Source organism: Embleya australiensis, assembly GCF_051903075.1.
Classification (GTDB): Bacteria; Actinomycetota; Actinomycetes; order Streptomycetales; family Streptomycetaceae; genus Embleya.
Genome location: NZ_CP182422.1, coordinates 3,439,771 through 3,497,441, shown reverse-complemented (window position 1 = coordinate 3,497,441; position 57,671 = coordinate 3,439,771). Strand labels below are relative to the sequence as shown.

47 protein-coding genes and 1 tRNA gene (2 of these 48 only partly in view) are annotated in these 57,671 nt (G+C 72.3%); 35 read left to right on the top strand and 13 right to left on the bottom strand.

The window, feature by feature from the left end; all coding sequences use genetic code 11:
• The 11 genes from ACMXN5_RS14825 to ACMXN5_RS14775 form a co-directional block, all read left to right on the top strand.
• On the top strand, positions 1-146 hold the 3' end of the coding sequence (locus tag ACMXN5_RS14825) for an ATP-binding protein (protein ID WP_439675655.1). The gene continues 322 nt to the left of window position 1, outside the view; only the last 146 of its 468 coding nucleotides appear in the window; its start codon lies beyond the left edge, outside the window; the stop codon is at positions 144-146.
• A 283-nt stretch (positions 147-429) separates the two neighbouring features.
• A complete protein-coding gene (locus ACMXN5_RS14820; protein ID WP_439675654.1) occupies positions 430-2,784 on the top strand; it encodes a sodium-translocating pyrophosphatase in 2,355 nt (784 codons plus the stop codon).
• A gap of 147 nt (positions 2,785-2,931) precedes the next feature.
• Complete coding sequence (locus ACMXN5_RS14815; protein WP_395798390.1) at positions 2,932-3,702, top strand: hypothetical protein; 771 nt, start codon at positions 2,932-2,934, stop codon at positions 3,700-3,702.
• A 27-nt stretch (positions 3,703-3,729) separates the two neighbouring features.
• The gene (locus tag ACMXN5_RS14810; RefSeq protein WP_439675653.1) at positions 3,730-5,262 is read left to right on the top strand and encodes a DUF7059 domain-containing protein; all 1,533 of its coding nucleotides are present in this window, start codon (positions 3,730-3,732) and stop codon (positions 5,260-5,262) included.
• A 434-nt stretch (positions 5,263-5,696) separates the two neighbouring features.
• Positions 5,697-8,567, top strand: a complete 2,871-nt coding sequence (gene topA, locus ACMXN5_RS14805) for a type I DNA topoisomerase (protein ID WP_439675652.1) — start codon at positions 5,697-5,699, stop codon at positions 8,565-8,567.
• Between the two features lie 199 nt (positions 8,568-8,766).
• On the top strand, positions 8,767-11,970 hold the full coding sequence (gene tmk, locus ACMXN5_RS14800) for a dTMP kinase (protein ID WP_439675651.1): 3,204 nt from the start codon (positions 8,767-8,769) through the stop codon (positions 11,968-11,970).
• A gap of 200 nt (positions 11,971-12,170) precedes the next feature.
• On the top strand, positions 12,171-13,355 hold the full coding sequence (locus tag ACMXN5_RS14795) for a DNA polymerase III subunit delta' (protein WP_380033137.1): 1,185 nt from the start codon (positions 12,171-12,173) through the stop codon (positions 13,353-13,355).
• Between the two features lie 183 nt (positions 13,356-13,538).
• Positions 13,539-14,981, top strand: coding sequence for an alpha/beta hydrolase-fold protein (locus ACMXN5_RS14790; protein ID WP_439675650.1), 1,443 nt, complete (start codon positions 13,539-13,541; stop codon positions 14,979-14,981).
• Positions 14,982-15,135: 154 nt separating this feature from the next.
• Complete coding sequence (locus ACMXN5_RS14785) at positions 15,136-16,722, top strand: alpha/beta hydrolase (RefSeq protein WP_439675649.1); 1,587 nt, start codon at positions 15,136-15,138, stop codon at positions 16,720-16,722.
• 115 nt (positions 16,723-16,837) lie between these two features.
• Entirely contained in the window at positions 16,838-18,391 is a 1,554-nt protein-coding gene (locus ACMXN5_RS14780) for an alpha/beta hydrolase (protein WP_439675648.1), read from the top strand.
• A gap of 80 nt (positions 18,392-18,471) precedes the next feature.
• Positions 18,472-18,545 (top strand) — tRNA-Thr (locus ACMXN5_RS14775).
• A 57-nt stretch (positions 18,546-18,602) separates the two neighbouring features.
• Here the strand turns inward: ACMXN5_RS14775 and ACMXN5_RS14770 are convergent.
• Positions 18,603-19,742, bottom strand: coding sequence for a Dyp-type peroxidase (locus ACMXN5_RS14770; protein ID WP_439675647.1), 1,140 nt, complete (start codon positions 19,740-19,742; stop codon positions 18,603-18,605).
• 184 nt (positions 19,743-19,926) lie between these two features.
• Between ACMXN5_RS14770 and ACMXN5_RS14765 the strand changes: the two genes are divergently transcribed.
• Positions 19,927-21,234, top strand: coding sequence for a right-handed parallel beta-helix repeat-containing protein (locus ACMXN5_RS14765; protein ID WP_439675646.1), 1,308 nt, complete (start codon positions 19,927-19,929; stop codon positions 21,232-21,234).
• A gap of 28 nt (positions 21,235-21,262) precedes the next feature.
• Here the strand turns inward: ACMXN5_RS14765 and ACMXN5_RS14760 are convergent, their stop codons facing one another.
• A complete protein-coding gene (locus ACMXN5_RS14760; RefSeq protein ID WP_439675645.1) occupies positions 21,263-22,063 on the bottom strand; it encodes a hypothetical protein in 801 nt (266 codons plus the stop codon).
• A 205-nt stretch (positions 22,064-22,268) separates the two neighbouring features.
• Positions 22,269-24,842: an SdrD B-like domain-containing protein gene (locus ACMXN5_RS14755; RefSeq protein ID WP_439675644.1), complete on the bottom strand. Its 2,574-nt coding sequence runs from the start codon at positions 24,840-24,842 to the stop codon at positions 22,269-22,271.
• A 482-nt stretch (positions 24,843-25,324) separates the two neighbouring features.
• Here ACMXN5_RS14755 and ACMXN5_RS14750 point away from each other — a divergent pair, with 482 nt between their 5' ends.
• Positions 25,325-25,960 (top strand): TetR/AcrR family transcriptional regulator, encoded by a 636-nt coding sequence (locus ACMXN5_RS14750; protein WP_439675643.1) that lies wholly within the window; start codon positions 25,325-25,327, stop codon positions 25,958-25,960.
• A gap of 20 nt (positions 25,961-25,980) precedes the next feature.
• On the opposite strand, the gene ACMXN5_RS14745 is transcribed toward ACMXN5_RS14750, so the two are convergent.
• Entirely contained in the window at positions 25,981-28,527 is a 2,547-nt protein-coding gene (locus ACMXN5_RS14745) for an FtsX-like permease family protein (protein WP_439675642.1), read from the bottom strand.
• Positions 28,527-29,354: an ABC transporter ATP-binding protein gene (locus tag ACMXN5_RS14740; protein WP_439675641.1), complete on the bottom strand. Its 828-nt coding sequence runs from the start codon at positions 29,352-29,354 to the stop codon at positions 28,527-28,529. Before ACMXN5_RS14740 ends, ACMXN5_RS14745 begins: the two co-directional genes overlap by 1 nt.
• A gap of 287 nt (positions 29,355-29,641) precedes the next feature.
• Between ACMXN5_RS14740 and ACMXN5_RS14735 the strand changes: the two genes are divergently transcribed.
• Positions 29,642-29,836, top strand: coding sequence for a DUF5708 family protein (locus ACMXN5_RS14735; protein WP_395798358.1), 195 nt, complete (start codon positions 29,642-29,644; stop codon positions 29,834-29,836).
• Here the strand turns inward: ACMXN5_RS14735 and ACMXN5_RS14730 are convergent.
• Positions 29,803-30,537 carry an Ig-like domain-containing protein gene (locus tag ACMXN5_RS14730; protein ID WP_439675640.1) on the bottom strand — a complete coding sequence of 245 codons (735 nt, stop codon included), beginning with the start codon at positions 30,535-30,537 and terminating at the stop codon, positions 29,803-29,805. The two genes, ACMXN5_RS14735 and ACMXN5_RS14730, sit on opposite strands and share 34 nt — an antisense overlap.
• Positions 30,538-31,611: 1,074 nt before the next feature.
• Here ACMXN5_RS14730 and ACMXN5_RS14725 point away from each other — a divergent pair.
• Together ACMXN5_RS14725 and ACMXN5_RS14720 are read left to right on the top strand one after the other, a co-directional pair.
• A complete protein-coding gene (locus ACMXN5_RS14725) occupies positions 31,612-32,703 on the top strand; it encodes a helix-turn-helix domain-containing protein (protein ID WP_439675639.1) in 1,092 nt (363 codons plus the stop codon).
• Between the two features lie 236 nt (positions 32,704-32,939).
• Positions 32,940-33,128, top strand: a complete 189-nt coding sequence (locus ACMXN5_RS14720; RefSeq protein WP_439675638.1) for a hypothetical protein — start codon at positions 32,940-32,942, stop codon at positions 33,126-33,128.
• 17 nt (positions 33,129-33,145) lie between these two features.
• Here the strand turns inward: ACMXN5_RS14720 and ACMXN5_RS14715 are convergent, their stop codons facing one another.
• Together ACMXN5_RS14715 and ACMXN5_RS14710 are read right to left on the bottom strand one after the other, a co-directional pair.
• The gene (locus ACMXN5_RS14715) at positions 33,146-33,919 is read right to left on the bottom strand and encodes a phosphotransferase (protein WP_439675637.1); all 774 of its coding nucleotides are present in this window, start codon (positions 33,917-33,919) and stop codon (positions 33,146-33,148) included.
• A gap of 73 nt (positions 33,920-33,992) precedes the next feature.
• Entirely contained in the window at positions 33,993-34,289 is a 297-nt protein-coding gene (locus ACMXN5_RS14710; protein ID WP_439675636.1) for a hypothetical protein, read from the bottom strand.
• 260 nt (positions 34,290-34,549) lie between these two features.
• Between ACMXN5_RS14710 and ACMXN5_RS14705 the strand changes: the two genes are divergently transcribed.
• Positions 34,550-35,230, top strand: a complete 681-nt coding sequence (locus ACMXN5_RS14705) for an HAD-IA family hydrolase (RefSeq protein ID WP_439675635.1) — start codon at positions 34,550-34,552, stop codon at positions 35,228-35,230.
• Positions 35,231-35,323: 93 nt separating this feature from the next.
• On the top strand, positions 35,324-36,037 hold the full coding sequence (locus tag ACMXN5_RS14700) for a L,D-transpeptidase (RefSeq protein WP_439675634.1): 714 nt from the start codon (positions 35,324-35,326) through the stop codon (positions 36,035-36,037).
• 88 nt (positions 36,038-36,125) lie between these two features.
• Here the strand turns inward: ACMXN5_RS14700 and ACMXN5_RS14695 are convergent, their stop codons facing one another.
• From ACMXN5_RS14695 to ACMXN5_RS14685, 3 genes are all read right to left on the bottom strand, one after another.
• Complete coding sequence (locus ACMXN5_RS14695) at positions 36,126-37,394, bottom strand: TerD family protein (protein ID WP_439675633.1); 1,269 nt, start codon at positions 37,392-37,394, stop codon at positions 36,126-36,128.
• A 142-nt stretch (positions 37,395-37,536) separates the two neighbouring features.
• Complete coding sequence (locus ACMXN5_RS14690; protein ID WP_439675632.1) at positions 37,537-38,460, bottom strand: TIGR03619 family F420-dependent LLM class oxidoreductase; 924 nt, start codon at positions 38,458-38,460, stop codon at positions 37,537-37,539.
• 13 nt (positions 38,461-38,473) lie between these two features.
• Positions 38,474-39,496: an SDR family NAD(P)-dependent oxidoreductase gene (locus ACMXN5_RS14685; protein ID WP_439675631.1), complete on the bottom strand. Its 1,023-nt coding sequence runs from the start codon at positions 39,494-39,496 to the stop codon at positions 38,474-38,476.
• 109 nt (positions 39,497-39,605) lie between these two features.
• Here ACMXN5_RS14685 and ACMXN5_RS14680 point away from each other — a divergent pair, with 109 nt between their 5' ends.
• Together ACMXN5_RS14680 and ACMXN5_RS14675 are read left to right on the top strand one after the other, a co-directional pair.
• Positions 39,606-40,022, top strand: a complete 417-nt coding sequence (locus ACMXN5_RS14680; RefSeq protein ID WP_439675630.1) for a MarR family winged helix-turn-helix transcriptional regulator — start codon at positions 39,606-39,608, stop codon at positions 40,020-40,022.
• Between the two features lie 111 nt (positions 40,023-40,133).
• Entirely contained in the window at positions 40,134-41,114 is a 981-nt protein-coding gene (locus tag ACMXN5_RS14675; protein ID WP_439675629.1) for an LLM class flavin-dependent oxidoreductase, read from the top strand.
• Positions 41,115-41,160: 46 nt separating this feature from the next.
• On the opposite strand, the gene ACMXN5_RS14670 is transcribed toward ACMXN5_RS14675, so the two are convergent.
• Positions 41,161-41,919: a hypothetical protein gene (locus ACMXN5_RS14670; RefSeq protein ID WP_439675628.1), complete on the bottom strand. Its 759-nt coding sequence runs from the start codon at positions 41,917-41,919 to the stop codon at positions 41,161-41,163.
• Positions 41,920-42,037: 118 nt separating this feature from the next.
• Here ACMXN5_RS14670 and ACMXN5_RS14665 point away from each other — a divergent pair, with 118 nt between their 5' ends.
• The 4 genes from ACMXN5_RS14665 (at position 42,038) to ACMXN5_RS14650 (ending at position 46,410) form a co-directional block, all read left to right on the top strand.
• The gene (locus ACMXN5_RS14665) at positions 42,038-42,916 is read left to right on the top strand and encodes a metal-dependent hydrolase (RefSeq protein WP_439675627.1); all 879 of its coding nucleotides are present in this window, start codon (positions 42,038-42,040) and stop codon (positions 42,914-42,916) included.
• A gap of 138 nt (positions 42,917-43,054) precedes the next feature.
• A complete protein-coding gene (locus tag ACMXN5_RS14660; RefSeq protein ID WP_439675626.1) occupies positions 43,055-43,774 on the top strand; it encodes a DedA family protein in 720 nt (239 codons plus the stop codon).
• 54 nt (positions 43,775-43,828) lie between these two features.
• Positions 43,829-44,758, top strand: a complete 930-nt coding sequence (locus ACMXN5_RS14655) for a hypothetical protein (RefSeq protein ID WP_439675625.1) — start codon at positions 43,829-43,831, stop codon at positions 44,756-44,758.
• A gap of 212 nt (positions 44,759-44,970) precedes the next feature.
• Complete coding sequence (locus tag ACMXN5_RS14650; protein WP_439675624.1) at positions 44,971-46,410, top strand: C40 family peptidase; 1,440 nt, start codon at positions 44,971-44,973, stop codon at positions 46,408-46,410.
• Between the two features lie 131 nt (positions 46,411-46,541).
• Here the strand turns inward: ACMXN5_RS14650 and ACMXN5_RS14645 are convergent, their stop codons facing one another.
• The gene (locus tag ACMXN5_RS14645) at positions 46,542-47,033 is read right to left on the bottom strand and encodes an inorganic diphosphatase (protein ID WP_078976554.1); all 492 of its coding nucleotides are present in this window, start codon (positions 47,031-47,033) and stop codon (positions 46,542-46,544) included.
• A gap of 159 nt (positions 47,034-47,192) precedes the next feature.
• Here ACMXN5_RS14645 and dacB point away from each other — a divergent pair, with 159 nt between their 5' ends.
• The 11 genes from dacB to ACMXN5_RS14590 form a co-directional block, all read left to right on the top strand.
• The gene (dacB, locus tag ACMXN5_RS14640) at positions 47,193-48,593 is read left to right on the top strand and encodes a D-alanyl-D-alanine carboxypeptidase/D-alanyl-D-alanine endopeptidase (protein ID WP_439675623.1); all 1,401 of its coding nucleotides are present in this window, start codon (positions 47,193-47,195) and stop codon (positions 48,591-48,593) included.
• A gap of 113 nt (positions 48,594-48,706) precedes the next feature.
• The gene (locus ACMXN5_RS14635; protein WP_439675622.1) at positions 48,707-49,870 is read left to right on the top strand and encodes a zinc-dependent metalloprotease; all 1,164 of its coding nucleotides are present in this window, start codon (positions 48,707-48,709) and stop codon (positions 49,868-49,870) included.
• Between the two features lie 255 nt (positions 49,871-50,125).
• Positions 50,126-51,106, top strand: coding sequence for a tRNA lysidine(34) synthetase TilS (gene tilS, locus ACMXN5_RS14630; protein WP_439675621.1), 981 nt, complete (start codon positions 50,126-50,128; stop codon positions 51,104-51,106).
• A gap of 46 nt (positions 51,107-51,152) precedes the next feature.
• A complete protein-coding gene (gene hpt, locus ACMXN5_RS14625) occupies positions 51,153-51,719 on the top strand; it encodes a hypoxanthine phosphoribosyltransferase (protein WP_078979398.1) in 567 nt (188 codons plus the stop codon).
• 307 nt (positions 51,720-52,026) lie between these two features.
• Entirely contained in the window at positions 52,027-54,081 is a 2,055-nt protein-coding gene (gene ftsH / locus ACMXN5_RS14620) for an ATP-dependent zinc metalloprotease FtsH (RefSeq protein WP_439675620.1), read from the top strand.
• 2 nt (positions 54,082-54,083) lie between these two features.
• On the top strand, positions 54,084-54,692 hold the full coding sequence (folE, locus tag ACMXN5_RS14615) for a GTP cyclohydrolase I FolE (protein WP_078976559.1): 609 nt from the start codon (positions 54,084-54,086) through the stop codon (positions 54,690-54,692).
• Between the two features lie 108 nt (positions 54,693-54,800).
• Positions 54,801-55,685, top strand: a complete 885-nt coding sequence (gene folP, locus ACMXN5_RS14610; protein WP_395793784.1) for a dihydropteroate synthase — start codon at positions 54,801-54,803, stop codon at positions 55,683-55,685.
• Positions 55,682-56,146 (top strand): nuclear transport factor 2 family protein, encoded by a 465-nt coding sequence (locus ACMXN5_RS14605; protein WP_395793786.1) that lies wholly within the window; start codon positions 55,682-55,684, stop codon positions 56,144-56,146. The genes folP and ACMXN5_RS14605 overlap by 4 nt, the downstream gene beginning before the upstream one ends.
• A gap of 194 nt (positions 56,147-56,340) precedes the next feature.
• Positions 56,341-56,703, top strand: coding sequence for a dihydroneopterin aldolase (gene folB / locus ACMXN5_RS14600; RefSeq protein WP_078979399.1), 363 nt, complete (start codon positions 56,341-56,343; stop codon positions 56,701-56,703).
• Positions 56,700-57,290: a 2-amino-4-hydroxy-6-hydroxymethyldihydropteridine diphosphokinase gene (folK, locus tag ACMXN5_RS14595; protein WP_439675619.1), complete on the top strand. Its 591-nt coding sequence runs from the start codon at positions 56,700-56,702 to the stop codon at positions 57,288-57,290. The genes folB and folK overlap by 4 nt, the downstream gene beginning before the upstream one ends.
• On the top strand, positions 57,287-57,671 hold the 5' portion of the coding sequence (locus ACMXN5_RS14590) for a DUF3180 domain-containing protein (protein ID WP_078976563.1). Its footprint extends 80 nt past the window's final position; only the first 385 of its 465 coding nucleotides appear in the window; the start codon lies at positions 57,287-57,289; its stop codon lies off the right edge, out of view. The genes folK and ACMXN5_RS14590 overlap by 4 nt, the downstream gene beginning before the upstream one ends.

Sequence of the window (57,671 nt, the reverse complement as noted above, 5' to 3'; positions counted from 1 at the left end):
CCGGCCTCGACCTGATCGAGAACGAGATGGGCCTGGCCGTGATTCTCGGCCTTGTCGACGATCTCGACGTGCGGACCGGCGCCGAGGGCGGCGTGATCCGCATGTCGTGGCCCTCCGGCGCCAAGTCCGCCGAGACCGTGGGCTGACCGGGGTCCGCCCGGCCCCACCCCGCTCCACCGCGTCCACTCCGCCCCACCGCATCGCCTCCGGGACACCCGGGGGCGATTTTCGGCGTTCCCGTGTATCCCGATTTCCGGGTCGTAAAACCTGATTCCGGATCGATACGCCGATTTTGGGAATCGCGCCCGGATTTCATCGGTAATTTGATCCGATCATGGCGATTCCCATGGTCTGATCTTGATCATTTGCATACACTCCTTTCGCATTGAGAAGTCCCGATCTGAAAGTGCTCCTAGCCAAGGAGGACGAATGTCCGGGATCCACCCCTCCGAACTCCAACTCGCCTCGGACGTGTCCGTGTCCGGCGGCAATCTCACCTATGTCGTGATCGTCGCGGTGATCGCCCTCGGTGCCCTGGGCGTCGCCGCCGGACTCGTGCGTCAAGTGCTCGGCGCCGACGAGGGCACCGATTCCATGCGCCGGATCGCCGGCGCGATCCAGGAAGGCGCCGCGGCCTACCTCACCCGGCAGTTCCGCACCCTCGCCGTGTTCGCGGCGGGTGTCTTCTTCCTGCTCATGCTGTTGCCGGCCGACGACTGGAACCAGCGGATCGGCCGCTCGCTGTTCTTCCTGGTGGGCGCGGTCTTCTCGGCGGTCACCGGGTACGTCGGCATGTGGCTCGCGGTGCGCAGCAACGTGCGCGTGGCCGCGGCCGCCCGTGCCGGCGCCGGCAGCCGGGACACCGCGATGCGGATCGCCTTCCGCACCGGCGGCGTCGCCGGCATGTTCACCGTCGGCCTGGGCCTGTTCGGCGCCGCGCTCGTGGTCATCCTGTACCGGGAGAACGCGCCCAAGGTGCTGGAGGGCTTCGGCTTCGGCGCCGCGCTGCTCGCGATGTTCATGCGGGTCGGCGGCGGCATCTTCACCAAGGCCGCCGACGTCGGCGCCGACCTGGTCGGCAAGGTCGAGCAGGGCATCCCCGAGGACGACCCGCGCAACGCCGCGACGATCGCCGACAACGTCGGGGACAACGTGGGCGACTGCGCGGGCATGGCCGCCGACCTGTTCGAGTCGTACGCGGTCACCCTGGTCGCCGCGCTGATCCTGGGCAAGGCTGCGTTCGGCGACGCGGGCCTGGTCTTCCCGCTGATCGTGCCCGCCATCGGGGTGCTGACCGCCGTGGTGGGCATCTACACGGTCGCGCCCCGCACGGGCGACCGCAGCGGCATGAGCGCGATCAACCGGGGCTTCTTCATCTCGGCGGTCATCTCGCTCGTCCTGGTCGCGGGCGCCGCGTTCCTGTACCTGCCGAGCAAGTTCTCGGACCTGGACGGGCTGACCGACCAGGAGATCCTGGCGCACGACGCCGACCCGCGCGTGTTCGCGCTGGTGGCGGTGCTGATCGGAATCGTGCTCGCCGCGGTCATCCAGCAGTTGACCGGCTACTTCACCGAGACCAGCAGGCGACCGGTGCGCGACGTCACCAAGACCTCGCTGACCGGTCCGGCCACGGTGATCCTCTCCGGCATCGCGCTCGGCCTGGAGTCGGCGGTGTACGCGGCGGTGCTGATCTCGGTCGCGGTGCTCGGCGCGTATCTGCTCGGCGCCGGCATCGTCATGCTCGCGCTGTTCGCGGTGGCGCTGGCGGGCACCGGCCTGTTGACCACGGTCGGGGTGATCGTGGCCATGGACACCTTCGGGCCGGTCTCCGACAACGCCCAGGGCATCGCGGAGATGTCCGGCGACGTCGAGGGCGAGGGCGCGCAGGTGCTCACCGAACTCGACGCGGTCGGCAACACCACCAAGGCGATCACCAAGGGCATCGCCATCGCGACCGCCGTGCTCGCGGCGACCGCGCTGTACGGGTCCTACCGGGACGCGGTGAGCACGGCCGTGGACGAGGCGGGCGGACTGAAGGAGGCGTCCAAGCTCACCTCGCTCTCGTTCGCCACCGACATCACCCAGCCGAACAACCTGGTCGGGCTGATCCTGGGCGCGGCCGTGGTGTTCCTGTTCAGCGGCCTGGCGATCAACGCGGTCTCCCGCGCGGCGGGCGCGGTGGTCTTCGAGGTGCGCAACCAGTTCCGCACCCGACCCGGGATCATGGACGGCAGCGAGTTGCCCGAGTACGGCCGGGTGGTCGACATCTGCACCCGCGACTCGCTGCGCGAGTTGGCCACGCCCGGACTGCTCGCGGTGATGGCCCCGATCGCGGTCGGCTTCACCCTGGGCATCGGGCCGTTGGCCGCGTTCCTCGCCGGGGCGATCGGCACCGGCACCCTGATGGCGGTGTTCCTGGCCAACTCCGGCGGGGCCTGGGACAACGCCAAGAAGATGGTCGAGGACGGCAGCTATGGCGGCAAGGGCTCGGCCGCGCACGAGGCCACGATCATCGGCGACACGGTCGGCGACCCGTTCAAGGACACCGCCGGACCGGCGATCAACCCGCTGCTCAAGGTGATGAACCTGGTGTCGCTGCTGATCGCGCCGGCGGTGGTCAAACTGAGCATCGGCGCGGACGAGAACGGCGCCCTGCGGGCCCTCGCGGCGGCCTTCTCGGTCGTGGTGATCGTGGGCGCGGTCTGGTACAGCAAGCGCAAGTCGGTGGTCGTCGGCGACGACGACGGCGACCGGGAGGGGCAGCCGACCAAGGCGGCGGCCTGATCCCCCGATCCGAGGTACGTACGGGCGCGGAACCGGAGAAACCGGGACCGCGCCCGTGCCGCGTTCGGGCCCGCGGTTTGACCGGACACCTTCACGCTGTGCGAGTCTGCGTCCGGCTCCGAGGGAAGTCCGAACGAAGGTGGAAGCGTGTCGAGGAAGTTCCTGGTGGTCTCCGCGCTGGTCCTGGCGTCGGCCCTGACCGCGTGCGGCGGCGGCGACGGCAAGAGCGACGAGGACAAGAAGAAGCAGGCCGACCTGAAGGCGTGGGCCGCCAAGGTCTGCGCGACGGAGGTCACGGCGCGGATCGACGAGGCCCGAGCGGCGCTCGCCGACGTGGACAAGGTGGTTCCCAACGAGCCGCCCACGACCCTGCGCACCCGGCTCGCGGTGGACGTGTCCCGGCTCGCGGACGCGGACAACGCGCTGGCCGACGCGATCGACAAGGCGTCCATACCCGCGGTGCCCGACGGCGCCACGCTGCGCATGTCCGTGGTCGACGAGCTGCGCAACGCGGCCAAGGGCTGGACCGGGATCCAGCACCGGATCGAGGGCCTGGCGACCGACCAGCAGAACGTGTTCGCCGACGGGCTGCGCTCGCTGGGACCGGAGATCGACGCGCTGCGGGCGTCCTCGAACACCGCGCTGAACAAGCTGCACCGCGGCGAGGCGGGCAAGGCGCTCGCGTCGGTCCCGGGCTGCGCGGCGGGCAAGGCCGACGTGATCCCGACCGCGCCGGCGACCTCCGCGCCCACCACCGGCGCGTCCCCGAGCGGCACGCCGAAGGCGTCCACGGCACCGAGTTCGACCGCCCCGTCCGGATCCACCGCGCCGAGCAGCCCGCCGCCGTCGAGCGCCGACACGGGCTCCTCGTCGCCGCCGCCGAGCGCCACCACGAGCGCGCCGCCGGCGACCGGCTGACGTTCCGGCCGACCGGCAGCGGGCAGGATGGTGCGCGTGACGATGAACGACACCTCACAGGTGGCCCGCCTCCGCGAGGCCCTGATCGCGGCCGACTACACCGTCGACGGCTGCCTCGACGCGCTCGGCCCGCAGGCGTACGCGGCGCTGTCGCGCGGTGAGACCGTGCCCGCGCTGCGCGCGCTGCGGGCCGACGCGGCGAGCCCGCTCGCGGTGCTGATCCGGATGTTCCTGCTCCAGACCTCGGCGCCCGAGGCGCACGTACGGCGCGCCCTGCCGCTCGAGGAGGCGCTCGCCGGGGGCCTGCTGGCGCGGGACGGCGACGCGGTGCGGCCGCTGGTGGACATCCGGCCCTACGGCGAGGCGGACACCGACTGGTGGGTCGTGTCGGACCTCGGCGCGGGCATCGGCGGGGTCAACGGCCCGGTGCGCGCCGACCACGTGCTCGGCATCGGCGGCGCGTCCACCACGCTCGCCGGGATCACCGTGCGCGAGCCGGTGGGCCGCGCGCTCGACCTGGGCACCGGGTGCGGCGTCCAGGCCCTGCACGCGTCGCGCCACGCCGAGTCGGTGCTGGCCACCGACGTGAACAAGCGCGCCCTCGACCTGACCCGGCTGACCATGGCGCTGTCCGGGGTGGGCAACGTCGGCCTCGCCGAGGGCAGCCTGTTCGAGCCGGTCGAGGGCGAGCGGTTCGACCTGATCGTGTCCAACCCGCCGTTCGTGATCACCCCGGTGGGCGAGCGGTACACCTACCGCGACGCGGGCCTGCCCGGCGACGAGGTGTGCCGGCTGCTGGTCGCGCAGGCGCCCCGCCACCTCGCCGACGGCGGCTACTGCCAGCTGCTGGCCAACTGGCAGCACCTGCGCGGACAGGACTGGCAGGACCGGCTGGCCGCCTGGCTGGCGCCCACCGGGTGTGACGCGTGGGTGGTCCAGCGCGACGTCCAGGACCCGGCGCAGTACGCCGAGCTGTGGTTGCGCGACTCGGGCGACCACCGCGGCGAGGCGTACGCGCAGCGCTACGACGCGTGGCTGGCGGCGTTCGAGCGCGACGGCGTGGAGGGGATCGGATTCGGCTGGATCACGCTGCGCGCGTCGGGCGCCGACACGCCGACGGTGCACATCGAGGACTGGCCGCACGCGATCGAACAACCGCTCGGCGCGGAGGTGCACGCCTGGTTCGACCGGCAGGACCGACTGGCCCGGACGGACGACGACGGGCTGCTCGACGTCGCCTTCCGGCTCGCGGAGCACGTGGTCCAGGAGCAGACCGGCGCGCCCGGCGCGGAGGACCCGGAGAGCGTGGTGCTGCGTCAGCGGCGCGGGATGTGCCGGGCGGATCGGGTGGACACGGTCGGCGCGGCCCTGGCCGGGGCCAGCGACGGGCGGCTTCCGGCCGGCGTCATCGTGGACGCGATCGCCCAGTTGCTGGAGGAGGACCCGGCCGCGCTGCGCGACGCGGTGCCCGGCGAACTGCGCGGTCTGGTGGCCGACGGATTCCTGCTCTTTCCCGAGGCCGGCGACCCTCCGTCGGCGCAGTCGCACACCGCCGACTGAGCGCGGCTTGGCCCGGTGCACCGTGATCCGGGCCGACACGCCTGTACAGTCGCAGGTGTTGTCCCCACCGGATGCTCCTTGCCGTTGCCAAGAAAATGTGTTGTATGGAGGCGGCGGCTCCCGACTCGGCCGCGAACCACGCTCGGCCGCGAACCAACGGGGTCGGGAGGCGGGAACCGCGATGCGCGCGTTACCGTTCGAGGGGCGTGGGACCCGGCCGTCGGAGTAATCGCCGGATCCGGGGGGACCGTCCGGACGGACAGCCGCGCCGGGACGACTCCGCGACGCAAGCCGAGCAGCACCGGTTTGACACGCGGGGCCGACCGACGGTCACGCTCCGCCACAGGTCGACCGCAATGTGAATACGAAGCCGCAGTACGGCCGTGCCCGATCGGGCACGGCCGCAGCCGACGACGATGGAGAGAGAAGCGAAGGTGTCCCCGAGCAGCGAGACCGCGCGCGACGGCCTGAGACTCGTCATTGTCGAGTCCCCGGCCAAGGCGAAAACGATCAAGGGCTATCTCGGCCCCGGTTACGTGGTCGAGGCGAGCGTGGGACACATCCGCGACCTGCCCAACGGCGCCGCCGAGGTGCCGGCCGAGTACGCCGGCAAGCCGTGGGCCCGCCTGGGTGTCGACGTCGACGCCGACTTCGAGCCGATCTACGTGGTCAACGCGGACAAGAAGGCCCAGGTCGCCAAGCTCAAGAAGCTCCTCAAGGACGCCGACGAACTCTTCCTCGCGACCGACGAGGACCGCGAGGGCGAGGCCATCGCCTGGCACCTGCTGGAGGTTTTGCGGCCCAAGGTGCCGGTGCACCGCATGGTGTTCCACGAGATCACCAAGGACGCGATCCGCACCGCGGTGAGCAACCCGCGCGAGCTCAACCAGCGCCTGGTCGACGCGCAGGAGACCCGGCGCATCCTGGACCGCCTCTACGGCTACGAGGTCTCGCCGGTCCTGTGGAAGAAGGTCGGCCCGCGCCTGTCGGCCGGCCGCGTGCAGTCGGTGGCCACCCGCCTGGTGGTCGAGCGCGAGCGGGAGCGCCGCGCGTTCACCTCGGCGTCCTACTGGGACCTGCTCGGCGTGTTCGGCACCGGCCGCCCCGGCGACCCGACCGACCCGAGCACGATGAACGCGCGCCTGGTCTCGCTCGACGGCAAGCGGGTCGCCTCGGGCCGCGACTTCGGCCCCGACGGCAAGCTCAAGAACGCCGGCGTGCTCCAGCTGGAGGAGGCCGGCGCCCGGGCGCTGAGCGCCGCGCTCGAATCCGCCGCGTTCTCGGTGCGCGCCGTCGAGCGCAAGCCCTACCGCCGCTCCCCGTACGCGCCGTTCCGCACCACCACGCTCCAGCAGGAGGCCTCGCGCAAGCTCGGCTACGGCGCGAAGCGGACCATGCAGGTCGCGCAGAAGTTGTACGAGAACGGCCACATCACGTACATGCGTACCGACTCCACCACGCTCTCCGACACGGCCGTCACGGCCGCCCGGGCGCAGGTGCGGGACCTGTACGGCGCCGAGTACCTGCCGGACGCGCCCCGGGTGTACGCGGGCAAGGTCAAGAACGCGCAGGAGGCGCACGAGGCGATCCGTCCCTCGGGCGAGAGCTTCCGCACCCCGGCCGAGACCGGTCTGGCCGGCGACGAGTTCCGGCTGTACGAGCTGATCTGGATGCGCACCGTCGCGTCGCAGATGAAGGACGCGATCGGCCAGTCGGTCACCGTGCGCATCGGCGGCGTCGCCCAGGGGGCGGACTTGCCCGGGCGGGACGCGGAGTTCACCGCGAGCGGCAAGATCATCACCTTCCACGGCTTCCTCAAGGCCTATGTCGAGGGCTCCGACGACCCGGACGCGGAGCTGGACGACCGCGAGCGCCGGTTGCCGATGGTCACCGAGGGCGACGCGCTCAGCGCCGATCAGCTCACCCCGGAGGGCCACGCGACCAAGCCGCCGGCCCGCTACACCGAGGCGTCGCTGATCAAGGAGCTGGAGGACCGGGAGATCGGTCGCCCGTCGACCTTCGCCTCGATCGTCGGCACCATCCTCGACCGCGGCTACACGTTCAAGAAGGGCACCGCGCTGGTGCCGTCCTTCCTGGCGTTCGCGGTGGTCGGGCTGCTCGAGGGCCACTTCGCCACGCTGGTCGACTACGACTTCACCGCGAAGATGGAGGACGACCTCGACCGGATCGCGCGCGGCGAGACCGAGGCCGTGCCGTGGCTGCGCAGGTTCTACTTCGGCGACGAGAGCCGGCCCGACGAGGACCACCTCGGCGGCCTCAAGGCCCTGGTCACCGACCTCAGCTCGATCGACGCCCGCGAGGTCAACTCGTTCCCCGTCGGCGAGGGCATCGTGCTGCGGGTGGGCCGCTACGGCCCGTACGTCGAGCGCGGCGACCGGCGTGCCGACGTACCCGACGACCTGCCGCCGGACGAGCTGACCGTGGCCAAGGCCGAGGAACTGCTCGACAAGCCCAGCGGCGACCACGAGCTGGGCGTCGACCCGGTCAGCGGCCACATGATCGTGGCCAAGGACGGGCGCTACGGCCCGTACGTGACCGAGGTGCTGCCCGAGCCCGAGGCCCCCGCCGCGCCCGCCCCGGCCGCGGACGGCGCCAAGCCGGCGAAGAAGACCGCCAAGAAGACCGCCGCGAAGAACGCTCCCAAGCCGCGCACCGCGTCGTTGTTCAAGTCGATGTCGCTGGACACGGTGACCCTCGACGACGCGCTGCGGCTGTTCACCCTGCCGCGGGTGGTCGGCAAGCACCCGGAGACCGGGACCGAGATCACCGCGCAGAACGGCCGCTACGGCCCGTACCTCAAGATGGACACCGACTCGCGCTCCCTGGAGACCGAGGACCAGCTGTTCACGGTGACCCTCGAGGAGGCGCTGGCGATCTACGCCCAGCCCAAGGCGCGCGGTCGGGCCGCGGCCAAGCCGCCGCTCAAGGAGCTGGGCTCCGACCCGGTCAGCGGCAAGGCGGTCACGGTCAAGGACGGCCGATTCGGCCCGTACGTGACCGACGGCGAGACCAACGCCACGCTGCGCGCGGGCGACGCGGTCGACACGATCACCCCCGAGCGCGGCTACGAGCTGCTCGCGGAGAAGCGGGCCAAGGGCCCGGCGAAGAAGACGGCGAAGAAGGCGGCGGCCAAGAAGGCGCCCGCGAAGAAGGCGACGGCGACGAAGACCGCCGCGAAGAAGACGGCCGCGAAGAAGTCCGCGGCCGACGGCAAGACCACCAAGGCCGCCGCCGCGAAGGCGACCGCGAACGCCGGCGCGAACAACGCCGCCGACAAGGCGTGACGCGGTAGGACCGAGGTAGGGATGTCCCGGTGGGGGCGTCCCTGGTACGCATCGATCGGGCGGCGCCGGCGGGATCCGGCGTCGCCCCGGTCGGTTGCGGCGACGACCGCAGGCCCTGTGCTACGGTCCCGCCGCCGGAACACGGGGATCCGGTCCAGGTTGCCGTTTCCCGTCAGATGACGACGTTAGGGTTCTCCGTATGACGAACGCGGAGCAGCAAGCGCCGGATTCGGCGATACCGCCCCGTCAGGTCGAACCGACGGAGAGCGTCGGGGGCGTGCTGAGCATCCGCCCGTTCCGGCGCTTTTGGTTCGCGGTCGCGGCCTCCGCGCTCGGTGACTGGCTCGCGCTCCTCGCGCTGACCTCGGCCGCGCTGTGGACGGTCGAGGGCGACTACCGCAAGCACGCCACGGCGGTCGCCGTGGTGTTCGCGCTGCGGATGGTGCCGGCCGCGCTGACCGCCTCGGTGGCGGGCGCGATCGTGGACCATCTCGATCGGCGCTGGACGCTGGTCACGTGCGACGTGGTCCGGGCCCTGGTGCTCGTGTCCGTGCCGTTCGTGGACCGGATGTGGTGGATCTGGGGCGCGACCGCGGTGGTCGCCGTGATCGGCGCGCTCGCCGGGCCGGCGCGGGACGCCACCGTGCCGAACCTGGTGCCCCGGCAACGGCTGGGCACCGCCAACCAGTTCAACCTGGTGACCTCCTACGGCGCGGCCCCGGCGGCGGCGCTGTTGTTCATCCTCGGCGCGCTGGTCGGCACCGCGTTCTCGCACGACGTGTCGATGTTCGTCGAGCACCCCTCGAACCTGGCGTTCTACCTCGCGGGCGCGGTGTTCCTGCTCGCCGCGGTCTTCGCGTTCCTGATCCGGATGCCCACGCGCGGGCGCTCGGTCAGCACCCGGCGGCCCAATCCGTTCAAGGTGCTCGCCGACGGACGCCGGGTGTTCGGCCACGGCCGGACCGCGCGCGGTCTGATCGTCGGGATGGTCGCGCTGTTCCTGGCGGGCGGTGCGCTGGTGTCCACCGCGCCGCTGCTCGTGGTCGGGCTGCACGCGGGCAACGCGGCGTACGGCACGGTGTTCCTGATGCTCATCGCGGGTGTCAGCGCGGGCATGTTGTGGGGCCCGAGGGTGGTGCCGGCGTTCAGCCGGCGGCGGCTGTACGGCATGGCCGTGATGTGCGCCGGGCTGACCCTGCTGATCCTGGGCGCGGTCGCCAACGTGGTGATGGCCGCGGTACTCGCCGCCGTGCTCGGGGTGTTCGCGGGCGTCGCCTGGGTCACCGGATACACCATGTACGGCCTCGACTTCGGCGAGGACATGCGGTCCCGGGCCTTCGCGTTCGCCCAACTGAACGTGCGCGTCGTGCTGTTCGTGGCGCTGGTGGCCGGGCCGATCGCCGCGGGCTACGTGGGCGTGCGCTCGTGGGTGGTCGCGGACCGGTTCACCTTCGACTACAGCGGCGCCGCGTTGGTCCTGGGCGGCACCGGCGTGCTCGTGGTGATCCTGGGCTGGATCGCGCTGCTGAGCGTGGACGACCGGCGCGGTGTGCCGATCCTGCGCGACCTGGCCGCGGCGACCCGCAACGAGGACCACATCACCGGCCGACCGGCCGGCGCCACCGGATTCTTCATCGCCCTGGAGGGCGGCGAGGGCGCGGGCAAGTCGACCCAGGCCAACGCGATCGCGGCCTGGATACGGGCCAAGGGCCACGAGGTGGTGGTCACCCGCGAGCCCGGCGCGACCGAGGTCGGCAAGCGGCTGCGGGCGATGTTGCTCGACCTGGACGGCGAGCCGGTCGACCCGCGCACCGAGGCGCTGCTGTACGCGGCGGACCGGGCCGAGCACGTGCAGACGGTGATCCTGCCCGCCCTGCGGCGCGGCGCGATCGTGATCAGCGACCGCTACATCGACTCCTCGATCGCCTACCAGGGCGCCGGGCGTTCGCTGGGCGCGCGCGAGATCGGCCGGGTCTCGCGCTGGGCCACCGACGGGCTGCTGCCCGACCTGACCATCCTGCTCGACCTGGACCCGGCGGTCGGCCACGCGCGCTTCACCGAGGCGCCCGACCGGATCGAGTCCGAGTCGAGCGAGTTCCACCTGCGGGTGCGGCACGCGTTCCTGGACCTGGCCGCGCACGACCCGGACCGCTACCTGGTGGTGGACGCCGACCAGGAGCCGGACGCGGTCACCACGCCGATCCGGCACCGGCTCGACCGCGAACTCCCGCTCTCCGAGCAGGAGAAGCGCCAGGCGCTGGAGCTGGCCAAGCGGATGCGCGAGGAGGACGCCCGGCGCAAGGCCGAGCAGGCCGCCCGGGACGCGGAGAAGGCCGCGCTGATCGCTCGGCTGCGGGCGGAGAGCGAGGAGCGCCAGCGGCAGGCCGAACAGGCCCGGCTGGACGAGGAGTCGGCCCGGCTCGCCGAGGAGGAGCAGCGGTACGCCGAGGAACAGGCCCGCCGGATCGCGGCCGAGGCCGACGAGCGGGCCCGCGCCGCGGCGGAGGCGGCGGAGGAGGCCCGGCTGCACGCCGAGTCGGAGCGGCGCCGGCTGGCGCTGGAGGCCGAACGACGGGCCGAGGAGCAGCAGCGGCTCGCCGAGGAGGCCAAGGCCCGGGCCGAGGAGGCCAGGGTGCGCGCCGAGGAGGAGGCCGAGCGCCGGGACGAGCAGCGCCGCCGGCTGGAGGAGGCGTCGGCGCTGCAGGCCGAGCAGGCACGGGCCAGTGCCGAGGAGGAGCGCGAGGCCGCCCTGGAGCGGCAGCGGTCGGCCGAGGAGGAGCGCGAACGGCTGGAGGCCGAGGCGGCCCGTGAGGTCGAGCGCATGCGCGCCGAGGAGGCCGTGCGGGTGGCCGACGAGCGGCGGCACGCCGAGGAGCGCCGCCGGGCGGAGGACGCCCTGCGTCGCGCCGAGGCGGATCGCCGGCGGGCCGAACGGGAGGCGTCCCGGGCCGCCGAGGCCGCCGCGTCGGCGCGGGCGCGGGCCGCGCAGGAGGCCGCCGCGCTCGCGGCGGAGGCGGGCCCGGCGCCCGACACGGACATGGTCGAGACGCCGGTGCACGGCATCAGGCGCCCCGATCCCGCCCTCGCGGACACCCCCGTGCACGGCATCCCGAAGGTGTCGTCGGACGACGCCGACACCACCGAGTTGCAGCAGATCCGGTTGCGCGAGGCGGCCGAGGACACCCGGGAGATTCCGCAGGTGAGCCTGGACGAGACACACGCGCTGCCGGTGCTGACGCCGCCGGCCGCCGGGAACCAGTCGCTGGCCGACGATCTGCTGGGGCCCTGGAAGGCCGAGGACGACGCGGACGCGGCCGAGGACGGCGACGCGGAGGGCTCGTCCGCCGCGGACTCGGCGCAGGAGGCGGGACGGAAGCGACGCTGGCGTCGGAGCAAGTCCTGACGGATGGGTCGTGGTGACCGGGCCTGTGGGCCGGGTTACCCGACCCGTGGGTCTTTGACCTACAAGTTTGACGTACAAGTCCCGACCCCGGTTCCCGCCGGGGTGTCGCGGACGACCGGTACCGGGGTGACGTGGCGTCGATTGTCACGGCGCCCCGGTACGGTCGTATCGGGCACACCGGAACGAGGAGACAAGAGCGCGTGACCGTCTGGGACGACCTCGTCGGGCAGGATCGGGTCGCCGAGCAGCTGCGCACCGCGGCCGGCGCGGCCCGGGCGGTGCTCGCGGGCGAGGGCGTCGGCGGGATGACCCACGCGTGGTTGTTCACCGGCCCGCCCGGGGTGGGTACGGCGACCGCCGCGCGCGCGTTCGCGGCGGCGTTGCAGTGCGTCAGTCCCGATCTGGCGCTCGGCGCCGAACCGGGCTGCGGACACTGCGACGGCTGCCACACCGCGCTCACCGGTACGCACGCCGACGTCGACGTGGTCGCCACCGAACTGCTCTCGATCGGCGTCAAGGAGACCCGCGACCTGGTGCGCCGCGCGGCGATGACGCCGGCGGGCGGGCGCTGGCAGGTGATCGTCCTGGAGGACGCGGGGCGGCTCACGGAGGGCGCGGGCAACGTCCTGCTCAAGGCGATCGAGGAGCCCGCCGACCGCACCGTGTGGCTGCTGTGCGCGCCGTCCCTGGAGGACGCGCTGCCCACGATCCGCTCGCGGTGTCGCCATGTGGCGCTGCGTACTCCGCCCGCCGGGGCGGTGGCCGATCTGCTGATGCGCCGGGACGGGATCGACCCGGCGATGGCCGCGTTCGCCGCGGCCGCGTCCGGCGGCGACATCAAGAGCGCTCGCCGGCTGGCGCTCGACGAGCAGGCCCGGGGACGGCGCGCCGATGTGCTGCGGATCCCGATGGTGGTCGGCGACATCGGCTTGGCGATGGCCGCCGCACAACGTCTGGTGGACGCGGCGGCGGAGGACGCGAAGCAGGTCGCGGCGGATCTGGACGGGCGCGAGACCGAGGATCTGCGGGCCGCGCTCGGCGCGGTCGGCGGCGGTCGTATGCCCAGCGGTACGGCGGGCGTGATGAAGGAGCTGGAGAACAAGCAGAAGAAGCGCGCCACCCGTACCCAACGCGACTGCCTGGACCGCGCGTTGGTGGACCTGACCGGCTTTTATCGGGATGTGCTGGCGCTGCAGTTGCGCGCCGCGGTCCCGTTGGCCAACGACGTTTTGCGAGCGGACCTGGACACGGTGGCCCGTACGTCCACGCCGGAGGCGACGCTGCGGCGGATCGAGGCGATCCTGGCCTGCCGGCGGGCGATCGACGCCAACGTCGCGCCGCTGCTCGCGGTCGAGGCGATGGTGTTGACGCTGCGGACCGGCTGAGGCCGTACCGACCCGGGATGAACACCGCTTCACTCCTTGGAGCGGAGGTGTTCGGTGGACGGAACCCGAAACCCCCACCCGGACGTCATCGTGGGAGAGTTCCCGGGAACATGCGGGAACAGCGGGAACAGCGGGAACATTGTGACGGGTGAGGCTCGGAAGGACGGTGCGGGGTTGCGTTCCGTGACCAGGACGCTCAAAGGTCTGCTGATCGCGGTGACCCTCGGGGCGGTTGTCGTTCTCGTGCTGAGGGCGCGCAAGAGCCGTGACGCAGTTTCGATCGCCGGCCTGGAGGGCGAACCCGGGCCCCGGCCCGCCGAGTTGCCGCCGGTCGTGCCACACGTGTCGGTGCGGGAGCGGGCGATGGCGCCGGCTCGGGAGGTCGAGCCCGTTCGGGAGTCTGTTCGGGAAGTCGGCTCGGCGCCGGCGGTCGGTGCGGCGTCGGCGGTCGTTTCGACCTCGGTCGGGCGGGACGCCGGCGCGGCCGGGGCGACGCCGCAACGGGCCGAGGCGCCACTGCCGTTCGCGCCGGTCGGGCTCGCCTCCTCGGCGCCCGCCGCGTTGGCCCGGCACGAGCCGGTACGACCGGCCGAATCCGAAGCCGCCGCGACCGACCCGGCGCCGCGGCGCCGTCGGCGCGGGGTGCGCTCGCCGGTGGGCGTGGGCCTGCTCGCCTTCGTGGTGATCGCCGCCGGGGTCGGCGGTACCTTCGCCTACCGCAACATGTCCCACGACGACGCGCAGAACGTCGCCGCCACCGGGGTCGCGCCGTCGGCGGAACCGGTGGCGACGTCGGGCCAACCCAAGGTCGCGCCGCAGAAGTTCACCAAGGTCGGCACCAAGTCCGGCGGCACGCTCAACCGGATGACCGTCACGGGCCGGCAGTCCGCGGTCACCGCCGACGTGTGGGTCTGGCTGCCGCCGGGCTACGACACCCCCGCCAACCAGGGCCGCAACTACCCCGTCCTGGTCGCCCAGTCGGCGCTGCCGGGCGTCGAGTCGAACAGCTTCACGGACGACTCGTCGGCGTTCCTGAGCAAGCTCGCCGCAGGCATCGAGTCCGGCACCGTCCCGCCGTACATCGTGGTCGCGCCCGAACTGATGCCCTACTCGAAGCAGGACGTGGATGCCGGCCTGACCACGGCCAAGGACACCGAGTGCAGCGACATCCCGAAGGGGCCGAAGATGGCCACCTTCCACAACGAGGACGTGCGCGAGGCGGTGCTGACGACGTATCGCGCGAGCGCCGACCGCGCGTCCTGGGCGCTGATCGGGGACGGCTCGGGCGGGCTGTGCGCGGTCAAGTACGCCCTGCAATACCCGCAGTACTACGCGAGCGCGGTCAGCCTGTCCGGCCGCACCACGCTCAAGTCCGCGCTGTGGGGCGGGGATTCGGCGGCCAGGACGGCGAACGACCCGGTCCGCCTGCTCGACGCGCGACCCGACGTGACGATCATGCTGTCCGGCCACTCGGGCACCACCGGCAGCGAGTTCGCCGCGAAGGCGAAGGCCCCGACCACGGTCAAGGCGGTCGCGGGCGCGGGTGGCACCTCCACCGACATCACGCGTCAGTTGCCCGACGCGCTCACCTTCCTCGGCCGCAACACCCGGAACCCGGCCGCGTGACGGCGCGCGGCGGGGCTCGGTACGCGGGGCGCGGCGAACGTGTCGCGGCACCGGTGCACCGGGTCCCGTTCGTGCGCCGGGACGCGGCGGATGGTAGGCAGTACGGGTGAAACGAATACCCCGAGTGGGGCTCCTCGGCCGTGTGATCCCGGTCGTGCTCGCCGTCGCGACCGTCGCAAGCTGTTCCGTCGCGTCCGACCTCGGCGACGCCGCGGGCGGCGGTGGTACCCGTGCGTCGAGCCCTGCCTCGGGCGCGGCCAAGGCACCGGCCACGCCCGGTGACTCCAACCCGGAGCTGGCCCGCTTCTACACCCAGCGGCCCACCTGGAAGTCCTGCGAGAGCGAGGACGACGACGAGCGCAGCCAGGCCAAGGCGTTTCGCTGTGCGAAGTTCACCGTGCCGCTGGACTACAGCCGGCCGACCGGCCGCACGATCGACATCGCGGTCACCCGCAAGAGCGCGGCCAAGCCCGGGCAGCGGCTCGGCTCGCTGCTGATCAACCCGGGCGGCCCGGGCGGCTCCGGGGTGACGGCGGCGTGGTGGATGTCCGAGAGCACCATCGGCAAGCCGGTCCAGGACGTCTACGACCTGATCGGCTTCGACCCGCGCGGGGTCGACCGCAGCGCGCCGGTGAAGTGCATGACCGACGCCGAGCGCGACGCGTACGTGGCCGAGGACCTGCCCGAGGACCCGGTCCGCGCCGAGGCCAGGGCCAAGGAGCGGGAGCGGGCCTACGCGGCCGAGTGCCAGAGTCGGTCCGGCGAACTGCTGCCCTTCGTGGGCACCGACAACGCGGCCCGCGACATGGACGTCCTGCGCGCGGCGCTGGGCGACGAGAAGCTCAACTACATCGGCTTCTCCTACGGCACCTACCTCGGCGCCACCTACGCCGAACGTTTCCCGACCCGCACCGGCCGGCTGGTCCTGGACGGCGCGGTCGACCCGGCCGCGGACAACCTGAGCCGGGCGGTCGAACAGCAGGTCGGCTTCGACCGTTCGCTGCGCCGGTTCGCCGAGGACTGCGCGGGGCGCCCGGGCTGCGCGCTCGGCGCCGACCCGAAGACCGCGCCGCGCAAGGCCGCCGACTTCCTGGACGGCCTGCAGGAGCACCCGCTGGCCGCCGCCCGGGGCGGCCGGACGCTGACCTCCAGTCTGGGCTGGACGGGCGTGGTCAGCCTGCTGTACGGCGACAAGGACACCGAGTGGAAGTACCTGCGCGACGCGCTCGCCGACGCGATCGTGCACGGGTCGCCGGACGCCCTGTTGTTCTACGCCGACAACTACAACGGTCGGGACGAGCAGGGGCACTACGACAACAGCGCCGACGCGTTCGTCGCGATCGGCTGCGCGGACGGCGCGGGGGAGGCGCCGACGCCGGCGCAGGTGCAGGCGGCGCTGGACCGGCTCAAGGCCGAGGCGCCGCTGCTGTCGCGCGATGTGACCGCGGAGGACCTGACCGGGGAGAACTGCGAGAGTTGGCCGTTCAGGTCGCCGGCCAAGCCGCACGCCATCCGGGCGCAGGGGAGTGCGCCGATCCTGGTGGTGGGTACGACGGGGGACCCGGCGACGCCGTACGCCTCGGCCGAGAAGCTGGCGGGGCAGTTGGCGAACGCGACGTTGTTGACCTTCGAGGGCGAGGGGCACACGGCGTACGGGGGCAACAGCCCGTGTGTGGACGGGGCGGTCGAGGGGTTCCTGTTGCACGGGACCATGCCGCCGAAGGGGAAGCGGTGTAGTTGAGGGGTGTCGGCGGTCGGGTCGAGGGGTGGTCGGGTCGTTGGGGAGTATCGCCGGCCTGCGTGGTTACCCTCCCCAGAGGTGCACGGTCGGGCTGGGCTACTGGAGGAGCGGTCGCATGATGCGGGGTTCGTGCGCGAGGGTCGCCGCCGCGGCAGTCGGTCTGCTCCTGGTGGCGGGGTGCTCGTCGGGTTCGTCGTCGAAGTCGCCGGACCGGGTCGCGGACACCGCCACGGCACCGACGACCGGTGACTCGGGCGGCGGCGGGGGCACCGAGTCGGCGCCGCCGACTGCGGCGGTGGAGCCGATCGGCTGGACCCCGTGTACCGGCGGGTTCCAGTGCGGCACGCTCCAGGTGCCGCTGGATCATGCCAAGCCGGACGGGCCGAAGATCCGGATCGCGGTGATGCGCAAGCCGGCGACCGGGGCGAACCGCATCGGCTCGCTGGTGCTCAACCCGGGCGGTCCGGGCGGCTCCGGGCTGGACTTCGCGCAGTACGCGGCCACCCGGTACCCGGCCGAACTGCGCAAACGGTTCGACATCGTCGGCTTCGACCCGCGCGGCGTCGGTCGCAGCACCGCGATCGACTGCCTGGCCGACAACGGGATGGACGCCTTCACCCAGCTCGACGCGACGCCGGACACCCCCGCGGAGGAGCGGGCGTGGATCGACGGTGAGAAGGCGTACGGCCGGGCCTGCGCGGACCGCTCGGGGGACCTGCTCGGCCATGTGAGCACGGTCGACGCGGCCCGTGACATGGATCTGCTGCGGGCCGCGCTCGGCGACCCCAAGCTGTACTACGTGGGCGCGTCCTACGGCACCTTCCTCGGCGCGACCTACGCCGAGCTGTACCCCAAGCGGGTCGGCCGTCTCGTGCTGGACGGCGCGATGGACCCGAGCCAGTCGGCGATGGCCGCCAACAAGGTGCAGGGCGGCGGCTTCGAGACCGCGCTGGCGGCGTTCCTGGACGACTGCGTCGGCGGCGGCTCGTGCTCTCTCGGCGCGACCCGGGAGGCCGGGCTGGCCAAGATCCGCGGTCTGCTGCAACAGCTCGACGCGCGCCCCCTCCCGGGCGACGCGACCCGACGGGTCACCGAGTCGATCGCGACCACGGGCATCCTGTCGCCGCTCTACTCCAAGGACCAGTGGCCGGACCTGCGGCGCGCGCTCGACGCGGCGCTGCGCGGGGACGGACAGCGGCTGCTCGCCCTCAACGACCAGTACTACGAGCGGGGCGCGGACGGCCGGTACAGCAACCTGATGTCCGCCAACGCGGCGGTGAACTGCCTGGACGCCCCGCCGGCGGCGACGACGCGGGAGGACGTCGAGCGCGACCTGCCGGAGTACGTGGCGGCGTCGCCGACCTTCGGCCGCAACCTCGCCTGGGCGGGCCTGGCCTGCGCGTCCTGGCCGGTCCCGCCGAGCGGCCGACCGCACCCGATCCGCGCCGAGGGCGCCGCCCCGATCCTGGTCGTCGGCACCACCCGCGACCCGGCCACGCCGTACTCCTGGGCCCAGTCCCTGGCCGGCCAACTGGCCTCCGGCAACCTCCTGACCTACGACGGCGACGGCCACACCGCCTTCGGCCGAGGCAGCGACTGCGTCGACCGCACGGTCGTCGACTACCTCACCCAGTCCACCGTCCCACCCAAGGGCAAGACCTGCCGCTGACCCCCACCAATCGCGCGTGTCGACCACCCCGACGGGTGTGTACACTCATTCCCTGTCACCACCACAAGGTGGAATGACAAGCCGCCTTAGCTCAGTCGGCTAGAGCGACGCACTCGTAATGCGTAGGTCAAGGGTTCGACTCCCTTAGGCGGCTCCCCGAAGGCCCAGGTCAGTAGCACTCTGACCTGGGCCTTGTTGTTTTTTCTCGGGGTCAGAGGTGGTTGCCGAGGGGTTCGCCTGGTGGGGGGCCCGGGAGGATGTAGGCGACTGCGGAGGCTCGGTGTTCGAGGAAGGGGTTGAGGGCGTCTCGGGCTGCCAAGCGGGATTGGACTCGGGTGAATAGGCCTGGGTCGCGCATGTAGGCGCAGAACAGGAGGCCCCTGTCGGTGGGGGCGTCGTCGTAGTTGTAGCTGCGGCGGAGCATGCGGGCGCCGGCGTCGAGGCGGGGGCTGGTGAGGCGGACGTGGGCCGTGGCCGGGATGACGTAGGAGCCGTCCGGGTGCTTGGCGTAGATGTCCGGGTCGTCGTGTTCGGTGGTGCCGGTCAAGGGGACGCCGTCGGTGGCTCTGCGGCCGATCATTTTGTTTTGGTGGTCTTGGGGGATGGCCGCGAAGCCGGCTACGTCCATGTGGATTTTGCGGAACACCAGGGTGGTCGCGTGTTCGTGGGCTCCCGGTGGGCCCCAGACCCAGCGGCCGGCGGTCGGGTCGTCGGGGTTGGCGGTGCCGTCCTTGAGGCCGAAGAGGTTGCGCGGCGTGATGCCCGGTGGGGTGTGGGGCAGGAAGCCGGATTGGGTCCAGCGGGGGACGGCGCCGGCGGACTGCGCGGCGGCGGTGGCCAGTTCGGCGACGATGGTGAGCGTCCAGCGGTCGGCGGCGCAGAGTTGGAGCAGTATGTCGCCGTTGCTGCGGGCCGGGTCCAGGCGGTCGCCGGGGAAGGCGGGCACGTCGGCCAGTTCGGCGGGCACATTCAGGGCGAGGCGGGTCGCGAGGCCGACGCCGACGCCGACGACGCAGGCGAGGCGGGTCGGCTCTCCGGTGTGCAGGCGCGGGTCGGGCAGTGTGCCGGCGGCCGCGCCGGACAGGGTGTGGGTCAGTGCGGTGAGGATGTTGCGGAGCGTCTCGCGGTCCGCGCCGGCCGTGGTCGGCGGGATGTCGAAGGACAGTATGTGGGTGGTGGGTAACTGGGGCCCCGTCACACCGGCTTGGCGCAGGCCGTGGAAGGGGATCGCGGCCGGCGGCGCATCGGACGCGGTGTTGCGGCGCTGTGGTCGGCTCGCCTGTGGTTCCGCCGCCGCGCCGACCGCCGCGGCCAGTGCCGCTCCGGTCGCGAGCAGGGCTCTGCGTCCCAAACCGGATGTGGCAGGACGCGCCTGCTCCTGTCGATTTTCCGGGTCGGTATGCATGGGCGACATTGCAGACGATAGAACACCTGTCATGCAACTCCTGCCTCCGCAACGCTCGTTACGTCCACGGACGTCCCGACCTGTCGTCCTTCGGACTCGGACTCGGACGCAGACTCGGACGCGGGCGTCGATGCTGCGCCACCTGTCGCTGGCGCTCGTCTGTCTCGCGCCGACGGTCGCGGCCTGCTCGTCGTCGACCGACGCCGAACCGTCCGCCGGGAAGCACCCCGCCGGGAACGTACTGCGGGTGCCGCAGGACTTCCGCACGGTGCAGAAGGCGGTGGACGTCGCGCGTGCGGGCGACACGGTGCTGGTCGGCCCCGGCGTGTACCGGGAGAGTGTGCGGGTCGCCGTGCCGCGCCTGGTGTTGCGCGGTACGGATCGCAACGCCGTGGTCTTCGACGGCGGTGTGCGGCTCGCCAACGGCATCACCGTCACCGGCGCGGGCTCGGTGGTGGAGAACCTCACCGTCCGCGGCTACCTCGCCAACGGCGTCCTGTTCACCGGCGTCACCGACGAGCGACTGCAGGGGCGGGGCGCCGGCGGCTCGGCGTACAACCCGCTGGACACCGCCCGCTTCCCGATGCTTCAGGGTTTCCGGGCCGGCCACGTGACGGCGTACAACAACGGGCTCTACGGCATCTACGCCTTCGACGCGCGGGGTGGTGTCATCGAGGACTCCTACGCGTCCGGGCAGGCCGATTCCGGCATCTACGTCGGCCAGTGCAAGCCGTGCGACACGCTGGTACGCGGCAACACGGTGGAGCGCAATGCGGTCGGCGTCGAGATCACCAACGCCTCGGAGGGCTTGTCGGTGCTCGGCAATCGGGTCGTCGGCAACCGTGTCGGAGTCACGGTGAACTCCAACGACCTGGAGGCGCTCGCGCCGCAGCACGGCGCGGTGATCGCCGGCAACGTGATCACCGACAACAACGCCTCGGACACGCCCGAACAGGCCGACGGAGGCTTCGGGATCGGCATCGGGATCGGCGGCGGCCAGGAGAACCGCGTCGCGCGCAACCTCATCCGGGGCAACCGCGCGGCCGGGGTCCTCGTCACCGACCCCGCGGGGCATCCGGCCGTCGGCAACCGCGTCGAGGGCAACCGCGTCACGGACAACGGCGCCGACCTGGTGACGGCCTCGGCCGACCCCGGCAACTGCTTCACCGGCAACTCGCCCGCGACACAGAGCCCGAGCGGCCTGGAGGACCTCGCCGGGTGCGGCGTCACCGCGCGCCGGGCCGTCCCGGCGGGTCGGGCCGTCGCCGTGCAACCGCCGCCCGGCCTCGCGTTCCACGCCGTGCCCGCCCCGCCCGCGCAGCCCTCGATGCCCGACCCGACGGTGCCCGGCCGGCCGGCGACGGACCTGCCCGGGGTGGTCGACCCCGAGCGCTACGCCCTGCCGACCGACGCCGCCGCGATGCCGCAACCGCGCTGAGCGCCCCGCCGCCGTCGACGCGGCGGGGTCAGCCCGCGATCCACGGCGCCTCGGGCATGCGTACCCTGTCGTCGCGTCCGCCGATCTCGACGGTCGTCGGGGTGCCCAGACCCGGCATGCGCATCGTTACCCGGCGCAGGCCGCCGTCACCGTCGACCCAGTAGGTCAGCGGCGACAACTCGCCGGTGGGCGCCCCACCGCGCGCGGCGTCCTGGGCACGCGGACCGGAGAACCTGTCGTAGGTCCGGCCCTGGATGCGGTCGCGGCCCAGCCGGCGTGCCCCCGACTGGGCGAGCAGCATCGGGTTGTCGGGCCGGTCCGCGCCGAGTTGGATCAGCAGCCGCAGCCCGGAGTCCAGCGGGTCCGCGGTGAAGGCGCGCGACGACCAGCCGGAACGGGGGATGTGCTCGGCCTGCTGCCACGGCGGGCCGTCGACGCCCGCCGGCACCGGCGCCAGTCCCAATCCGGCGCCGTCCCACACGATCAGGCCGCGGTCGAGTGAGCCGGCGGCTCCGGTGACCTGATAGCCGCCCACGGCCCGGTGGTTGCGGTAGTCCACGACCGCCTCGACCCGGATCGTGACGCCGCCCCCTTCGGCGGCGGTGAGCGTCACCGCGACCGGACTGGCCTGGTACAACGTCAGCCGCGACAGCGCCAGGCGGCCCGCCTCGTCGATGGTCACCGCCCGGTCCGGGGCGCCGTCGTCGGAGAGTGCCCGGTGTACGGCCAGCCCGCCGGCCGTGCTTCCGCACAGCGCGACCGCCACCAGGGCCGTGATCCAGAGCCGCCGCCGACGCGGCGCGCGGTCGCCGGTCTTCTTCCGGACCATGCGGATGCCTTCTCTCACGTCGATCAACACACGGGCGGGCCGGCGGACCATCGGCCCGCGGACCCGCCCGTTCCATCTCTTTCGGCAGCCGGCAGTCGGCGGCAGGCAGTCGGCCGCCGGCCGCCGGCCGCCGGCGGCCGTCAGCCACCGCCCGCCCGCCGGGCGATCGGCGCGCGGTATCGAACCCCGCCCGCCGACCCCGGAGTTACTGCTGCCGCACTCCGCGCCTACGGAACAACACCAGCGCCCCGCCACCCAACGCGATCATCGCCGCCGAGACGCCGAAGACCAGTGGCAGGTTCCCGCCCAGACCCGTCCGAGCCAGCGGCCCCGACGAACCACCGTGGTTTCCGCCCGACGTGGACGGAGCGGATGTCGTCGGCGCGCTCGTCGTCGGCGGAGGCGTGGTCGGCGGCAGCAGCTTGTTGACCGCCGTCACCTCGACTCCGGCGTCCAGGTTCTGCGCGTTCAGCACGAGCGGGCCGAGCACCGGCTTCTCCGGAGGGGCATAGCCCTCGGGAGGGCTGATCTCCTTCCAGAAGTACGTACCGGGCAGCACGTCGCGCTTGCAGATGCCGTCCGTCCCGGTCGTACAGGGCTCGCCGACCTTCGTATCGGGAGTGGTTCCGTCGGACTGCAAGCCCTCGGTCCCGTTCGTCTCCCGCCACAACTCGAACTTCGCCCCGGCCAGCGTCTTGCCGTCCTGGTCGTGTTTGACCAGGCGCACCGCGCCCTCCTGTTGGCGGAATCCGAAGTCGTACGTGTGGTCGTTCTCGCCCGGTCCGCCGGTGGTCAGCGCCCGTTCCGGATACTTTCCGCCGGCCGGGACCTTGCCCTTGGAGTCCACGAAGCGGTTGTCGCCGACACCCTCTTCGGTCGGCACCCACTGGTACAGCGGCCCGTTCGCCGCGTAGTCGGCCGGGTTGTCGAGCCGGATCGTGTACTTGGTCTTCGGCTTCAGACCACCGGTCACGTTCGAGTCGTCGAAGTAGTACTCACCACGCGCCGACGTCTTCGTCGTCCCGACCACCTTGCCGGACTCGTCGTAGAGGTTGACGGTGGCGCCGGGAACCGGACGCTGGCTCGGGCCCTGGACACCCTTGCGCTCCGGGTCGTACCAGACCCGGTTGCCGATCTGGAGCGGTGCCTGGTCGCAGAGCACTTCCAGGTCGCCCATCGAGGCGCCCTTGCCGAAGGAGGCGTTGCCCTCGGTGTTCAAGCGCAGGCCCGCGGCGGGCTGCCGCGTCCCGTCGCGCTTGGTGAACATCGTGCCGGCGCTCCACGGCGTGTCGATGGGGTCGACACCGGCGGTCGCGACGAACTCCTCCACCTTCGACAGCGCGAGGCCGGCGTAGGCGGCGTTCGGGTGGCCGCCGCCCATGGTGTTCACGTCGAAGAACCTGGTGCCCCGCGGCGTCTTGCCACAGCCGAGGTTCGTGTCCATGACGTACTTGCCCTCGGACAGGCACGCCTTGTTCAGGTCGCCGCCGGCCACCATCGCGATGGTGGTCGTGGGCTCTCCGGGCCGGGCGTACGCCGTCGTCCGGTCGGTGAACCGGTCCCGGAAGGCCAGCAGCATCGAGCCGTCGGTCTCGAACGCGATGTCGGCCAACTCGGGTTCGGGGTTGGCCATGGCGCCGGCGCACGTCTGCCCGTTCTGCTGCGCCGGGAACGTGTCCGTCCACGGGAACCAGGCGGCCCCCGGGCAGGTCCCGCCGAGCGTGGCCTTGCGCGGGTAGTCCAGCGGCTGGTTCAGCACCTGCTTGCCGAAGGCACCCGTCGCCGGGTCGAAGGCCAGGACCACGGCGCGCATGTCCGAGAGCTTCCCGGTCGACTCGCCCGAGCAGACGCCGCCGAGGTATCCGACGCCATCCTGCAGTCCCAGACCGAACGGCCGCCAGTCGCCCGGCGCGGGACAGCCCGGGTCCGGGATGGCGTACGAGGCGGCCGGCGCCGTCGCGGTCGCCGCAGTGGCGTCGTAGCGGTACAGCTTGCGGTTTTCGAGGTTGACCACGAACAGGTCGCGGCCGTCGTCGGAAACCTCCAGGTCGCCCAGGCCCTCCTTGCCGGGTGCGGCGAGGAAGGCGTTGTCGCTGGTGCCCACGCCGTGTGCCGAGGTGCCGGCGTCCGGGACGGTGGTGAACAGCGACGTCTTCTTCGTGGCGACGTCGGTGACGTAGATGCCGCCGGCGCCGCCGGGGCCGTACACCGTGTCGCGCTTGGCCAGCGCCGAACTGAACAGCCGCTTGCCGGGCTTGCTCCAGCCGATGCCGTACAGGTTGCCCGTCGCGGCGTTGGTGGACAGGTCCGTCACGTTGGTGTTCGTGCCGCGCGCGTTGTACGGGAACGTCACCAGCGTCCGCGCGGACGCCGGCTCGTTCGTCGCGGGCTGGCAAGCGGTGGCCAGCGGCGCGTTCTTCTGGCAGTAGTCGCCGGGGCTCCACAGCCCCGTCGTGTACGCCACATCCTTGCCGTTGCCGAGGTCGACGAACTCCTCGTTGCTGCTCAGCTCGTTCGGTCCGCCGCCCAAGCCCTTCCGCGACGCGAACGCCGGGAACAGCACACCCGGCTTCGGATTCACCACCTGAATCCGATACTTGCCCGAAGGCGTCCGAGCCGTACCGGGCGCCAGCTTGACCGTGCCGTCGGCGGTCGTCACCCCGGTGACCTTGGCGCCGTCGTCGTTGGTGAGCGTCACCGTGACGCCGCCCATGCCCGGTTCCAGGGCGGGACTCCATACCCCGGTGGTGTCCACGGCCCGCACGACGCGGACGGTCACGGAGCCGTCCTCCGTCGCCGGATACGCCGGCGACGCCGCCAGAGCCAAACCGCCGAATCCGACGGCGAGTGCCGCGAGGCCCCCTATGGAGCGGGGCGCGCGTAACGCCGATCGCAGTCGGCGCCCTCCCTGCGCGGCGCCGTGCGTCCGTTCACTTGAAGGTGTCATACCTACTCTCATCATCTCAAAGGGCCCGACGGGCGATCCCCCCACGGATCGGTCGTGACCCGGTTTGTTGGCCGAAGCCTAAAGGGGATTCGGCAAGTACATGACGGCAAGGGGAAGTTGACGTTGAACCCATTTTTTCGCCGTCGCCGCGGGCGTGGTGTGCCCAAATGAATCCGATTCGGACGGCAATGGCTAATCCGGAATCGCATGGGATCCGCGGGCCCGGTCCGGCTGCCGCTCTCCCGTTTCAAAACCGATAGCATAGACGGAGATAAAGTCTCCGATTAGCTCTCGACAGTCGAGGACGGTGCGCCATGCGGGCGGACGCGGCACGCAGCAGACGACGGATCCTCGATGCGGCGCGCGACGTCTTCCTGGAGCGTGGACCGGACGCGCCGCTGGACCTGATCGTGCGCCGCGCCGGCGTCGGCCCCGCCACGCTCTACCGGCGCTACCCCGACCGGGAGTCGCTGGTCCGCGACCTCACCGGGGACCTCCTGGGCCGACTGGAGACGGCCGCGCACGAGGCGGCGAGCGTCGACGACGACGCGTACGCGGCACTGCGTCGCTTCGTCCACGCCGCCGCCGACCTGCGGATGGGCGCGGTCATCCCGGTGCTGCTCGAAGGGCTGGTCGTGGACGCGGAGTTGGTGCGGGTACGGACCGCCACCGTGCACGCGGTCGAGGCCCTGATCGACGCCGCCCACGCGGCGGGCACGCTGCGCCCGGACGTCGGCATGGGCGACCTGGTCCTGCTCTCGATCCGGCTCTCCCGCCCGCTGCCCGGCGGCCTGGCCCGGCTCGACACCGACGACACCCTCCTGCACCACCACCTCGACGTGGCCCTGGACGGCCTCGGCCCCCACCCGACCGAAACCGCCGAACCGCCCCGCGCCCCGTTGTCCTTCGCCGCCTTGGTGACGGCCGCCGACCGCCCGACGGCCCCCTGAGCGGCGCGTGATCGGACCGGTCAGCCCTGCGCCACCGCCACCGGGTTCGTCCGCAGCACCTTCCAGGTCGGCAGCAGCGTCGCCGCGAAGGTCAGCACCGCCGCCGTGCCGACCACGGCCGCGTAGATCCGGATCGAACCCATGGGCAACCACGAATCGGTCAACGACAGGCTGAACGGGACCACCGCCGCGGCCGCCGCCGCGGTGCCCAGGATCACCCCGATCAGCGTGGTCAGCGTCGCCTCTACCGCGGACATCCGCATGATCTGGCCGCGGGTCGCGCCGCTCAGGCGTTGCAGCCCGAACTCGCGGCGGCGGTTGTGCGTGGCCAGGATCAGCGAGTTGACCAGGGACAACGCGGTGTACAGGGTCAGCACGCCGATGATCAGATAGTTGATCCACGCCTGGGTCTTCGACTCCTCGGCGTGCGTTTCGAGCAGCGCGTCGCGCGAGGCCGCCCGCAGCCCCGGGTACTCCTTGGCCCAGGCACCCAGCGAGGCGACCAGCCGGTCGGGATCGGTCCCCTCGGCCGCGCGGACCAGGATCTGCGCGGGCAGCCCGTCCGTGGTGTGCGGCGCGAGCAGGGACACCGGCAGCAGCATGGTGTCGTAGCCGGGCCGGCTCTCGAACAGCGCGACCACCCGTACATCCGCCGAGGCGCCGTCGCCGAGCCGCAGCCGGATCGTGTCGCCGAGCCCACGATGGATCGACCGGGCCAGCGCCCTCGGCAACGCCACCGTGTCGCCGTGCAGTTCGGCCAACGAGCCGGCGGAGGCCGTCACCCCGACCGTGGCCGGGCCCGCGTCCACGTCGACGCCCTGCATCGGCACCCCGTGCCGGCTGTCCGGCGCGACCCGCGGGTTCTCCACGAAGCCCGCGCTCGCGGTGTACGCGCTCGCGCTCGCCACCCCCGGGATCGCCCGCACCCGCTCGACCACGCCCGGGTCCACGCCGCCCGCGGCGGCGGTCACCACCGCGTCGGCCCGCAGGCTTTCCGTGTACACCCGCTCGGCCTGCCCGGTCGTGGTGGTCTGGAGGTACAACTCGCCGGTGCTGATCGCGACCGCCAGCATGATCGGGGTGACCACCGCGGCCGTGCGGATCGAGGTGACCCGCGCGCCGAGCATCGCGATCCGGCCGGACCGCCCGGTCAGCGCGCCCAGCGGGCGGTACAGGAGCCAGGTGAGCAGCCTGGTCAGCCCGGGGGCGAGCAGGGCCAGGCCGATCGCCGCGCAGATCACCGCCGGGCCCGCGGTGCTCGCCGCCACCGGACCCTCCAGGACGTTCACCGTGACCAGGCCCAACGCGGTGGCGCCGGCCAGCGCGATCAGCGCGAGCACGAGCCGGAACCAGTTGAACCAACGCTGCTGGAAGGCGGATTCGGCCAGCGCCTCGGTCGGCTTGGCGGTCACCGCGCGCCGGGCGCCGACGAAACCGCCGACCAGCGCGGTCAGCAGCACCGCGCCCGCCGCGGCCACCGCCGGGATCCAGCCCTGCTCGAACTCCACCGTCTCGGCGACCATGCCCGAGGCGACCAGCCGATCGAAGAGCACCCGCCCGGCCGCCGGGCCGGTGAACCAGGCGACACCGGCCGCGAGCACGGTGACCAGGAGCGTCTCGCCGAGCAACATCCGGCGCAGCTGGCGCGGGGTGGCGCCGATCGCCCGCATCAGCGCGAACTCGCGCCGCCGCTGCTGTACGGACAGCCCGATCGTGCCGGCCACCACGAACACCGCGACCGCGACGGCCAGACCGCCGAACACCGCGGACAGCGAGATCAGGTCGGACTTGTTCGCCAGGATCTCGGGATGCTCGACCGCGCCGCGATCGTCCCCGGCCAGGATCCGGGTCCGGTCGTCGTGCACCGCGCGGGAGACCGCCTTGCGCAGCGCGCCGAGGTCGGTGCCCGGCGCGGCCACGATCGCGATGTCGGCGACGGCGCCGGTGGGCGCGGACAGCCGGTCGGCCTCGGCCGCGGCGAAGAACATCGTGGCCTGCGGCACCGTGCGGGCGGGCCGGGCGATCCCGCTGACCCGGTAGGCGCGCGTCCCGCCGTGGGCGGCGACCTGGACCCGGTCGCCCACGTCGACCGCCGCACGGCGCGCGAGCGTGGTGTCCAGGACCACCTCGTCCGGTCCGGTCGGCGCGGCGCCCCCGGCCAGGGTGTACGGCGTCAACTGGGCGGACTCCCACGCGTGGCCCTGTGCCTTGCGGTTGCCGTCGGGGCCGATCAGCGCGGTGCGGAAAGTACGCTCGCCGACCACTGCCCGCACGCCGGCGACGCTGCGCACCCGCTCCACCATGCCCGCGTCCAACGGGACGCGCTCACCCAACGCGTAGTCCCGCTCCCGGTCGCCGTCGCCGCTGCGCGGGCCGGTGTAGGTGGGGTCGCCGATCACCGCCAGCGAGGCCCGCTCCAGGCGTTGCGGCGGGGCGTTGTTGCGGACGCCCGTCTCGAGCAGGCCGCCGCAGGCCATCACCACGGTGGCGCCGAAGCACAGCGCGACGAAGGTCGCGACGAAGCTGCCCGCCCGAAAGCGCAGCGTGCGCAGCGCGAGGCCCCACATCAGCGCACCCCGCCCACCGACCGGCCCGGGCCGGCCTCGAAGGCGCCCAGGTGGGTCATCCGGTCAGCGATCGCGTCCACGGTCGGCGCGGCCAGCCGGCCGGCGATCCGGCCGTCGGCGAGGAAGACCACGTGGTCGGCGTAGGACGCGGCGACCGGGTCGTGGGTGACCATGACGATGGTCTGGCCGTCGACGTGTACCGATTCCCGGAGCAGCCCGAGCACCTCGGCCGCGGTCCGGGTGTCCAGCGCGCCGGTCGGCTCGTCCGCGAACAGCACAGCGGGCCGGACCACCAACGCGCGGGCGATGGCGACCCGTTGCTGCTGACCGCCGGACAACTCGTGCGGGCGGTGCCGGGCCCGGTCGGTGAGGCCGACCCGCGCGATCACCTCGGTGATGTGGCGCCGGTCCGCCCGCTTGCCGGCGAAGCGCAGCGGCAGGGTGACGTTCTGCTCCACGGTGAGCGTGGGCAGCAGGTTGAACGCCTGGAAGACGAAGCCGATCCGCTCCCGACGCAGCTTGGTCAGCGCGTTCTCGTTCAGCTCGGCGAGATCCCGACCGGCCACGGTGACCGCGCCCGAGGTCGGCCGGTCCAGGCCGGCCGCGCAGTGCAGGAAGGTGCTCTTGCCCGAGCCGGACGGCCCCATCACAGCGGTGAACGAGCCGGGCGGGAAGGCGATCGAGACCCCGTCGAGGGCGGCGACCGAGGCGGAGCCCTTCCCGTGGACCTTGCGGACCGCGTCGAGCCGAACCGCCGGTTCCCCGGCGTCCGCATGCCCGACTCCGCTCGTGTCCCACTCCTGCTCGCGTGTCGGTTGCCCGCCCACGATGACCCTCCAGCCGTTCGGCCGCTCCCCGTGGGCGGCGTCGAATCCACGCTAGAAGCGCCCGAAGTACCCGCCCATGGGGCCCGCCGGCCACTTGGGGTGGGGGTAGACCCCCCTACCGGACGATCGGCCCTCCGGGACGGGCGACCGGCGCACACCGCGGCTCGAAGTCCCGCGCGTCTAGGCCGAAGTGTGTACGCCGTTTCGTCCCGAGGGAGGGCGTGCCGACGCCGGGCGCGGCCCTAGCCTCGTGGGCGTATCCGCAGGTCGAGTAGAGGAGACGGACCGTGGCCAAGGCACGCGGCTCGATGGTGGCCGGCCTGGTCACCGCCCTGGTGGGCGCGGGCCTGAAACTGTTCGCCGACGATGTACACCCGCCGGTGTTCGAACCCGGGAAGCTCGGCATGGTGCTGCTGATCCTCGGGATCGCCGAACTGCTGTACGGGATCTACCGATCGGCCCAGGGCGACCGGAAGACGTGAGCCGCCCGGTCGCGCGGCCGACGACGCTGCGCGACCAGGGCCAGGAAACCGGCGCCGAGCACGGCCGAGCCCAGGAACACGACGAGCAACACCCGGCCGCCCGGCCCGGTCCCCGCCGAGCGCGGCCGGCTCGCCGCGTCGGCCGGGGTCGCGCGGAGTTGGTCCACGACGCGGCTCGCGGCGGATTCCCGTACCCGGGTGGCGGCCGGTGTCACCTCGACCCGCACGTTCGCGGTGGCCTGCCGCCCGAATCGGTCGCTCACCGTGTAGCGGAAGTCGTCCCGGCCGACGAAGCCCGGCCCCGGGGTGTAGCGCAGCACGGCGTCCGTCCCGGTCGTGTCCTCGGCCTGGAAGACCAGACCGTGTTCGGGGTTGGTGTGCGAGAGCACGACGAGCCCGTCGCCGGTGTCGTCGGCCAGGACCGCCACGTTCACCGACTGCCCGGCGCGCGTGCCCACCACGTCGCCGAAGGCACGCGGCCCAGGCATCTTGGGCGGCGCCGACGGCACGGACGGCGGGATCGGCCGGGGTTCCGCGCCGGGCCGGGGATCCGCCACCGCCTGTGGATCCGCCACCGGCCGCACCCGATCGGTGGGCACGTCGGCCCGCGCACTCGCCGGCCCGAACAGCACGACACAGCAGGCGAATACCACGGCGCCCGCACGGCGCACTCGGGTGGGGGACACGGACGCGGTGGGCACGGGTACCTCCGGCACTGGCGATCCCGCCGGCCGAAGCCGGCACGATCTCGGGTCGACCGCCCCGATCCTGGCCCCCCGAGCGCCCCACCCCACCGCGCGGCACGCCCCCCACCCCAACCTTCACCCGCACGCGTGGCGAGAAAGCCGACCCCGCGATCCCGACCCGATCACACGTGCCACAACGCCGAGGACAACCGGCTCCACCCAACCGGCTCCACCCAACCGGCTCCACCCCACCGGCCCGGACCGGAGCCGGCGTGCGTTCCGGAGCACGGTCTCGGCGCGCCGAAGCGGCATTGCTTCCGATTCGAAGGGCATGAATCCACTATTTTTCATGATTGATCGCCCGACATTACCGGAATTGAATACTCCGTTTTTCGGGGCCCGTGCCGATGATCATGAGTTGCGTGAAATCCGTGGGAAACGGCCTTGTGTTCGCTGTGCCCTGAGTCGCCCCGGCGCAGGGTAGGCTTTTTCCATTCGCCTCCGGCGGGGAGGTCCCGGTCGATTCCGTACGGGTCGACCGACCCGGGCCCCCGACCAGAAAAGGAGCGCGAATGTCGGAGTCCTCGGAGAAACCTGCGGACGAAGACGAGGACCCCCACGAGCAACCACCACCGTGCGCTGAACCCGACGCATTTCGGCTCCTGCTGAAAGCGATCGAGGTGTGGGAGGCGATCCAGTGGATCGTCGACCACGTTGCGAACGGCGGGCCCGGCTGGTAGCCGCCGGCCAGGCCCGCAGGTCGCCCGTGAGGGTTCTGCCGGTCGCAAGGCCCCGCTTGATCCTTATCCGGGCGAGCGGGGTTCTTGCGTCTTCGCACGTCACAACCGCATCCCGGAAAAAGACGCCGGCTCCGTGTCCACGACGTGTCCACGAAAGCCACTGTGTCGTGTGTCTTCCACCACCGTGGCTGTTTCTCGCCCCAGAGTAAAGCAGCCGTGGCCCTTAACTGTACCGCTCGGCCCGAATGACCGGCCGGGCCCGTTTCGCAACGCCTCGTGTTCACCTGTGCGTGGTGTCGATCCGAACGTAAACGATACCGACCCGGGTGGTTTTCAGGTAAGGGGATCCATGCCTCGGGGTATGACGCCGTTCTCGGGGGCCGCGCTGCAGAAAGCACGCGCCCATCACGGCATGAGTGTCGCCGCGCTCGCCCGACTCGTCGGCTGTGGCAAGGCCCAGATCATCGAATACGAACAGGGCCGCCGTGCGCCCGAGCCGGCGCGGTTGGTCCGACTGGCGACGGAGTTGGCGGTACCGCCGCTCGTGCTCATGGGGGTCAATCCGCGCAGGACCACGCTCGCGGACCTGCGCGCCGCCGCCGGCCTGACCGCCGACGAACTGGCCACCGTGCTGGGCATGTCGCGCACCACCTACCGGCTGCTGGAGACCCAGGGACACTTCCCGCCCGGCCGCGACGAGACGATCGTCAAACTCACCGCGCGCCTCGGCCCCTACCGCACGGTCCAGCGCGCGCTCGCGAACGTCTCCCGTGAGCGCAAGGCCGAGATCCTGCGGATCACCGAGATCCTGGACGAACTCATGTACGCGCCCAACGTGCCGGCGCGGGTGAGCGCGGACGACCCGTATCTGCGCCGGCTCGCCGAACTCAGCCGCTGCCCCACCCAGCAGCTTCGCCGGCTGCTCAACCATCTGCTCGATTCGGGACGGCAGCTCATCGTCGTCGACTACATCGGGCAGGTCCAGGCGCGGTTCGCCCAACACGACACGGTCCGGCAGAATGCGAACACGTTGCGGGAGCAGGCCCGCACCGAACTGCAATCCTGGCCGCACCTTGCCGCCGACGCCATCGACTGGTTGCCCGAAGCGCTCACCCAACGGCAGTGGAAGGCCGTCGTACGACTCTCCGCCGCCGAGCACGTCGAGGGCATCCCCGGCCTTCCCGTGCGCGAGGTCGCCGCGCTGGAGTCCCTGCTGCACCGGACGTTGACCGGCTACCCCCGAGCCGGCGATATGCGCCACCTGCCCAGGATCGCGCCTTTCCGGCTCGTCTACGGCCCTGCCGGCGAGCGCCTGCGGTTCTCCGCCCGCGGTCGCCACTACTGCACCACGACATCCCCGATCTACGCCGCGCTGTATCCGACGGCGGGTACGTTCACGCCGTTCCGGAGCACAAGCCCGCGCCCGCGCGCCGGTACGTGACGTCCGGGCGGTTGGACACGCCGGGTGAGGCATCCGGGTGATGATTCGTGACTCTCGGTGCGGTTCTTATCTAGCCTCGGGTCCGAGACACCGATCGGGGATCAGGGCCGTCGCACGCCGAGGCCGTGTCCTCGGTCCTGCCGGGACTGCGCCCCCGGCAGGATCGGGGAGACGGTCCCGGTCGCGGTGCCCGGCGGCATGCGCACGACCCGGACCGCGCAGAGGAGCACACATCGATGACCGCCCCGAGCCGAGCCCCCGGGCATCCCGCGCCCGACCCGCTCTTCGAGCACACCCCCGATCCGCTGCGCTACACGCGGCTCGCCGCCCCGATGCGGGCGCGGCGGGGGCCGGTGCCCGCCGGTGTCGCGGCGCTGGCGACCGTGGCGCTCCTGGTCTGGGCGATCCGCGCGAAGCGTCGGTAGGGCGACCGGGCCGGACCTCACGGGCTCGCCGCGTCCTCCGCCCACGCGTGCAACAGCCGCCGGGTCGCCTCGTTCGCGCCGGGCCCGTACCTGGTCGGCGCCGTCGCGGCGATCGCGACCCGGATGTCCGCCTCGGCGAGTCCCGCGCCTCGGGCGTACTCGGCGGGCAGCGCGGCGTCCAGCGCCTCCGCCACCCTCGGCTCGGCGACGTGCGCGAGGATCAATCCGGCCAGGTCCTCGCCCGGCAGCCCGTAGCCCGCGTGCGACCAGTCCAGCAGCACGATGTCCTCGTCCCGCGCGATCAGGTTGCCCGGCCGCAGGTCGAGGTGGCACAGCAGGTACGGGAGTTCGGCGACCCGGGTCGCCAGCGGCCCGACGGGGGACGGGCGTTCGAACAACCAGGACGGCCCGAGCGGTCCGGTCGCGGCCTGCGCGGCGCCGAGGCGGTGGGCGAAGTCCGCCCATCGGGCGGGATCCCACTCGGTCCCGGCCACGCCCCGGACGTAGTCGAGCCACAACGCCACCGACCCGTCGCCCCGCCGATCCACCCGCAGCGTCCGGGGCGCGGTCAACCCGTGCGCGGCGTAGACGCCGGCCGCCAGACCGCTTTCGTACGCCTCGATCTCCCGGGCCCAGTAGCGCGGATTGGCCGGCGCCGTGCCGTCCGGCGTGGCCAACTTGAGCACCGCCTCGGCATCGCTGCCGAGCACGTGCCAGATGTCGGAACGGGTGGACAGCGGGGCGGCGTCCAGGGGCGAGCCCAGCTCGGGCGGGACGGATTCGATGCGCACCGGCGGCGGTGCGGCGGACTCGGTCAGGGTCGACTCCGGGGCGGGATGTACCGGCCGATGGTGGGCCGGGACGTCAGCGGAAGGCCGGGGCGCGGGGTGGGCGTCGGCGCCCGATGTGGTGGCGGTAGCCGAGTACCGATCCGTGTCGACGCGCGTGCCGGCCGCGACCCGAGCGCACCGTGTGATGGTCGGTCGGGCGCCGCTCGGCCGGGCGCCCGAGCGGCGCCGGGACCGGGAGCGGGATCGGCGCGGCGACGGCCGGTTCGATCGCGGGCCGTGCGGTCGACGGTGGATGCGGTGGCGCGGGCGAGGTCAGCGGCCCGAGCAGGCGGTCCTCGAGCCAGGCGAGTCCGGGTATCAACAGGAACATCACGATCGGTGCAAGCAGAGCTAGGACCAAGTACATGAGTGCCGCCTGGGGTGAGCTCGTCCGGGCCGTAGTAGCCCCCTAGCCGGTGGCGAACGGCGCAAACGTGACGGTTAGGCAACGAAGGCCGTTTTCCCGCGCCTGCCGACGATCACTTTCCATCGATATCTGCGCTATGTGGGTGACCACACGGCGCACACGATCGCGATCTTCCGCCCGCGAATTCCTCGACGCCGCGTCGCCGTGCCTGACAGCCTGACCGCATGGCGAACGACTGCACGACGCTCGACTGCGACGCGATCCTGTTCGATCTCGACGGTGTGCTGGTGGACTCCCATCCCCTGATCGAACGCATCCTGCGCGCCTGGGCCGCCGACCGGGGCGTCGATCCCGACGTCGCGGTCACCGCCTCGTACGGTCGCCGGGACATCGACCTCGTGCGCGTGGTCGCCCCCACCCTGGACGCCGAGGCCGAGGCCGCGTGGATCGTCGAACGCGAGGAACGCGACTTCACCGGCATCGTGCCGATCCCTGGCGCGGCCGGCCTGCTCGCCGCGCTGCCCTCGGCGCGCTGGGCGATCGTCACCTCCGGCACGCGCCGGGTCGCGCGGGGGCGCCTGCGGGCGGCGGAGTTGCCGGAACCGGTGTACATGATCACGGCGGAGGACGTCACCGAGGGCAAGCCGGCCCCCGAGGGTTATCTGCGCGCGGCCGATCTGCTGGGCGTAGCACCGCACCGCTGCGTGGTCGTCGAGGACGCGGAGAGCGGTGTGCGCGCGGCCGAGGCGGCCGGGATGCGCTGCCTGGGCATCGGCGCGGCGTTGGCCGACGGGGCCGGTGGCGCCGCGCTCGACGCCTGGGCCACGGATCTGCGATCGATCGATCCCGAACAGGTCACGGCCGAACACGTCCGGCTTAACATCCGCCCGAATGGGTCAAACTAGGGACGCAACCTCTCGGGCCCCATTGGCGTCTACAAGGGTGCACGACTCGGGGAACACCACATTTTGGTTTGGGTCGGGAGAGGCCACCACTCGATGAAGAAGACACGTATATCCCTCGCGGTCGCCGTGACCGCGGTCCTGGCCCTGTCGGCCTGCAACTCCGGCTCGTCGAGTGATTCGACGGCCAAGGCGGGCACGCAGTCGAACCTGCCCACCACCGTCTCGTCCGCACCCGTCACGCCGAGTGCGGAGAGTAGTACGCCCCCCGCCACGTCGGCCGCGCCGAGCAGCAGCGCCCCGACCAGCGCGTCGCCGACGGCTTCCGCGACGTCCGCGAAGCCGGCCACGAGCAAGCCGCCGACCACCAAGCCGCCGACCACGAGCAAGCCGCCGACGACCACGCCCAAGCCGCCGGCCGCGCAGGCCGGGCTGGACGAGCGGTGCCTGACCGGTCGGGCGATCTGCATCGACAAGCGCACCGACCGGCTCGCCTGGGTGATCGACGGCAAGGTGCAGTATTCGACTGCCGTGCGCTTCGGCTCGGCCGAGACGCCGACCCGCGAGGGCGCGTTCAGCATCAACTTCAAGAGCCGCGACCACGTCTCGACGATCTACCACACGCCGATGCCGTTCGCGATGTTCTTCTCCGGCGGCCAGGCCGTGCACTACTCGGCCGACTTCGCCGCCAACGGCTACAACGGCGCCTCGCACGGCTGCGTCAACGTCCGGGACAAGGGCCTGGTGCAGCGGCTCTTCGACGAGACCCGGGTCGGCGACAAGGTGATCGTCTACCGCTCGGCCAAGTAGGCCGCGGATCCACCCATCCCGGCGTTCGGGACCGCTCGGCCGGCACGACCGAGCGGTCCCGACCCCGGGGACCCCGCAGGACCGGTGCTCAGCGCTCGCGCGGGGCGCGCACCGTCTTGAACTCCGCCGGACCCGCCCCCATCTCGAACGTGCCGTCCGGGTAGAGCATCGGGCGCCGCTCCTGCATCAGCTTCGAGTACTTCTCCACGTGCTGGATCGAGACGCCCTCGGGGTCGGTGAAGTCGACCAGCGCGATCGCCACCCAGAACACCGCCCGCTTGTTGTTGAACAGCGGCACGTTCACCGTCGAGCCCTGGCCGTCGGTGACCTCGGCGTGCGCGCCGTACGACTTGAAGCTGCCGAAGCCGTTCTCGACCGCGCTGTAGGCGCAGATCAGCACATAGCCCTGCTGGTCGGGCCGGGTGATCCGGACCGTCTCACGGCCGGGTACGCGCGAGTCGCCGTCGAGCTTGATGTAGGGCGCGGAGTTCAGGCTGCCCAGGTCGCGGTAGTAGATCACCCCGTCGCTGTCGCCCTTGTTCAGCGCGCCCAGCTTCGACCGGGGCACGTAGAGCGCGTACAGGTCCAGGTCGGCGCCGGACTTGCGGCGGGCGTCGTTGCCGCCGTCCCAGACCAGGGACGCGGTGACGGTGATCGAGCGGTCGTCCTTGTCCATGCTGATGGTCGCCCGGCCGCCCTTGGCCAGGTCGACCCGGCCCAGCGGCTCCTTGGCCATCGAGATCGGCGCGGGCGCGGCCGGCGCGGGCGCGGCGGCGGGCTCCTTGACCAGGGCGTGTACCGGCGCGGCGGGCGCGGGAGTCGGCTCCGGCTCCGGCTCGTCCTCCACCGAGATGCCGAAGTCCGTGGCGAGCCCGGCCAGTCCGCTCGCGTAGCCCTGGCCCACCGCGCGCACCTTCCACGCGTCGCCGCGCCGGTACAGCTCGACCAGCACCGCGACCGTCTCGCCGCCCTCGAACGCGCCGGCCGGGTAGGTGATCCGCGCGTCGCCGGAGGTGGTGAGCGCACTCAGGCCGGGCACCTGGCCGAGGGTGGCCCCGGGCCGGTCCGCGTCCGCGCTCACCACGACCACCACCTTGGCGACCTCGGCCGGCAGCTTGGCGAGTTCCACCGCGACGTGCGTGGTTCCCGAGGGTCCCGCCGTGGTGCGCACCGCGCCGTCGCCGCCGACGGGATTGTTGAAGAACACCAGGTCCTCGTCGGTACGCACCTTGTGCGCGTCGGTCAGCAGCACGGCGGACACGTCCACGACGTCGGCCGAGGCCCACCCGATCGAGACCTCGGCGCGGTCGCCGGTCAGCGGCGCGTTGGCGCCGGTGGGCAGCGTGACGTCGGACATGGAGGGCCCTCCCGGTTGGACAAAGACGCCGTATCGCGCCGTTGTCCAGGGGAACGACCCTCCCGCCGACGACGTTCCGCAAACCTGAAACTTTAACCAAGCAGGGGTAAAGCCCCAGGTGACAAGCCCGACTCGGGCTCGGTCACCCGCCCGACACCACGTTGTCGAACGCCTTCCTGGCCTCGGCGAAAAAGGCGGGCGCGGCATCGGGCCCGGCGCAGAACACCTGGATCGGCAGATGCACGGCGGTGGCCCCGGCGGCGATCACCTCGGCCGCGCCGGCCATCGTGCGGGCCAGGTCGAACCGGCCCGCGTCGTCCTTGACCAGCGGCAGCGGGCCCTGTACCCGCAGTGCGCCCGGGTCGCGGCCGGCGTCGGCGAGGGCGGTCCGGATCCGTGCCACGTCCCGGGCCATGTCGGCGGTGGACAGGCCCATGATCGGGATCCAGCCGTCGCCGCTGCGCACGATCCGCGCCAGGTTGCGGGTGTTCAACGTGCCGCCGATCCACAGCGGCACGCCCCCGGGTTGGACCGGCCGCGGCGCACAGTAGGCGTCGGTGAAGTTCACCGTCTCGGACACGAACGACGCGGGCAGGTTCGTCCACAGCTCCTTGCAGGCCGCGAGCGTGTCGGTGAGCAGTCGGCCGCGGTTGTCCCAGTCGATCCCGGCGGCGTCGTACTCCTCGCGCTGCCATCCCGTGGCCACGCCCAGCTCCAGCCGCCCGCCGGAGAGTTGGTCCAGCGTCGCGGCGGTCTTGGCGAGCAGGGTGGCGCCGCGCAGCGGGGCGACGAGGATGCCGGTGGCGAGGCGGACCCGCGAGGTGACGGCGGCGATCGCGGCGAGCAGGGTGAGCGGTTCGGGCCAGTCCGCCTCGGGCGGGGTGGGGAAGCGGCCCCAGGAGTAGTTCTGCGTGTTCGGGCCCATCACCACGTGGTCCACCAGCACGATGCGGTCGATCCCCGCGTCGTCGGCCGCGCGACCGACGTCGGTGAAACCGCGCCAGTCGCCGGCCGGCCAGCTGCCGAAGTTGGGCAGGCCGATGGAAAGTTGCACGTCAGTGCTCATCCGGATGCTCCGTCTAATCGGGGTCGGTGTCCGTGCCGGGGTCGGTGTCGGGGCCGGGGTCGGAGGCGAGGGGGCCACCGGGGCCCGGGGCCGGACCCGGGCCGAGACCGGGTTCCGCGATCGGGCGGGGTGGTCGGACCGGCCGCGGCGGGTGCGTCGGTCGGGTCGGTACGGGTGCCGGCGTCGGCGTCGGCGGGGCGTACGGGTCGCGGCCCGCGAGCGCCGCGTCGATCACCGCGTCGCCGAGCGCGGCCCTGGCGTACTTCTCGAAGGAGGGTGCGCTGCGCAGCTCGTTGCCGCCGTCCACGGCCAGGCTCTGCCCGGTGGTCCAGGACGACTCGGGGCCGGCGAGGTGGCGGACCGCCTCGGCGATGTCCTCGGGCAACCCGGTGCGGCCCAGCGGCTTGTTGGCCAGGAAGCGGGCGATCATCTCCTCGTCCGCGAAGATCCGCGCGTCCTCGCGCGAGCGCACCAGCCCGGGGCGGACCGCGTTGACCCGGACGCCGGCCGCGCCCAACTCGTCGGCGGCGGCCCGAACCAGGGCCTCCAGGCCCGCCTTCCCGGCCGCGTAGCCGCTCAGGAACGGCATGGTCAGCCGGGCCGCGGTGGAGGACACGCAGACGATCGCGCCGCCACCGCGCGCGGCGATCACCGGTGCCGCGTACTTGATCGCCAGGAACGCGCTGTGCGTGTTGCGGTGCAGGTCGGCCAGGAACGCGTCGTCGTCCATGGTCAGGATCGGCGCGGTGCTCCCGCCGCCCACCGTGGCCACGCACACCGCGAGCGCGGGACCCGCCGCGCGGACCGCCTCGCGGACGCCGTCGGTGGTGCAGGCGTCGACCGCGACGTGCCGCACCTCGGTACCGGCCGGCGCCCCCGCGCGCAGCCGTTCGGCGGTGGCGGCGAGCGCGTCGGCCCCGCGGGCGGCGAGCGTCACCGAGCAGCCGTCCGCCAGCAGGCGGGCCGCACAGGCGGCGCCGATACCGCCGCTGCCACCGGTGACCAGGGCCATCCGGCCGGCCAGGATCGCGGGCATGGGCGGGCTCCTCCAAGGGCGACCAAGGGGACTGACGATCTGTCAGCTCGCGGCAGACGTTACACCTCGAATCATTCGAGTTGTAACGAAGTTCGGCTAGAGTGTGGCCATGACCACGCCGGAGGGCGAGCCGCCCGGACTGACCGCACTGCTCTACGCGGCCACCGCCCGTCTCGACGCGCACTTCGCGGCCTGCGCGGGAGCGATCGGGCTGACCGCGTCCCAGGCCAACGCGGTGCACGAACTCGCCGAACCGCTGGGCATGCGCGAGCTGGGCCGCCGGATGTGCTGCGAGCCGCCGAACGTGACGTTCGTGGTCGACCGGCTGGTCGAGCGCGGCCTGGTCGAGCGCTGGCCGCACCCGAAGGACCGCCGGGCGAAGCTGATCGCGCTCACCCCGGAAGGCGCCGAACTGCGCGCCCGCCTGTTCGCCGGCCTCGCCGTGGACCCGCCGCTGTCCGGGCTGCCGGCCGCCGACCGACGGGCCCTGCGGGTCCTGCTCGCCCGGGCCCTGAACGACGACTGAGCGGCGACCGGGCGCCGACCCTGGTTCTCCTCGACCCCGGCCACTAATCTGACGCGCCATCAGACAGTGCGGTGTCGCCCACCCCGGTGGCGCCGGGGACAGGAGTACGGCATGGCTGTGTTCGCGCTGCGTTTCGACTTCCGGAATCCGGCCTTCGCCGGGACGACCATGGGGGAGCGCTACGCCGCGGCACTCGACATGGTCGAGTGGGCCGACGAGCGCGGATTCTTCATGGTCACGCTGTCCGAGCACCACGGTTTCGCCGACGGATACCTGCCCGCCCCGCTCCAGTTCGCCGCCGCGATCACCGCGCGCAGCCGGAACATGGGCGTCACCATCGCCGCGATCCCCGCGCCGCTGCACGACCCGCTGCACCTGGCCGAGGAGTTGGCGGTGCTCGACCTGCTCAGCCAGGGCCGGGTGAACGTGGTGCTCACCAACGGCTACGTGGACACCGAGTTCGCGATGTACGACGTGCCGATGCGCGAGCGGGTCAAGCGCACCGTGGAGACCGTCGAGACGTTGCGCAAGGCGTGGACGGGGGAGGAGTTCGAGTTCCGCGGCCGGACCGTGCGGGTGACCCCCGCGCCGTTCCAGAAGGGCGGTCCGCCGATCATCCTCGGCGGCAGTGTCGAGGCCGCCGCCCGCCGGGCCGCGCGGATCGCCGACGGGTTCATGCCGTCCAACCCGGACATCTGGGAGTTCTACCGGGACGAGAAGGTCAGCCTCGGCGAGGAGGACCCGGGCCCGTACTTCGGCGGCGACACCGGGTTCTTCCACCTCTCGAACGACCCCGACCGGGACTGGGACCGGATCGCGCCGCACGCGCTGCACGAGGTCAACGCCTACGGCGAGACGATGGCCAGGGCGGGCACCGCCGGGGTGGGCGGCTACGCGAGCGTCACCGACGCCGACGCGCTGCGGGCGGGCGGGCAGTACCGGGTGATCACTCCGGAGACCCTGGTGGCCGAGCTGAAGGCCCAGGGCGACGCGGCGTTCGCGATCCTGCACCCGATGATGGGCGGCATCCCGCCGGAGCTGGCCTGGGAGAGCCTGCGCCTGTTCGAGAACGAGGTACTGCCGAACCTGTAGCGAGCGCCGGTCGGCGGGCGGCCCACCCCGGGCCGCCCGTCGCCGGTCAGCGGTGCGGCGCGCCCGCCACGAAGTCCTTCGTGTGGTCCCACCACGTGCGCCGGTCGGGCGGGAACCGGCGCAGCGAGCGGGCCAGCTTGGTGTCCGCGTGTGGCGAGGTCCGCCCCGGGCCCTCCTTGTAGCGCCAACGTGCCCACGGCGACTCGGGCTTGGCGATCCGTATCGCCGACACCATCGCCACGAACGGGACGAACACGCCGATCAGACCGGTGGCCACCTTCCCCTTGGCCAGCGCGCACAACGCGAAGGCCAGGTTGAACACCACGATCACCGCGGCCACCGGTTTGCTGTCGCCGTCGCCCAGGCCGAGCGGGTTGGCCCCGACGAACAGCAGCACGCCCATCGCGGCGGTGATCAGTACGGCGTCCACCGACTTGCGCCCGTCCGCGGCCCAGTACACGTCGTCCAGGTGTACGAGCAGCGCGAACTCGTCCAGGGTGAGTGCGGCGCCCATCCCGAACAACCCGGCGAGTACCTGCCGCAGCGCGCCGCCCGGTTCGTAGGAGAACTCGAGCGCGCCCGCGATCAGCATCAGGAAGATTCCGTAGACCTGGTGGTGCACATGCACCTTGCCCACCACCATGTTCCGGAACGGGCCCTTGCCCGCCCGGATCAGCCGGGTGATCAGCCTGGTCACCGCGAAGGTGAAGATGAACGCGACGAGCATCCAGCCGACGCCGTGGGGCCCGGCCTCGGTGTCGCCCGCCAGCCGAGCGGTGGTCGAGATCCAGCCCTGGTCGTGCACAGCCCGTCCCTGCTCGTGATTTCCGTGTGAGGAGGATTGTCCATGATCGAATGGACCGCATGGCGCCATCGCCGCTCCCGCACGATGGCGACCGGATCGAATCGAGGTTAGGACGCGCATGGCCCTCCCCACGACTTCCACCGAGGTGACCTTCCCGGCCGGTGCCACCACCGGCGAGGCGCCGATCCTGGCGGCGCCCGTGCTGCCGGACGGGCGCACCGCCCTGGTGGTCGGGCGTACGCCGTTCCATCCGCTCGACCACACCTGGCCGGACCAGCCCGCGGACACGGGGGTGATCCGGGTGGCGGGCGCGGAACTGCCGGTGGTGGACTGCCTGACCGGCGGGGTCGGCCCGGACGGGACGTTCGCGGTCGGCGAGGAGATTCCGGTGCGGCGCGGCGACGAGGACTGGGCCTGGTTGGCGCTGCACGTGGTGGACCCGGGCCCGGGCGACCCGGCCGACCTGGTCGGCGCCGCGGCCGAACTCGTGGTCGACGCCGAGCGTCGGGCCGCCCTGAGCGCCGCGCACACCGCGTGCCACCTGCTGGCGTTCGCGCTGAACGCGGTGCTCGCGCCGCGCTGGCGCAAGGAGGTGCGCACCGACAGCCTCGGCCGCCCGGACTTCGACAACCTGGCGATCACCCGGTCCCGGCTGACCGAGGCGGGCAGCCGGGACGACTACCGGATCGGCAAGTCGCTGCGGAAGAAGGGCTTCACCGCGGACACGCTGGCCGAGGACCTGCCCGGGATCCGCGACGAGGTGGAGGCGCTGCTCGGCGAGTGGCTGAAGACCGACGCCGGGGTCCGGATCGAGGTGCCCGCTCCGGCGCTGACCGCGCGTCGGGTGTGGCACTGCGGGCTGCCCGACGGCGACGCGCACGTCCCGTGCGGTGGCTCGCACCTGGCCCGACTCGGCGAACTGCGCTCGTTGGCGGTCGAGTTGACCCTGGAGGAGGACGGCGCGCTGGTGGCGTCGACCCGGCCCGAGCGGGTCTGAGTCGCGATTCGACGCGGGTCCCCGGGAACCGGTCCCCCGGTGCGGACGTTACCTTCGGAAGGAAATCTCTTTGCCTAACCATGACCTGGTCGGGGGGCTTCCGCTGTCCGCCATCGCCCGCTCCGGGAGGCACGCGCCGTGCAAACCATCGCCCTGGGTCCCTCGTTCCTGGACCCCGACAAGCTGATCTCCACGTTCGGCCTGATCGGCATCCTGGTGATCGTCTTCGCCGAGTCGGGCCTGCTGATCGGCTTCTTCCTCCCGGGCGATTCGCTGCTGTTCACCACCGGCCTGCTGGTCTCCGACGGCAAGTTCTCGCAGCCGCTGTGGCTGGTGTGCCTGCTCCTGTGGACCGCGGCGGTGGTCGGCGACCAGGTCGGCTTCCTGTTCGGCCGCAAGGTGGGGCCGTCGCTGTTCAATCGGCCGAACTCGCGCTTCTTCAAGCGGGAGAACGTGGAGAAGGCGCACGAGTTCTTCGACAGGTACGGCCCGCGCTCGATCGTGCTGGCGCGGTTCGTCCCGATCGTGCGCACCTTCACCCCGATCGTCGCGGGTGTGGCCCGGATGAAGTACCGCACCTTCGTCGGCTACAACATCGTCGGCGGCTTCCTGTGGGCGTGCGGGGTCACCGTGCTCGGCTACTCGCTGGGCCAGGTCGACTTCGTTCGCGAGAACATCGAGCTGATCCTGATCGCCATCGTGCTGATCTCGGTGATACCGGTGGCGATCGAACTCCTGCGCGCCCGCTCGACGTCGCGTACGCGGGCCGCGGCCGAGCCGACCGCGTCGGCCGAGCCGGTGGAGCCGGCCGCCGGTCGGGGCCGGCACCGGGCGGGCGACGACCGGCGGGACGCGTAGGACGGTTGTCGCCACTGGGCCATACGGGTGTCGGCCGCCAATAGAGTGCACGCCATGCGTGCTCAACTTCTGGCCCGGGCGACCCTGCCGTCCCTGTGGAGTCTCGACCGCATCCCGGGGGCGGCGGCCTGGCTCGCCCACGGCGTGGACGGTTCCCTCGTCGTGCTCGACGACTCGTTGGCGGTGGTCCGCGAGATCCGGCTGCCCGGGGACTGGAAGGGGGGCCACTCGGTCACCCCCGACCTGGCCCGCTTCGTCGCCTCGACACCCGATCGAGTGGTCGTGCTCGACGCCGACGGCACCGAGGTGTGGTCCCATCCGCACGTGCCCTGGCAGGCCGAGGAGGCCGGGTCGAGCGCGGTCACCGCGGCCGGGATCTGGGCGGTGGTCCGCACCGCCGAGGGCGACCGGTGCGTGCTGCTCGACGCCGCGGACGGCGCGCCGCGCGTGATCCGGCCGGTGGCCCCCGCCACCATCGGCTCCGAGTTGATCCCGCACCCCGACGGCGTACATCTGGGCCTGGCCGCGTCGCACGCCGACGACGCGTACCGGATCTTCGTCCTCGCCTCGGCCGGTTCGGAGGAGGTCGCCGAGGTGCCGCCGGGGGAGAGCCGGGTACTCACCGACATCCACGCCTCGGGGCTGATGATGCTGACCACGCCGATCGAGGCCGGTCCGCTGTCCCTGGTGCGCTTCCCGGACGGCGCGGTGATAGCGGCCCGACCGAGCGAGCAGGTCTTCCCCGACCCGGACGAGGTCTTCGACATCTACGCCGGCTTCCTGCGCCGCGACCTCGTGCTCGCGGCCTCCTCGGGCGAGCGGCACGTGCTGTTCTCGGTGCCGGACCTGCGTGCCGTCGCGGAGATCGAGTACCCCGAGGACGCGCCGCGCGAATGGCTCGTGGTGCGCTCCGACGGCATCTGGCTGACGGCCGACGCGGAGTCGGGGACGGTCTGCGCGTGGACGCTGGAGTCGGTCGGCTGACCCGACGTGCGTGGCCGATCGGGCGGCCGATCGGCCACGGATGTGACGCGAGTGCGTACCGGTGTTCGAGTCGATTCCTGAGCAATAAGCCCATTAGCGGGAAATATGTCGCTTGTGGTGCGGCTGTGACTACGGGTGGCTAGCGTGAGGAGACCTGCCCGGAATCGGAATCTCCGGTTCCCCTCGGTGCCCGCCGCTTGGAGGGAGACCGCATGCCTCGCCGATTGTTCATCCGCACCGCCGTCCCTGCCGGACTCGCCGCCGTCCTCGTCCTCACGCTCACGCCCGGAGCGCTCGCCGACGATCCCGGCGGCGCCGGCTACCCCGGTGCCGACCAGGTGCGCCGGGCCCACGACGCGGTCACCGGCAAGGTCGACGACATCGGCCGGATCGAGGCCGAACTCGATCGCGAGGCGAGCGACCTGGCCCGGCTCGACATCCGCGCCGACGCCGCCGTCGAGGAGTACAACGGCGCCGTGGTGCTGCGGCAGCAGGCCCAGGACCGGGCCGCCGCCGCCGACGTGTACCTGCGCACCGCCGACGCCCGCCTGACCCGGGCCCGGGACGAACTCGGCCGACTGGCCGCGCAGACCTACCGGATGGGCGGCGGCGCGGGGCTCGGCGTCTTCCAGGCGATGCTCGGCGCCGATTCGCCCGGCGACCTGGTCTCCCGGATGGAGAGCCTGCGGCGGATCTCCCAGGACAGCGACGACACCCTCCGGCGCGGCACCGCCGCCGTGCACGACGCCGCGGTCGCCAAGACCGACGCCGAACACAGCGCGGAGGCGGCCGGCCGGGCGACCGAGGCGGTGCGCGCGGCCAAGGACCGGGTCGAGGCCGAACTCGCCGCTCAGCAGGGCCGGGTCCACGAGATCACCGCCCGACACACCACGCTGCTGGCCGAGTTGGCCACGCTGAAGCAGACCTCGATCGACCTGGAGACGCAGCGCCGCGACGGTCAGGCCGCCGAGGCGCAACGACGCGCCGAGGAGGAGGCCCGGGCCCGGGCCGAGGCCGACGCGGCCGGCGAACAGGCGCGCCAGGAGAAGGAGGAGGCCGACCGCCGGGCGGAGCAGGCACGCCCGGCCGAGGCGGCCCGCGAGCAAGAGGCGGTGCGCGAGCAGGAGGCGGCCCGTCCCGCGAAGCCGAGCACCGCCGCCAAGCCCGCCGAGCCGGCCGCGAAGCCCGCGAAGCCCGCCAAGCCCGCCGACAAGCCCGCCAAGCGGGTCGACCCCGTGGCCGCGAGCAAGCCCGACCGCTCCGGCGACAAGGCCGCGGCCGCCCCCGCCGGCGCGACCGCCGCGGTCGCCTACGCGAAGGCCCAACTCGGCAAGCCCTACGTCTGGGGCGGCGAGGGCCCGAGCGGCTTCGACTGCTCCGGCCTGGTCATGCAGGCCTGGCGCCGGGCGGGCGTGAAGTTGGCCCACTTCGCCGCCACCCAGTACTTCGAGAGCACGCCCGTGTCGTACAAGAACCTGCGCCCGGGCGACTTGGTCTTCTGGACCGAGACCAAGAGCGCCTCCGACATCCACCACGTCGCGATGTACCTGGGCGGCGGCAAGATGATCCACGCGCCGCGCACCGGCGACGTGGTCAAGATCAGCAACCTGTTCTACATGGGCACCCCGGACTACTACGCCCGCCCGTCCTGACCACACGCGCGGACCACCCACACGAAACACGGGCGCGATACACGGGCGCCACAAGCACGGACGCCGATCGGCGGCAGCACCCCGAGGGGTGGCTGCCGCCGATCGGCGTTCGTCCGGATCGGGCTACCGGGTCAGTGGTGACCCTGCTCGGTGAGCCGCTTGCGCGAGGCCTCGACCTCGGCCTCGGCGTCGTCGCGGCCGACCCAGTTCGCACCCTCGACCGACTTGCCCGGCTCCAGGTCCTTGTAGACCTCGAAGAAGTGCTGGATCTCCAGGCGGTCGAACTCCGAGACGTGGTGGATGTCACGCAGGTGCTCCACGCGCGGGTCCGTCGCCGGAACGCACAGGACCTTGTCGTCGCCGCCGGCCTCGTCCGTCATCCGGAACATGCCGATGGCGCGGCAGCGCACCTGGACGCCCGGGAAGGTCGGCTCGTCCAGCAGCACCAGCGCGTCCAGCGGGTCACCGTCCTCACCGAGGGTGTCCTCGATGAAGCCGTAGTCCGCCGGGTAGCGCGTCGAGGTGAACAACATGCGGTCGAGCCGGATGCGACCGGTCTCGTGGTCCACCTCGTACTTGTTGCGCGATCCCCGGGGGATCTCGATGGTGACGTCGAACTCCAAGGCTCCTCCATGTGCTGCGCCGGGACCGTTGCCGGGACCGTTAGGGTCGTTCTGTCCGCGAGGCCGAACCCGGCACAGGTCCCGGACAGAACCTGATCTGCACTCAGTGTCTCGCATGGCCGGTGGTCCGGCGGAAGGGGATGGTCTCGCGTGCCCGGCATGAGGAGCAAAGCGATCGCCGCGGCGTTGGCGGCCGTGCTGCTGGCCGTGCTCGTGACCCTCGTCCACGGATCGTGGAAGGGCGAGCGCCTGAGCGCCCGGGCCGACGACGGCACCCGTCGGGTCGCCGCGACGGCCGTGCCGCCCGTGCTCGTTCCGGTGTCCGGGGACCCGGCCGGAGCGACCCCGACCGAGGCCGGCATCCGGGCCGTGCTCGAACCGCTGGGCCGCACGACCGCGCTCGGCGCGCCGCCCGCGGTCGCCGTCGTCGACGCGCTGACCGGACGCCTGTTGTACGGCGCCAACCAGGACCGCGCGGCGACGCCCGCGTCCACCACCAAGATCACCACGGCGGTGGCCGCGCTCACCGCGCCCGGCCCCGACCACCGGATCACCACCCGCGTGGTGCCCGGTCCCACGCCCGGCACGATCGTCCTGGTCGGCGGCGGGGATCCCACGCTGACCGCGCTCGACGGCCGGCAGTACAACGGCTACCAGCCCGCCCGCCTCTCCGACCTGGCTGCCGCGACCGCGGTGGCGCTCAAGGCGAGCGGGACCACGCAGGTCAAGCTCCAGTACGACACCTCGCTCTACACCGGCCCCGCGCTGCACGCGATCGGTGTCAACGAGAACATCGCGCCCGTGGTGTCGCTGATGGTCGACGAGGGCCGGGTGGACCCGACCGTGGTCGGCAAGGAGAGCAACCGGGTGCCGTCCCCGGGCGTCGACGCGGCGAAGAAGTTCGCCGCGATGCTCAAGACCGCGGGCGTCACGGTCGACGGCGCGCCGACCCCCGGCACCGCGCCCGGCGGCGGCGCGCCCGAACTCGCCTCCGTACAGTCCCCGCCGCTGTCCGCGATCGTCGAGCAGATGCTCACCGTCAGCGACAACGACCTGGCCGAGGCGCTGCTGCGGCAGGTCGCGATCGCCAAGGGGCAGCCCGCGAGCTTCCAGGGCGGCACCGCCGCGGCCCGGCAGGTCCTGGAGGGCCTGGGGGTGACCTACGGCGCCTCCAACCTCAAGGACGGCAGCGGCCTGGACAAGGAGAACCGACTCACCCCGCAGACCCTCGTGCAGACCCTCTCGACCGCCGCGTCCGGCGCCCACCCCGAACTGCGCCGGGCGCTGACCGGACTGCCGATCGCGGGCTTCACCGGCACGCTGACCGACCGGTACGGGCCGAACAGCGGCGCCGCCGACGCGGCCGGCGTGGTCCGGGCCAAGACCGGCTCGCTGACCGGGGTCAGCACGCTGTCCGGCCTGGTACGCGACCGGGACGGCCGACTCCTCGCCTTCGCGATACTGGCCGACCGGTTCACCGGCGACCCCGATCCGGCCCGCGCCGCGATCGACCGGATGGCCGCGGCGCTGGCCGACTGCGGCTGCGGCACCGCCGGCTGACCCGCCTCCGTCCCGCCGGCACGCCGGTCCATCGGCCGGCAAAACCGGAACCCGATCCGAACGCGGACCCCCGATCCTCTTTCGGGGCCGCTTCGAGCACGTAACGTGGCCGTATGACGAGCGGCAACGGTGCGGACATGATCGATTGGGACCTGGCCGTGGCGACGGCGAACCGGCTCGTGCGGCCGGGCCCCGACGTCGGGCGGGACGAGGCACGGGCCGTGGTCGCGGAATTGCGCGCACACGCCAAGACGTCCGAGGAGCACGTACGGGCCTTCACCGGACTCGACGCCGGCGACAACGACACCCCGGTCCTGGTGGTGGACCGACCCGGCTGGGCCCGCGCCAACGTGCAGGGCTTCCGGCATGTGCTGCGCCCGCTCCTGGACAAGGTGGAGGAGCGCCGCGAGACGATGCCCGGCGGCGCCGCCCTGGGCGCGGTCGGCGGCAAGGTGACCGGCCTGGAACTGGGCACCCTGCTCGCGTTCCTGTCCTCGCGCGTGCTCGGCCAGTACGAGACCTTCGCCCCGCAGACCCCGGGCGCGACCGGGCGCGGCCCCGGCCGACTGCTCCTGGTCGCCCCGAACATCGTCCAGGTCGAGCGCGAACTGGGTGTGGATCCGCACGACTTCCGGCTGTGGGTGTGCCTGCACGAGGAGACCCACCGCACCCAGTTCACCGCCGTACCGTGGCTGCGCGACCACCTGGAACAGGAGATCCACGGGTTCCTCGGCCAGACCGAGGTGGATCCGTCCGCCGTGCTCGGCCGGCTGCGCGAGGCGGTCTCCGCGTTCGCCGGCGCGCGCCGCGCCGGGGGCACCGGCGAGGGCGAGGGTGACGGCCCCTCGCTGGTCGAACTGGTCCAGACGCCCGAGCAGCGCGAGATCCTGGGCCGGATCACCGCGGTGATGTCGCTCCTGGAGGGGCACGCCGACTTCGTGATGGACGGGGTCGGACCGCAGGTCATCCCCACCGTCACGGAGATCCGGGAGAAGTTCGCCGAGCGCCGCGCGCAGGGCACCGGACGGTTCGACCTGGCACTGCGCAAACTGCTCGGGATGGACGCGAAGCTGCGCCAGTACCGCGACGGCGAGCGGTTCGTGCGCGAGGTCGTCGGCCGGGTCGGCATGGAGGGCTTCAACCGGGTGTGGACGTCGCCGAACACCCTGCCCACCAAGGCCGAGGTGGCCGACCCGGGCTCCTGGGTGGACCGGGTGCACGGCCGGGCGGGCACGGCCGACGCGGCGGGAGCCGAGGGACCGACCGACGCCGAGTGATCCTGGCGCCCGCCCGGACGGTCCCGGCGGTCGAACGCGGCCGGCCGGGACCGGGTCCGGGCGGCCCGCCGGGCGCCGTCCGGCCGATCACCGGCGCGCCCGCGTCCTCATCCGGGCGACATCCGGCGGTGTCTGCGGCCCGAGCCGCTTCGGGTGACGTAGCGTGGGCAAACCAATTCTCTTCGGCACATCTCGCGGAGGCCGCGACCTCCGCTGACCGGCCGAACCGGACGTGCAAGGAGGTGTCGTCGAGCCGTGGGACCCCATCCCGCCGTGGCCGCCACCAGGCTGGCCGTCCGCAATACCCTGCGCGACCTGCAACCGGATGCTCTCGTCCTGGTCGCGTGCAGTGGTGGCGCGGACTCGTTGGCGCTCGCAGCGGCCACCGCGTTCGAGGCCCCGCGCGCGGGGCTGCGGGCCGGTGCCATCACCGTCGACCACGGCCTACAGGCGGGCTCGACCCGTCGCGCCGTGGACCTGGTCGCCCGGCTGGGCGAGCTGGGCCTGACACCGGTCGAGGCGCTCGGCGTCACGGTCGGCACCCGCGGCGGCCCCGAGGGCGCCGCGCGCCTGGCCCGTTACACCGCCCTGGACACCGCCGCCCGCACCCACGGCGCCGCGCTCGTGCTGCTCGGACACACCCTGGAGGACCAGGCCGAGACCGTCCTGCTCGGGCTGGCCCGGGGCTCCGGCGCCCGATCCCTCGCGGGCATGCCGCCGCTGACCGGCCACTACCAGCGCCCGTTCCTGGACCTGGGCCGCGACATCACCCGTCAGGCCTGCGTCGCGCAGGACCTGCTGCCCTGGGAGGACCCGCACAACGCCGACCCCGCCTACACCCGGGCGCGGGTGCGGCACGAGGTGCTGCCGGTCCTGGAGAAGGCGCTCGGCCCCGGCGTGTCCGAGGCGCTGGCCCGCACCGCGCGGCTGTTCCGCGACGACGCGGAGGCGCTGGACCAGTGGGCGGACCGGGCCCAGGCCGACGTCACCCACGACGACGGCGAGCTGGAGGTCGCCGGCCTGGCCGAACTGCCCGCCGCGGTGCGCCGCCGGGTGCTGCGCCGCACCGCGGTCGTCGCGGGCAGCCCGTCCGGCGCGTTGTTCGCGCGCCACGTGGAGGCGGTGGAGAAACTGGTCATCTCGTGGCACGGCCAGGGCCCCATCCACCTGCCCGGGGGCGTCGAGATACGCAGACGGTGTGGCAGGCTTCTCTTTCACCGGCCGGCTCAATCCTGACCGGTGCTCGCGGGGCTCTGTCGACAACTTCGTAGTAAGGCATGTGGTGGACGAGAAGGACATGGGCGCCGACCTCGAAAGGGTCCTCGTCACGCAGGAGGAGATCGAGGCGAAGCTCGTCGAGCTCGCCGAACGGATCGACGAGGACTACCGGGGCCAGGACCTGCTCCTCGTGGGCGTGCTCAAGGGCGCCGTCATGGTGATGGCCGACCTCGCCCGGGCGGTGCACTCGCCGGTCAAGATGGACTGGATGGCGGTGTCCTCCTACGGCTCCGGCACCAAGTCCTCCGGCGTCGTGCGCATCCTCAAGGACCTCGACGCGGACATCGCCGGTCGGCACGTCCTGGTCGTCGAGGACATCATCGACTCGGGTCTGACCCTGTCGTGGATGCTCGCCAACCTCACCTCGCGTGGCCCCGCCTCGCTGGAGGTGTGCGCGTTCTTCCGCAAGCCGGAGGCGGCCAAGGTCGACATCCCGGTCAAGTACGTGGGCTTCGACATCCCCAACGAGTTCGTGGTCGGCTACGGCCTCGACTACGCCGAGCGCTACCGCAATCTGCCGTTCGTGGGCACACTGGCCGAGCACGTATACGGCGGTTCGAAGCCGACCTGACCCGCTCGGGCACTCGGATCACGCCTTCGGGTCGGCGCGATCGACATCCGGTTGCAGCATCCGGGAACAAGGGGAACGTTTCCCCTCGTTGGAGGGTGCGTCGGGGGTCGATCCACGAAGGCGCGCATCGCGAGTGAACGCGCGGCGCGTTGGCGTGCGGACGCCCGGTGTACCGTCTAACGCAACGACATCCGATCAGCACGGGCGACCGTGCCGGGCGATACCGGACAGGCAACGTACCCGGGGGCCATGAGGCGCCCGGGTCAAAAGTCGGCAGGAGGGACGGGGCGTCTGCTGCCCCGCATCGATGGACGTCAAGCGCTATTTCCGCGGGCCGGTCATGTGGATCGCGCTGGCCGTCATTGCTGTGATCCTCCTGATGCAGCTCGTCTCCTCTTCGAGCGGCTTCAAGGGTGTCGACACCGGCAAGGCGATCCAGGCGATCCAGAACGACCAGGTCAAGTCAGCCAAGCTCATCGGCGGCAACGATCAGTCACTCGAGCTCACCCTGATCCCCGGGGCGAAGGTCGACAAGCACAACAAGATCAAGACCTCCTACATCGACGAGCAGGGCGTGGAGATCCAGCGCCTGCTCCAGTCGAAGTACGAGCAGGGCAAGATCCAGGACTCGTACACGGTCAAGCTCAGCAAGCAGAGCACGATCGTCAGCATCCTGTTCTCCCTGCTGCCGTTCGTGCTCATCGTCGTGGTCTTCCTGTTCCTGATGAATCAGATGCAGGGCGGCGGCTCCCGAGTGATGAACTTCGGGAAGTCCAAGGCCAAGCTGATCTCCAAGGACACACCGAAGACGACCTTCGCCGACGTGGCGGGTGCCGACGAGGCGGTCGAGGAACTGCACGAGATCAAGGAGTTCCTCCAGGAGCCCGCCAAGTTCCAGGCGGTCGGCGCGAAGATCCCCAAGGGTGTGCTGCTCTACGGCCCGCCCGGAACCGGCAAGACCCTGCTCGCCCGCGCGGTCGCGGGTGAGGCGGGCGTGCCGTTCTACTCGATCTCCGGTTCCGACTTCGTCGAGATGTTCGTCGGTGTCGGCGCCTCCCGGGTGCGCGACCTCTTCGAGCAGGCCAAGGCCAACGCGCCGGCGATCGTCTTCGTCGACGAGATCGACGCGGTCGGTCGACACCGCGGCGCGGGCATGGGCGGCGGCCACGACGAACGCGAGCAGACGCTCAACCAGCTGCTCGTCGAGATGGACGGCTTCGACGTCAAGGGCGGCGTGATCCTGATCGCCGCGACCAACCGGCCCGACATCCTGGACCCCGCGCTGCTGCGCCCGGGCCGCTTCGACCGGCAGATCGCGGTCGACCGCCCCGACATGCAGGGCCGCTGGGACATCCTCAAGGTGCACGCCAAGGGCAAGCCGGTCACCGACGACATCGACCTCAAGGCCGTCGCCCGGCGCACCCCCGGCTTCACGGGTGCCGACCTGGCGAACGTGCTCAACGAGGCGGCGCTGCTCACCGCCCGCTCCGACGCCAAGCTGATCGACGCGTTGGCGATGGACGAGGCGATCGACCGCGTCGTGGCCGGGCCGCAAAAGCGCACCCGGATCATGAGCGACAAGGAAAAGAAGATCACCGCGTACCACGAGGGCGGTCACGCCCTGGTGGCCCACGCACTGCCGAACACCGACCCGGTGCACAAGATCACCATCCTGTCCCGGGGTCGGGCGCTCGGCTACACCATGGTCCTGCCGGAAGAGGACAAGTACTCCACGACCCGCAACGAGATGCTCGACCAGCTCGCCTACATGCTGGGTGGGCGCGCGGCGGAGGAACTGGTCTTCCACGACCCGACCACCGGCGCCTCGGACGACATCGAGAAGGCCACCGGCCTGGCCCGCTCGATGGTGACCCAGTACGGCATGACCGAACGGCTGGGCGCGATCAAGTTCGGCAACGACGGTGCCGAGCCCTTCCTGGGTCGTGAAATGGGTCACCAGCGCGACTACTCCGAAGAGGTCGCGGCTATCGTCGACGAAGAGGTCAAGCGGTTCATCGAGACCGCCCACAACGAAGCGTGGGAGATCCTCGTCGAGAACCGCGACGTGCTGGACAACCTGGTGCTGGAGCTGTTGGAGAAGGAGACCCTGGACAAGGCCCAGGTCGCCGAGATCTTCGCACCGGTCACCAAGCGTCCGGCCCGCCCGGCATGGACCGGCTCCAGTCGGCGTCAGCCGTCCAGCCGGCCCCCCGTGATGACGCCCCGCGAGCTCACGCTCTCCGGCGGCGGCAGCGACAATGGGATTCTCAACGGCGGCGCGACCTCTGCGACGGGCACCACGACGGGGTCCGGTGGGGCGGTAGCGCACCCCGAGCCGCCGTCCGATTCTCCGGAGAACTGAACGTGACGATCGACCCGGTCACCTTCGACGGCCGTCCCGCCGTGGGTGAGTTCGACCAGGATCGCGCCGAGCGCGCGGTTCGGGAGCTGCTGCTCGCGGTCGGGGAGAACCCCGACCGCGAGGGCCTCAAGGACACCCCGGCGCGGGTGGCCAGGTCGTACCGGGAGATCTTCGCGGGACTCCGGCAGGAGCCGGAGGACGTGCTCACCACGACCTTCGACCTCGGCCACGACGAGCTGGTCCTGGTCAAGGACATCGAGGTCTACAGCACCTGCGAGCACCACCTCGTCACCTTCCACGGTGTCGCCCACGTGGGCTACATCCCGTCGGAGGACGGCCAGATCACCGGCCTGTCCAAGCTGGCCCGCCTGGTCGACGTCTACGCCAAGCGGCCGCAGGTGCAGGAGCGGCTGACCACGCAGATCGCCGACGCTCTGGTGAACATCCTGCGCCCGCGCGGGGTGATCGTGGTGGTCGAGTGCGAGCACCTGTGCATGACCATGCGCGGCATACGCAAGCCGGGTGCGCGCACGCTCACCTCGGCCGTACGCGGCCAGTTGTTGAACGCCGCCACCCGCGCCGAGGCGATGAGCCTGATCCTGAGCCGGTAGCGACCCGAGGACACCCGGTCGCGAGCCGACGAGGTGCCGATAACAAGTCGCGACGCAGTAGTCGGGGGTTGACCGGGCAGTGCCCGGTCAACCCCTACTCTGTTCCCCATGACAGCGACGACCGGCCCGCGCCATCGGGCTCCCGACCGCCCGCCGAGGGTGCGCGGCCTGCCCGAGTTCGGCCGGTGCGCGGTCATGGGTGTGGTCAATGTGACCCCCGATTCGTTCTCCGACGGCGGTCTCTGGTTCGACGCGAAGGCCGCGATCACGCGTGGGCTCACGCTGATCGAACAGGGGGCCGACCTGATCGACGTGGGCGGCGAGTCGACCCGCCCGGGGGCCGGTCGGGTGGACGCCGACGAGGAACTGCGGCGGGTCGTGCCGGTGGTGCGCGAGTTGGCCGCGGCCGGCGCGGTGGTCAGCGTGGACACCACCCGGGTCGAGGTGGCGAGCGCGGCGGTGGCGGCCGGCGCCCGGCTGGTCAACGACGTCAGCGGCGGGCTCGCGGATCCGGCGATGGCCGCCTACGTGGCCGAGAGCGAAGTGCCCGTCGTGGTCATGCACTGGCGCGGCCACTCGCGCGGGATGCAGGAGCGGGCGGTCTACTCCGACGTGGTTGCCGAGGTGCGCGCCGAACTCGCGGAGCGGATGGACAAGGTGGTCTCCGCCGGGGTCCACCCCGACGCGATCGTGCTCGACCCCGGCCTGGGCTTCGCCAAGACGGCCGAACACAACTGGCCACTGCTCGCCCACCTGGACGCGCTGCACGACCTCGGTCGTCCGCTGCTGGTGGCCGCGTCCCGCAAGACCTTCCTGGGCCGGCTGCTCGCCGCCGAGGACGGCACACTGCGCCCGCCCCGCGGGCGCGACGACGCGACGGCCGCGGTCTCCGCGCTGGCCGCCGCCGCGGGCGCGTGGGCCGTCCGTGTGCACGAGGTGCCCGCTTCGCTCGACGCGGTCAAGGTGGCGGCTGCCTGGCAGGAGGCCCGATGAACCCGATCGACGACCAGACGTCGCCCGAGGCGGACGCGGTACGCGAGGTCAACCTCGCGCTGTGGACGGCCGTCGAGGAGGGCGACATCGACGCCCTCGGCGCGATCTGGGCCGACGGCCCCGACGCGCCGAGCGTGACCTGTGTGCATCCGGGCTGGCCCGCGCTGCACGGACGCGCGGAGATCCTGCGCTCCTACGCGCTGATCATGGCCAATACCGCGTACGTGCAGTTCTTCCTGACCGACGTCGAGGTCAAGCTGGCCGGCGAGGTCGCGGTGCTGTCCTGCACGGCCAACATGCTGACCGGGATGGCCGAGGAGGACGGCGGCGACGAGACGGGTTTCGCCGGGGGCCGCGCGGTGGTCACCAACGTCTTCCGGCGCACCCCCGCGGGCTGGCGGTTGTGGCTGCACCACGCGTCCCCGGTGATGGCGGAGGTCGACGCCGAAGAGGAGATCTGACCGATCCCGACCGCTTCGAGGTGTCGTTCGGGTGCGTTCGAGGCACCCGGACGACGGAGCCTGTCGGGATCGCTGGGTACATTCGTACCGCACAGAGGTGGTCCGGCCGTCGGCGCGACCGCCCCTCGACCGGAAGGGCGACCGACCGTTCGGGGTGCGCAGTGATGGGATACGCGCCGAGGAGGCGACTGATGCTGGACCGCGTCTCGCTGCGGGGGCTGAAGGCCCGCGGCAACCATGGAGTGTTCGCGAAGGAACGCGAAGAGGGCCAGACGTTCGTCGTCGACGTCGTGCTCGGGGTGGACACCCGGCCGGCCGCGCAGGCCGACGACCTCACCCTCACGGTTCACTACGGCGAGGTCGCCGAGGACGTGGTCGGCGTGGTCCAGGGCGACGCGGTGGACCTGATCGAGACGCTGGCCCAGCGGATCGCCGACGTGTGCCTGGCCCGGCCGCTGGTGCAGGAGGTGGAAGTGATCGTGCACAAGCCCGACGCCCCGATCACCGTCCCGTTCGACGACGTGACCGTGACCATCGTGCGGGGGCGCGACCGATGACCGACACCTCCGCCGCCCGGACCCCGCGCGAGCCGGCCCCGGAGCACCCCGCCGAGACCACCGCGCAGCGCGCGCAGCTGTCCTGGAGCCGGGTCGTGCTCGCGCTCGGCAGCAACCTGGGCAACCGGCTCGAAACCCTGCAGGGCGCGATCGACGAGATCGCCGACACCCCCGGGGTGACCCTGCTGCGGGTGTCCCCGGTCTACGAGACCGACCCGGTGGGCGGCCCCGAGCAGGGCACCTACTTCAACGCGGTGGTCGAGGTGCGCACGCTGCTCACCCCGGATCTGATCCTGGAGCGCGCCAACTCGATCGAGGAGGCGTTCCAGCGGGTCCGGGTCGAGCGCTGGGGACCGCGTACGCTCGACGTGGACGTGATCTGGTTCGAGCACGTGACGCAGGACGACCCGCGGCTGACCCTGCCGCATCCGCGCGCGCACGAGCGTTCGTTCGTGCTCGCGCCCTGGCACGACATCGACCCCGAGGCGGAACTGCCGGGCCACGGCCCGATCGCCGACCTGCTCGCGCGGGTGGGCCCGGCCGGCGTGCACCGCCGTGACGATCTGGAGCTGACCGCAGACCGATGAAGCCCACGCGCCCGCTCGTCCTGCTCGCCCTCGCGCTGGGGGCGGGCGGCATAGCGTATGCCGGAATCGACCTGTGGGACTCGCGCGGGACACCGCCCGTGGTCCCGATCCTGGCGCCCATCGTGCTGCTGTGCCTGGCCGCGGTCGCGCTGGCCACCGCGTTGTCCCTGCGCTCGCGGCTGAAGGCACAGCGCGAGCGACGCCCGAACGCGCGCGCGGTGGACCCGCTGGTCGCCGCGCGCGCGGTGGTCTTCGCCAAGGCGGGCTCGCTCGTCGGCGCCCTGGTGGTGGGGCTGTACGGCGGCTACGCGCTCTACCTCTCGCACTTCCTGGAGGTCACCGAGCGCTCCGCACAGGCCCAGCGGTGCGCGTTCGCCGTGG

Excerpts from the sequence above, each read along its gene's own strand:
- ftsH (WP_439675620.1), top strand. The coding sequence starts at position 52,027 with ATGGACGTCAAGCGCTATTTCCGCGGGCCGGTCATGTGGATCGCGCTG.
- ACMXN5_RS14720 (WP_439675638.1), top strand. The coding sequence starts at position 32,940 with ATGACCGCCCCGAGCCGAGCCCCCGGGCATCCCGCGCCCGACCCGCTC.
- ACMXN5_RS14650 (WP_439675624.1), top strand. The coding sequence starts at position 44,971 with ATGCCTCGCCGATTGTTCATCCGCACCGCCGTCCCTGCCGGACTCGCC.
- ACMXN5_RS14635 (WP_439675622.1), top strand. The coding sequence starts at position 48,707 with ATGACGAGCGGCAACGGTGCGGACATGATCGATTGGGACCTGGCCGTG.
- ACMXN5_RS14675 (WP_439675629.1), top strand. The coding sequence starts at position 40,134 with ATGGCTGTGTTCGCGCTGCGTTTCGACTTCCGGAATCCGGCCTTCGCC.
- tmk (WP_439675651.1), top strand. The coding sequence starts at position 8,767 with ATGACGAACGCGGAGCAGCAAGCGCCGGATTCGGCGATACCGCCCCGT.
- ACMXN5_RS14655 (WP_439675625.1), top strand. The coding sequence starts at position 43,829 with ATGCGTGCTCAACTTCTGGCCCGGGCGACCCTGCCGTCCCTGTGGAGT.
- ACMXN5_RS14605 (WP_395793786.1), top strand. The coding sequence starts at position 55,682 with ATGAACCCGATCGACGACCAGACGTCGCCCGAGGCGGACGCGGTACGC.
- ACMXN5_RS14765 (WP_439675646.1), top strand. The coding sequence starts at position 19,927 with ATGCTGCGCCACCTGTCGCTGGCGCTCGTCTGTCTCGCGCCGACGGTC.
- ACMXN5_RS14725 (WP_439675639.1), top strand. The coding sequence starts at position 31,612 with ATGCCTCGGGGTATGACGCCGTTCTCGGGGGCCGCGCTGCAGAAAGCA.
- ACMXN5_RS14745 (WP_439675642.1), bottom strand. The coding sequence starts at position 28,527 with ATGTGGGGCCTCGCGCTGCGCACGCTGCGCTTTCGGGCGGGCAGCTTC.
- ACMXN5_RS14665 (WP_439675627.1), top strand. The coding sequence starts at position 42,038 with ATGGCCCTCCCCACGACTTCCACCGAGGTGACCTTCCCGGCCGGTGCC.
- ACMXN5_RS14760 (WP_439675645.1), bottom strand. The coding sequence starts at position 22,063 with ATGGTCCGGAAGAAGACCGGCGACCGCGCGCCGCGTCGGCGGCGGCTC.
- ACMXN5_RS14695 (WP_439675633.1), bottom strand. The coding sequence starts at position 37,394 with ATGTCCGACGTCACGCTGCCCACCGGCGCCAACGCGCCGCTGACCGGC.
- ACMXN5_RS14705 (WP_439675635.1), top strand. The coding sequence starts at position 34,550 with ATGGCGAACGACTGCACGACGCTCGACTGCGACGCGATCCTGTTCGAT.
- ACMXN5_RS14680 (WP_439675630.1), top strand. The coding sequence starts at position 39,606 with ATGACCACGCCGGAGGGCGAGCCGCCCGGACTGACCGCACTGCTCTAC.
- ACMXN5_RS14780 (WP_439675648.1), top strand. The coding sequence starts at position 16,838 with ATGATGCGGGGTTCGTGCGCGAGGGTCGCCGCCGCGGCAGTCGGTCTG.
- ACMXN5_RS14685 (WP_439675631.1), bottom strand. The coding sequence starts at position 39,496 with ATGCCCGCGATCCTGGCCGGCCGGATGGCCCTGGTCACCGGTGGCAGC.
- ACMXN5_RS14710 (WP_439675636.1), bottom strand. The coding sequence starts at position 34,289 with ATGTTCCTGTTGATACCCGGACTCGCCTGGCTCGAGGACCGCCTGCTC.
- dacB (WP_439675623.1), top strand. The coding sequence starts at position 47,193 with ATGAGGAGCAAAGCGATCGCCGCGGCGTTGGCGGCCGTGCTGCTGGCC.
- ACMXN5_RS14690 (WP_439675632.1), bottom strand. The coding sequence starts at position 38,460 with ATGAGCACTGACGTGCAACTTTCCATCGGCCTGCCCAACTTCGGCAGC.
- ACMXN5_RS14820 (WP_439675654.1), top strand. The coding sequence starts at position 430 with ATGTCCGGGATCCACCCCTCCGAACTCCAACTCGCCTCGGACGTGTCC.
- ACMXN5_RS14810 (WP_439675653.1), top strand. The coding sequence starts at position 3,730 with ATGGTGCGCGTGACGATGAACGACACCTCACAGGTGGCCCGCCTCCGC.
- ACMXN5_RS14700 (WP_439675634.1), top strand. The coding sequence starts at position 35,324 with ATGAAGAAGACACGTATATCCCTCGCGGTCGCCGTGACCGCGGTCCTG.
- folK (WP_439675619.1), top strand. The coding sequence starts at position 56,700 with ATGACCGACACCTCCGCCGCCCGGACCCCGCGCGAGCCGGCCCCGGAG.
- ACMXN5_RS14750 (WP_439675643.1), top strand. The coding sequence starts at position 25,325 with ATGCGGGCGGACGCGGCACGCAGCAGACGACGGATCCTCGATGCGGCG.
- folP (WP_395793784.1), top strand. The coding sequence starts at position 54,801 with ATGACAGCGACGACCGGCCCGCGCCATCGGGCTCCCGACCGCCCGCCG.